The sequence below is a fragment of the Macrococcoides caseolyticum genome (assembly GCF_002902665.1).
Taxonomy (GTDB): domain Bacteria; phylum Bacillota; class Bacilli; order Staphylococcales; family Staphylococcaceae; genus Macrococcoides; species Macrococcoides caseolyticum.
This window is the reverse complement of the sequence record NZ_PPRM01000095.1, coordinates 1-57,076: the sequence shown is the minus strand read 5'-3', so window position 1 is coordinate 57,076 and position 57,076 is coordinate 1. Positions and strand designations below refer to the sequence as shown.

The following is a 57,076-nucleotide window of genomic DNA, read 5'->3' as shown; positions in this document are numbered from 1 at the left end:
TAAAACACCACCGTTCAATGATATACCTATATTTTATCAAAAAAAGACTGTAAACTTCATCTCCGAAGGAGACTTTGTCTACAGTCTGAAACGCCGTCCATTTAAATTGGACGGCGTTATTCAAGGAAACTATTTATTTAACTGTTCACCCATTAATCCTGCAAGTTCTACAACGCGCGTTGAATAACCCCATTCATTGTCATACCAAGATAATACTTTAACCTTTGAACCTTCCATAACGATCGTCGACAGTCCATCTACGATAGAACTATGTGGATTCGTATTGAAATCTACTGATACTAACGGCTCATATGTTACATCTAAGATGTCTTTAAGTTCATTATCAGCCGCATCTTTAAATGCTTGATTTACTTCTTCGACTGTGACTTCTTTTTCTAAATCTACAACTAAGTCGACTAATGAAACATTCGTTGTCGGTACACGTAACGCCATTCCATGAAGCTTACCTTGTAATTCCGGTAATACTAGAGATAATGCTTTTGCAGCACCTGTAGAAGTCGGAATAATACTTTGTGCACATGCACGGGCACGACGTAAATCTTTATGTGGGTTATCTAAATTCTTCTGGTCATTTGTATAAGCATGAACTGTAGTCATCAAACCATTTTTAATACCAAACTTATCATTCAGCACTTTCGCAACTGGTGCCAGACAGTTTGTTGTACATGATGCATTTGAAATCACATCATATTTCTCAACATCTAACTGTGCACAGTTCACTCCACGTACGATGGTCTGAACATTACCTTTACCTGGAGCAGTAAGCAGCACTTTCTTAGCGCCAGCTTTAATATGTGCAGCTGCTTTCTCAGCATCGTTAAACTTACCAGTCGCTTCAATCACAATATCAATATTCATATCTTTCCACGGTAATAATTCAGGATTACGTTCAGATACGAGTTCAATCTTCTTGCCATCTACAAGTAAACCATTCTCAGTTGGTTCAATATCAAGTTCAAACTTACCATGAGTAGTATCATATTTCGTTAAATGAGCTAATGTTTCAGGTGGGTAGCTCGCATTGATTGCTACAACCTCTAAATTATCATCTAATAATGCTGCACGAAATACCATTCTGCCAATTCTTCCCAGCCCATTAATCGCTACTCTTGTCTTCATTAAATAATCTCCCCTTCAAAGTGTTATACTAATACTTAGCAATAGTATAACACAATGAAAGCGCTTGTGTAGTGTATTTTCTGCGAAATAAAAAATTTAAATTTTTCGAAAATTTGAATCTACTTATAGTCTTTGATCAAAGCTTCTAAATGTTTATAAAGACTGTCTAAGTCATGACAATTATCAATGACGATATCGGCTTTATCTCGCTTTTCATCCATCGACATCTGACTATTGATACGCGCATCTGCTTCTGACTCTGAAAGTTCATTTCGTTTCATCAGGCGCATTTTTTGTATATCGTATGACACATATACGACCCACACTTCATCAACAGTATGTTCGAGCTCATTTTCATATAACAGTGGTATATCCATAACTACCACCTTACCTTCAGAAAGTGCAGCAGCTTTTTCTTCATCCATCAGACGTCGCACAATCGGGTGAACAATTTCATTTAAACTATCACGCTGCGCTTTATCATTAAAGATAATCGTACCTAGTGCTTTACGATTTAATGTCCCATCTTCATTCAGCACACCTGGAAATGTTTCAGCAACTTTTCTTAATCCTTCTGTTCCTTTTTCTACAGCCTGTCTTGCCGCAATATCTGCATCAATGACAGCAAATCCATTCTCCTTCAGATAATTTGCTACTGTTGACTTACCACTGGCAATACCACCTGTTAAACCTATAACTGTCATAGTTCCTCCTATTTCTGACAATGTGTACAATAATGTGTATTACGTGTAGCTATCACTTTCGTCTTAATTTCATTACCGCATGTTCCACAAATTTTTTTACCATAAACTTTAAACCTATTTTGCATCGTTCCACTTTCACCTTGTGCGTTTCGGTAATCTGATATGGTCGAGCCCCCATATAAAATGCCTTCATTCAGCACATCGACAATATGTTCATAAAGTAATGTACGTCTTTTTTCGCTTAATTTTTTGACTGTTATATTCGGGTTAATTCCTGCATTATGCAGCGCTTCACATGCATAGATATTTCCACATCCACTGACAACCGAATGCAGCATGATAACTTGCTTAATCGGTTTATCCTGATATTTCGGCAAGTGCAGTGCACTGATATAATGAGCTCGGCCTTCTTCACTAAATGGTTCTGGTGCAATGGTTGCATCGAAGTGTGCAAACTGTGATTCATCTAACATTCTCAGTTCACCAAACCTTCTAATATCTGAATATACCAGCTTCATCGAACTGCTCAATGTAAAAGTGACATGCCAATGTTTTTTGTAGTTAGGTACTGTAATGTCATCGATAGACGGTACCACAAAGTATGCGCCGGTCATTCCAAGATGACCGACCATATAACGGTTCCCATCCTTTCCTTTTAACTTGAAGATAATATATTTGCTGCGACGCATCACACTTTCGATATGAGTGTCAATACATCGTTCCTTAAATGCATCTAGGGAAAGCCCTTTAACAATGGTCTCTTTGCCTTGTGTCTTTCCATTTGATACAGCATCTGAAAAGTGGATATCAATAATTCGTTCTCCTGTAATCTGTGGTTCAATACCACGCTTTACATGTTCAACTTCTGGTAATTCCGGCATAATTCCTCCTACTTTGCTTCGTACCAGCTTTCACCTGAATCATATTCAACTTCAAGCGGTACTTTTAATTCCAATGCATTTTCCATTACATGTTTTACAAATAAGCTGAAAGCCTCAAGCTCATCTTTTGGCACTTCAAAAATAAGCTCATCATGCACTTGTAGTAACAATTTAGCTTTAAAGTCAGTTTCTTTCACTTGTTCGTTATAATGTACCATTGCGAGCTTAATGATATCTGCTGCACTTCCTTGAATCGGTGTATTCATCGCAGTACGTTCAGCAAATCCTCTTAAATTAAAGTTTCTGCTCGTAATATCCGGGATATAGCGACGTCGATTCAGCAATGTCGTAACGTAACCCTGCTGCTTAGCTTCCTGAATAATATCATGCATATACGCTTTTACATCCGGGAAACTTTCAAGGTAGTTATCAATGAAAGCTTGCGCATCTTTTCGAGTAATACCTAAACTTTGACTCAAGCCATAGTCACTGATCCCATAAACAATCCCGAAGTTCACTGCTTTCGCCTGACGCCTCATATCGCTTGTTACTTCTTCTCTTTCAACATTAAAGACTTTCATCGCAGTCTTCGTATGAATATCAATGCCTTGATTGAAAGCTTCAAGCATACCTTTATCCCCAGTAATATGTGCGAGTACTCGAAGTTCAATCTGAGAATAGTCTGCAGCAAATATTACAGAGTTCGGTTCACTCGGTACGAATGCTTTTCTTATTTTTCTACCTTCATCTAGTCTTACAGGAATATTCTGCAAGTTAGGGTCAATAGATGACAGACGTCCGGTTTGGGCAATAACCTGGTTGAAACGTGTGTGGATCTTATCATCTTCTCCAATCAATTTCTGCAATCCTTCTACATAAGTTGACTGCAGTTTAGACAGCGTTCTATAGAGTAATATATCTTCAATGATCGGATGTTTTCCTGTTAATGACTCAAGAACATCAACCGCTGTAGAATATCCTGTCTTCGTCTTTTTCTTCTTCGGTGAATCTAGCTTTAAATCTTCAAATAATACGACACCAAGCTGCTTCGGAGAATTGATATTAAATGTGCTGCCAGCATGTTCATGAATACGTGTGATCAATGCATCTAAGCGACTTTGAATTTCCTGCTGCATCTCCTGAAGCGTCTGCTTATTTACTTTAATCCCCTGCATCTCCATATCTGCGAGAACAAGTGCGAGTGGTAGTTCGAGCGCTGTTAACAGTTCAAGCTGCTTAAGTTCATTTAATTTTCTAATCTGAAGCGCCGACACCTCATGGATTGCATTTACTTCAGACGCAATATGTTTAAATAAATCTGTACGTTCAGGTATGTGCATCTTAGCACCTTTTCCGAAGATCATTTCATCTGATTCCACGTAATTAATACCTTGCATTTGCGCACTTTGAGCAACATCTATTATTTTCAAAGCCGGATCGAGTAAATAAGATGCGAGCATCACACAGTGCTCAATCCCTTTTATCTCTATGTCCAGTCTACTGAATAAAACTTTTGTCTCCTTTGCATCATAGACATATTTTTTCGTATCTTCATTTTTAAGTGCATTGATGAATGATTCATTTTGAGTGATTTCATCAGGAGGGATAACAAATGTATGTGCTCCTACCAATATCCCTACCCCGATAATTTCATTCTTCAAATAATTATCTTGAAAACATCGAATACGAATAGCCATTGATTCAATAGTCGAGAAATCAAACGTATGAAACTGATTGCTTATTTCAATTGTTTTCTTTTCAGTAACTTGAGTTTCAGCATCAATATTATCTAACTTTTGCTTAAAGTCTAGCTCTTGAAATAGTGCAATCTTCTTACTTTCATCTTTTTCAGGGAGCAATGTATCATTTAAATTTACTGCAATCGGTGCATCAGTATTAATCTTTGCCAGCTGCTTACTCATTAATGCGTCATCTTTATGATTTGTTAAGTTCTCATTTAATTTCTTACCTTTAATATGTTCCAGATTATCTAGCACCGCTTCAACCGTACCATATTCATGTAGTAATTTAAGCGCAGTCTTTTCTCCTACACCAGGAACACCGGGAATATTATCCGATTTATCTCCCATCAATCCTTTTAAATCGATTATTTTCTCTGGTTCAAATCCATATTGCTCCTGAATAAACTGAGGTGTATATTTATCAATATCTGTAACCCCTTTTTTTGTATAATAAATAGTCACATAATCACTTGCAAGTTGTGTCAGATCTCGGTCCCCAGTAACGATGATTGTCTCTAGCTTATTTTCTGTTGCTTGTTTTGCAAGCGTTCCGATAATATCGTCTGCTTCATACATATCCTGCTCATAATGCTTGATTTGATAAGCCTCTGCGAGTTTACGAATATAAGGAAACTGTTCGCTTAGTTCTGAAGGCGTCTTTTGACGTCCTCCTTTATAATCTTTGTACATCTCATGGCGAAACGTTGTCTTACCTGCATCAAATGCAATTAAAAAATGTGTAGGTTGTTCTTCCTTAATCAACTTATCTAAAATAAGCGTGAAACCATATATCGCATTCGTATGTAAATTGGATTGATTCTTTAATAGGGGTAAGGCATAGAATGCACGAAAAGCAATACTATTACCATCAATTAATATTAGTTTATCAGCCATAATATCCTCCTGAACTGTAGTAATCATAGTTTAACATAAATCACGCACAAAAACGCCCGACACATATGTATCAGGCGTTCAAGCTTCAAAATGAAAGATTCTTTCTCTATTATATGTGATAATAGTTAAATTAAAGTAAACTAAAAATAAATCTTATGTTAATAAAGAAACTGCTTTAATTTTATTCTGAAAGTTGAACCTTTTCCAAGTTCGCTTTCAACATCGATTTCACCATTAAACACTTCAATAATATGTTTAACAATTGCAAGACCTAGTCCTGTTCCACCAGAGTCTCTGCTTCTTGCTTTATCTACGCGGTAGAATCTCTCAAATATTCTTGTTGTTTCCTCAGGTGCGATACCAATCCCCTGATCAATAATTTCAACGATACATTCATCCGCCTTTAGATATGCCTTTACCGTAACCTCTGCATCCTCTGGTGAATAATTGATTGCATTTGAAAGTAGATTGATCATAACCTGCTTAAGCTTGCTTGGTTCTGCCAAGACAAAAAGATTTTTTTCAAGCTCGAGATTAAATTTAATATTCTTCTTCTCAGCAAGCGGATATACAACTTCAACACTATTAAATACTTTCTGAGGCAAATTTACTTTCACCATATTAAAGTGATCTGCCTGCTCAATTTTAGATAGTTCTAGCAGCTCGCTTACAAGAACCTGGATTCGATTAGATTCTTTCAGGATAATATCTAAAAACATCTCCAGCGTATCCTTATCTTCTTTTGCACCGTCCAGTAATGTTTCTGTAAATCCTTTTATACTAGTAATCGGTGTTTTTAGTTCGTGCGAAACATTTGCAACGAAATCCTTCCTCATCTGTTCCAGTGTCTTTAACTGTGTAATATCGTGCAGCACTATGACAATCCCTTCAATCCTTTTACGTTTCTTGGATAATACAGGCACCACTGCCACATCAAAATATTTTTTATGGACGTTAACATTATGTTCAATTGTTTCATTGATGGGTTTCTCAGTTGCAATCGCTTCTTTAATCATACGTTTTAAGTCTTTATGCGCTATTACGGTGTCGTAATGAGCTTTCTTAATTTTATTACCACGATTAAAGAAATTTAGAAATGTTTCATTTGCTATAACAACTTCACCATAATTATTGACAAGTAAAGTAGCGGAAGGAATATTCTGTAATGTCGTCTCAAGACGATTACGCTGAAGCTTCTGTTCATTCATAAAGTCTTGCAATGTTCGTGCTAATATATTCATACTGATAAATAAATCCTTAGTCTCAGTGACATTACTTTCTGGAACACGTACTTTATAGTTTCCGTTTGCTAGTAATTTAGAAGCGTAAGTGACTTCTTTTATTGGTTGAATATAGCTTTTATTGATGTACCTCACGATAAAATAGAGAATAGGAAGCATTATTAATAACATTAATCCAATATATTTCCATATGCTTCTACTTAAAATAGTCAAAATTCGATTTTCCTGTATTAAATAGATGACAGTGTCTTTTTTTGTCATTTTAAGGATGCTCTGTTTGTCTTCAGAATCGTATCGAAATTCATTCGCTTCACTTTCACCTGCTGTATATCTCGATAGCGCAGTTTCAAAGTATTCGGGAGAGAAACCTTGTGTAACATACAGCGGTTTATTACCTTCCATGACTAATATTTGATAACTTCTCTGGTCATCAAAAGTGGCTGCGATCATGTTGAAATCTTGATGTTCAGCCAAAGACTGTATTATTTTTGCATCTTGTGCCATCGTACGTTTCATCGATACTTTCATATCATTTGAGATAGAGGTCGTAATAAACATGCCGACTAAAAGAAAGCTTACAACAATCATTGTTGTAAGCATGATGAGTAACTTTCTTTGAAAACTAATCATTTCGTTTCGGGTAATCCAGCTTATAACCTAGACCACGTACAGTTTTAATGTATTGTGGCTGCTTTGGATTTTCTTCTATTTTCTCTCTCAAATGACTGATGTGAACATCAACGATACGTGAATCACCAGCAAATTCATAGTTCCACACTGAATTCAGCATATGTTCACGTGTAATCACACGTCCTTGTCGTTCTATCAAATAGATTAATAATTCGAATTCCTTTGGCGTCAGATCAATCAGCTCGCCATTACGATACGCTTCAAAATGTTCTGGCAATATTTTAAGTTTGCCGATGATTATTTCTTTATTTTCTTTTTCAGACTCGTGCTGTCTTAATGCCTGAGATCGTCTCAAAATTGCCTTTAACCTTGCGGTAACTTCCCTAGGTGAAAATGGTTTCGTCATATAATCATCCGCTCCAAGCTCCAAGCCAAGTACCTTATCAAACTCATCATCCTTTGCTGTAAGCATCAGAATAGGCACTTGATTCTTTTCACTACGGACTGCTTTACAGACTTCTACACCATCCATCTTAGGTAACATAAGATCAAGAACAACAATATCCGGATCTTCAGAAAATATTTTACTTAAACCTTCTTCCCCATCGAAAGCGGTTATCACTTCAAAGCCTGATTGTTCAAGATTATATTGTAATAACGTCACAATCGACTGTTCATCATCTACTACTAATACCTTCTGACTCATCCTATCCCTCCAAGACCATATATACAATTTTATTATATATTACAGTAAATATATATGGCTACATCTAATCAACAAACTTCATGAACTCGTATAAAAGTTTACAATAAATTAATAAATCACTTCAAGAGACGCATGACGTCTCTGACTACCTCAGCAGATTGATGAAATGCAGACTGTTCTTCAGCAGTTAATTCAAACGTTATGATGCGTTCAACACCATTCTCCCCAATCAATACAGGCACTCCGATATATACATCACTTTCATTGTACTCACCGTTTAAATATGCAATTGCAGGCAGAATACGTTTCTTGTTAAGAATTATTGCCTCAGCCATCTCAACCATAGCAGCTGCAGGAGCATAATATGCTGATCCATCACCAAGAAGCTGGACAATTTCAGCTCCTCCTTTGCGTGTTCTATCGACGATAGAATTAATTGTATATCTATCCATAATCTCAGTAAGCGGAATTCCACCTGCATTGGCATGCTGTATTAGAGGAACCATCGTATCTCCGTGGCCTCCGAGTACGACACCATGCACGTCTTCTACTGAAATGTTAAGTTCTGAAGCAACAAATGTTCTGAATCTTGCAGTATCAAGGACACCAGACTGACCTATGACACGTTCATGCGGAAAGCCAGTCACTTGTTGTACTGTATAGGTCATTGCATCTACTGGATTTGTGAGCACGATAACAATTGCATTAGGGGCATATACCTTTATCTGTTCTCCAACCTCTGTCATCACCTGCTGATTAGTCTGTACAAGGTCCTCACGTGTCATACCCGGCTTACGTGCAATCCCTGCAGTAATCATAATGATATCCGAGTCTTTAATATCTTCATATTGACTTGTTGCAGAGATTGAAACACTGCTGTTAAAAATGGCAGCTGACTGAAGCATATCCAGCGCCTTCCCTTTTCCTTTATCCAGATTACGTGCAAGATCAACGAGCATAACATCTGCAAGTCCTTTTTGTGCTACGATGAATGCTGCTGTAGCGCCCGTAAATCCACTTCCAATTATGCTGATTTTCTTCCTCATATGATTTCCTCCTAAAAAAAGCAGTTAAATGAATAAATTCAAATAACTGCTTCTGTTTATTACATATTTTTAATAAGTTCATCTGCAAAGGCACTACATTTAACTTCTGTTGCACCTTCCATTAATCGCGTAAAGTCATAAGTAACGACTTTAGAAGCAATCGTTTTCTCCATAGATTTCGTAATGAGTTCTCCTGCTTCTTTCCACCCTAAATGCTCAAGCATCAATACTCCGCTTAAAATCACAGAAGATGGATTAACTTTATCTAATCCAGCGTACTTAGGTGCTGTTCCGTGCGTTGCTTCAAATATTGCATGCCCTGATTCATAGTTAATATTCGCACCAGGTGCAATGCCAATACCACCTACTTGAGCAGCAAGCGCATCAGAAATATAATCACCGTTTAAGTTCATCGTTGCGACAACATCAAATTCCGCTGGACGCGTTAAGATTTGTTGTAAGAAGATATCAGCAATAGAATCTTTAATTAAGATCTTTCCTGCATCTAAAGCAACTTCCTGTGCTTTATCAGCCGCTTCTGTACCGTCTGTTTCTTTAATCTTGTCATATTCAGCCCAAGTGAATACTTTATCTCCGAATTCACGTTCTGCTAAATCATAACCCCACTGTTTAAACGCACCTTCAGTAAATTTCATGATATTCCCTTTATGAACTAATGTCACAGACTTACGTCCTTCTGTAATTGCATAATTGATTGCAGCACGTACTAAACGTTCTGTACCTTCTTTAGAAACTGGTTTAATACCAATACCTGATGTTTCTGGGAAACGGATATTTTTCGCACCCATTTCATTTTGTAAGAAATCAATGACTTTCTTAACTTCTTCAGAACCTTCTTTGAACTCAATACCTGCATAGATATCTTCAGTGTTTTCACGGAAGATAACCATATCTGTATCTTCAGGACGCTTAACTGGTGAAGGCACACCTTCAAAGTAACGTACCGGACGTAGACAAGTGAAAAGATCAAGCTCTTGACGTAAAGCAACATTTAAAGAACGAATACCTCCACCGATTGGTGTTGTTAAAGGCCCTTTAATTGCAATTAGGTACTCGTCAATCACATCTAACGTTTCTTGCGGTAACCATTCACCTGTCTCATCGAATGCTTTTTGACCAGCAAGTACTTCTTTCCATTCAATCTTCTTTTCTCCGTTGTATGCTTTATCAACTGCTGCATCTAACACGCGGCTGGCTGCATTCCATATATCTGGACCTGTTCCATCCCCAATAATAAATGGAACTACAGGATGATTTGGTACGTTTAATACTCCGTTAGAATTTGTAATTTTATCTGCCATTATTTATTCCTCCATATTTGTATTTTATCGTTCTTCTACAGGCACATATTTACGGCCGACTTCACCGATATAGTTTGCACGCGGACGAATGATGCGGTTATCTTTATATTGCTCAAGAATATGAGCAATCCAGCCCGATGTACGACTTACCGCAAAGATCGGTGTAAACAGATCATGCTCGATTCCCATCGAGTGATAAACTGTCGCAGAATAGAAATCGACGTTTGGTAATAGGCCTTTTTTCTCCTTTAACAAATCAGCGATTTTAACTGATATTTCAAAAAGTTCCTTCTGTCCAGTTTCATCTGTAATCTTACGAGACATCTCTTTTAAATATTTAGCACGTGGATCTCCGTTCTTATACACACGGTGGCCAAAGCCCATAATCTTTTCCTTATTTTCAATTTTTTTGTTGATATAGTCTTCAACATTATCAATTGAACCGATTTCACTTAACATTTTCATAACTTGTTCATTTGCACCACCGTGAAGTGGCCCCTTTAGTGCACCAGCTGCAGCAACGACACCTGAATACATATCAGATAAAGTAGAGACAGCGACACGCGCCGTAAACGTAGAGGCGTTCAGTTCGTGATCGGCATGAAGAATCAGAGCTTTGTTGAAGCCCTCCTCCTGAACTTCCGTCGGTTCCTCACCAAATAACATATAAGGAAGTTCGCTGCATAGCTTAGCTCTTTCTTCGGTTTAACCACTTCTTTACCTTGGCGAACTCGTGCAAATGCTGCAACAAGTGATGCAACTTTCGCCTGAATACGAATTGCTTTATTCATATGTGCATCTTCATTAAACTCATCCGCACGTGGATCAAAATGAGCAAGGTATGACAATGAAGTACGAAGCCCTGTCATTGGATGCACCTCGTCCGCAGTATAATCTTCGAAATGACTATACATTCTAGGATGTAGATTCATATATTCAATAAGCTGAGACTTTAAATTCTCTAGTTCTTCTTTATTAGGTAATCTGAAGTTCCAAAGTAAGAAAATCACTTCTTCAAATGATGCATTTTCAGTCAAGTCATCAATTTCATAACCTGCATATGTCAGTTGATCCCCAACAATCGAACTCACTTTTGTGTTCGAAGCTACGATACCTTCAAGCCCTTTAACTAATTCTGCCATTTCTATTTCCCCTTTACAACAAAATTTTGCTATGCCCAATGTAACGGCTTTCACACTTCATATTATAGCTAATTGTCTTTATTTTGTGAATGATTATGAATTATAGTAGTTTATTATTGAGCGTGATAAGTTTTAGTTATAACTATATTTTAAAATATAGTTTGAGTTTTTCGATAATTCATAACATAATAGAAAAATACTAAGGAAAGAAGGTAAAAATGTGAATACTCAGTTAAATAACAACAGTAACAATGATTTACAACGCGCGCTCTCAAACAGACATATTCAGCTTATTGCAATTGGTGGAGCTATAGGTACTGGACTATTTTTAGGAGCTGGGAAATCTATCAATTTTGCAGGACCTTCAATATTGCTGACATACCTCGTCATAGGGTTGTTCTTATTCTTATTTATGCGAGGGCTTGGTGAATTATTATTATCCAATACGAATTATCATTCCTTTACTGATATTGCAAGAGATTATCTTGGAGATTTCATGGGGTATGTTACAGGTTGGACATATTGGTTCTGCTGGATTGTGACTGGGATGGCAGAAGTGACTGCCGTTGCGAAGTACGTTCAGTTTTGGTGGCCGGACTTCCCGACATGGGCATCTTCTTTAATCTGTATCGTTGTGCTGATGGGGTTGAACTTACTTACAGCAAAGCTCTTTGGAGAACTTGAATTCTGGTTTGCTATCATTAAAGTAGTTACAATCATCGCGCTTATACTTGTTGGTGTTATCCTAATTGTAATTGGATTTGAAACGAAGTTTGGACATGCATCACTTACTAATCTATGGTCACATAACGGTATTTTTCCGAATGGTATGAATGGTTTTCTGCTAAGTTTCCAGATGGCAATATTTAGTTTCGTGGGAATTGAGCTTATCGGTGTTACAGCAGGAGAAGCACAAGATCCAGAGAAAACATTACCTCGTGCAATAGATAGTGTACCTATTCGTATCGTTTTATTTTATATCGGCTCATTAATCATCATCATGAGTGTTACACCGTGGGATAAAATCGATCCAAACGAAAGTCCATTCGTTAAGTTCTTTGGACTGATTGGTATTGGATTTGCAGCAAGTTTAATCAATTTTGTCGTTATAACTTCTGCATCATCATCTTGTAACAGTGGTATATTCTCAAACAGCCATATGCTATTCGGATTAAGTAAAAACTTCTCAAAAGGAGATAACAGTTTCTTTCAAAGAACGAATAGAGCTGGCGTACCAGCGAATGCAGTTGTGTTCTCAAGTGTACTGCTGTTAATCTCCGTATTATTGAACTATATTATTCCGAATGCAAATGCGGTATTTACACTCGTAACTACAGTTGCTACTGTATTCTTTATCGTTGTATGGTCAATTATTATGTTCGCTTATTTGAAGTATTTAAAAACACGACCAGAACTTCATGAACATAGTACCTATAAAATGCCTGGCGGCAAAATAGCAGCCTACATTGTACTTGCATTCTTTGCCTTTGTATTCATGCTCTTATTTATAGCAGAAGATACACGTTTAGGATTATTCGTTTCACCATTATGGTTTATTCTATTAGCAGTTATGTATTATGTACAGGGTGGATTTAAGAAAGACAACTTCGAAAAACATAATTATAGATAAAGAAATTATCAAGGGCATTTAGCTTCAAGTATATTCAAAAAAATTTATAGAAATCAAAAATAAGGATGAGCAAATGCTCATCCTTATTTTAGTTTACTTTTGCGTGTCCGATATATACTTTATTATGCTGTGCATCTACTGTTACAAGTGTTCCATTTTCTAATGTATTCATCACATCCTGGACACCTACAATTGTCGGTTTACCGAGATTAAGCCCAACTACTGCCGCATGTGATGTTAATCCACCTTCTTCAGTTACAATCGCAACTGCCTGTTCAAGATAAGGTACCATATCTGCATCTGTCTGTGGTGACACCACAACTTTATCCGTCATATCAACACCTTGTAGTTCTTCTGCACTATTTGCTTTAATGACCTTTCCATGTGCCGCAGTTCTACCTATACCAGTCCCTGCTGCGATCACATCACCAATGAGATGAATCTTCATTAAGTTCGTAGTTCCTGCTTCACCAGTTGGGATACCTGCTGTAATAATGATTAGATCTCCATTTTCAACAGTTCCTACTTCAATTGCTGCCTGTACAGACTTATCTAATAATTCATCAGTTGTAGATTTACCCGTCTTCACTACAGGTATTACTCCCCATACTAATGAAAGATGTCTCGCTGTTTCTTCATAAGGTGTTACTGCGATAATATGTGCATGTGGACGATATTTAGAAATTGTCTGTGCTGTTGTACCACTTTCAGTTGCAGCAACAATCGTCTGTACGTCTAAATTTAAAGCAGTATGTGCTACAGAGACACCAATCGCATTTACCATAGATGGCTGATTTAATTTTGTGCGGTCTGAAAGCATACGTTTATAATCTTGTGCTTCTTCTGCAGCAAATGCAATATTGTGCATCGTCTTAACCGATTCTTCCGGATATAATCCTGCAGCCGTTTCACCTGATAACATTACTGCGTCACTTCCATCATAGATGGCGTTGGCCACATCACTTGCTTCTGCACGTGTACAGCGTGGGTTACGTTGCATAGAATCGAGCATTTGTGTGGCAGTGATTACAGGTTTTCCGAGAATGTTACACTTCTGAATCAATTCCTTTTGTACTAGTGGTACTTGCTCAGCTGGTATTTCTACCCCCATATCTCCACGTGCAATCATCAGTCCATCAGAAACTTCCAGAATCTGATCGATATTCTCTATCCCTTCTTCATTTTCAATTTTAGGGATAATATGAATAAAGTCACATTGATTTTTCTCTAATATTTCACGAATTTCTAATACATCACTCGCACGACGTACAAATGATGCCGCAATGAAGTCTACTTTCTGTTCGATACCGAATAGAATATCTGCAGCATCTTTATCTGTAATTCCAGGCAAGTTTACTTTAACACCAGGTAAGTTTACACCTTTTTTGTTCTTTAGTTCACCTGCATTGATAACGTCACATACAATCTTACCTTCGTCATGCAGAATATCCTTTACTCTAAGCTCGATTAATCCATCATCTAATAAAATTGTAGATCCTATGTGAATATCATTGATTAATTCAGGATACGTTACCGAGAACTCTGCAGAAGTGCCCAATACTTGTTCCATACTGACTGTAATAGTTGAACCTTTAACAAGTTCAATCTTATCATTTTCCATATTATGTGTTCTAATTTCAGGACCTTTCGTATCAAGCAAGATTGCTACCGTCTTATTTAAACGTTGCGCGACAGAGCGAATTGTCTTGATACGAGCCTTATGTTCCTCGTGTGAACCATGCGAGAAATTAAGGCGAGCAACGTTCATACCTGCATTCATCAATTTCTCTAACATTTCAGGAGATTCTGAAGCCGGTCCGATTGTACATACTATTTTAGTTTTTCTCATTTTATGAGCCTCCATTATATTTGTTACGACGCTTATTGAATTATATCGATAATTCATTAGATAATTCATACATCTTCTCATCTAAATGATGGACAGATGTGAAGATGTCTTCAAACTTAGTCTTAGATAAACTATTATTCTGAATACCAACTGCCAGACCAGTTTCATCATTCATCAGTAGTTCTACAGCGTAACCACCAAGACGACTTGCAAGCACTCTATCCATTCCAGAAGGCGAGCCTCCACGCTGCATATGACCAAGTACCGATATACGAGTATCAACATTAATATATTTCTTTAGTTCCTGACCACATTCTTCACCGGTCATAACGCCTTCAGCAACAACGATGATAGAATGTTTTTTGCCACGTTCGATCCCTTGTTGAATTTTATCTGCAATGACCTTGACATCTTTACGATGCTCCGGACATAATACTGTCTCAGCACCTCCTGCAAGACCAGACCACAGTGCTAGGTCTCCCGCATCTCTACCCATTACTTCTACGATGAATGTACGTTCATGACTCGACGCCGTATCTCTAATCTTATCAATTGCTTCTACAATCGTATTTAAAGCCGTATCAAATCCTATTGTAAAGTCTGTGCCATTAATATCATTATCAATCGTTCCTGGTATACCGATTGTCTTAATGCCTTCTTCATTCAGTCTTTGAGCGCCACGATAACTTCCATCGCCACCAATAACCACCAGACCTTCAATGCCAAGATTATTTAAATTGGCAATCGCCTGCTTGCGTACTTCTGGATCTTTAAATTCTGGACAACGTGCCGATTGCAGAAATGTCCCCCCACGCTGTATCTTATCCCCTACAGTGCCACGTTCCATCTTCTTGATATTATTATTGATTAATCCTTGATACCCTTGATATACGCCATAAACTTCTATGTCGTAATACATTGCTTTACGCACAACAGCACGAACAGCAGCATTCATTCCAGGTGCATCGCCACCACTCGTTAACACAGCTATCTTTTTCATATCAATTCCTCACTTTGTGTATTCTTTATCTTTAAATTAACACATTACTTTCACATTATCCATCAATATCACATCTTCGTAACAATGAAAACGTTTTAAAAAAACATTCAAAAAAACGTCGCCAATTTATTATTTAGACAACGTTTTCAACTACCTTTTCATATTATATTTATATCTTTTTATTTGATTTCACCGATTGCTCTAAACTTATCATAGCGTTGTTGCACAATATCCTCTGCAGAGCGTTGTGAAAGTTCATGAATAAATGGGGTTAATGCTTTACTGATCAACTGACTTTGTTGCGCAATATTTCGATGTGCACCCCCAGGTATTTCATGAATCACTTCATCTACGACACCAAGTTCAAGCAAGTCAGGTGCAGTAATCTTCATCGTTTCTGCCGACAACTGGGCAAGTGTACTATCTTTCCACAGTAACGCTGCCGCACCTTCTGGAGAAATGACGGAATACGTTGCGTTTTCTAACATTAACAATGTATTACATACACCTAAACCAAGCGCTCCACCACTTCCACCTTCCCCGATGACAATCGAGATAACCGGTACTTTAAGTGCAGCCATCTCTACTAGATTACGTGCAATCGACTCACTCTGCCCACGTTCTTCAGCTGCTTTACCAGGATATGCTCCTTTCGTATCGATAAAACATATAATCGGACGGTTGAACTTTTCAGCTTGCTTCATCAACCGCATCGCTTTACGATAACCTTCTGGGTGAGCCATGCCGAAGTTTCTGTATATATTATCTTTCGTCTCTTTTCCTCTCTGGTGACCAATGACAGTAACTGGGCGGCCTTGGAAAGAAGCAATACCTCCGACGATTGCAGGATCGTCTCTAAAGTTCCTGTCTCCATGGAATTCCATAAATTCATCAAATAGATGTGCGATATAATCTAACGTTGTCGGTCTTTCACCTAAACGTGCAATCTGGACTCTTTGCCAAGGGGACAGATCGGCATAGATTGATTTAAACAGGCTTTCTTTCTTTGCCTTCAGTAATTCTACCTCATGTGTCAAATCAACATCGGATGCTTTCATATATTGCTCTATATCTTGAATTTTCTTTTCGATATCTCTAATGGGTTGTTCAAAATCCAGCACCATTAATTTTCACCCCTTTGATGTAATTTCAAGATTGTAGTAAGAACCTCTTTCATCTCTTTACGATGCACAACTTTATCAAGCTGTCCATGGTCCAGTAGAAATTCAGCAGTCTGGAAATCATCAGGTAGCTTCTCATTGATCGTCTGTTCGATGATACGTCGTCCTGCAAATCCAATCAAACTTTCTGGTTCAGCAAGATTAATATCTCCGACAGATGCAAAACTTGCAGATACACCGCCTGTCGTAGGATGTGTCATAAATGCAATATATAATAATCCTGTTTCACGATGTCGGTTCAAAGCCACGCTTACTTTAGCCATTTGCATCAGTGATAGTATTCCTTCCTGCATTCTCGCACCACCACTTGCTGTAAAGATAATAAAAGGCATCTGCTGTTTTGTCGCATATTCAATTGCACGTGTAATCTTCTCTCCAACTACCGTTCCCATAGAACCCATACGAAATCTTGAATCCATTACAGCGATTCCCGTCTTATAACCATTGATTGTACCCCACCCAGTTACGACCGCTTCATCAATCTCCGTCTTCGCTCTATCTTTCTCTATTTTCTCTTCATAATTGGGAAAGTTAAGCGGGTTGACCGGTTCAACATGTTTATCCAGTTCCTTAAAGGTACCTTTATCCATCAAAGCATCGATGCGGTCATAAGCGTTCATCGCCATGTGATGATCACAGTTAAAACAAACATTTAGATTTTCCTGTAACTCTTTTGTATACATAATTTTTTGACATTTTGGACATTTCGCCATTATACCTTCAGGTACTTCTGTATCTGTCATATTTTTAACGGTTACATATTTTTTCTTTTTATTTTTTTTAAAGATATCCTTAAACATATGCTCACGCCTTTTCATCATAAGTCGCTTCATAGCGCTTTAATAATTTCCAAACTCTAAACATGATTGTGTTGCTTGTATTGATACATTCTTCAATCGTTTTATTCTCTTCAAATGTTATACTGCTTTCAATCATATGTATAAAATCCTTTATTTCACCTGTTTGTGCCCTTGATGTAATCAAATATCCGCCTATCAGCTCGAAGAACTGGTTATTATCCATATCGGATAAATAAGTTCCTTCGCCCCGTCTCGTCTCGATAACACCAAGAATCTCAAGTGCGCGTAATGCTTCTCTTATGCTTGAGCGACTGATATTCAGTAACTCGCTCAAATGTCTTTCAGATGGAAGTTTATCACCAGACTTCAATCCATCATTCTTTATCATGCGGTCGATTTCATCTAAAACATGATTAAAACCTTTATGCGGGGTATTCACAGTTGCACCTCCAAAAAAATCCTTAGTGGTCTGACCACTAAGGATTAATATATCATATGTTTAATCTTTAATAAAGTTTATATTATACGAATATCTTCAGGGTTGAAATATTCAACCAGTTCTTTAATTTTATCTTTGGACACTGTGCCAATTACATGCTGGGCACGATCAAAATAGATGAGCTGTATCTCCCCTTCATCTAGAATGATGCTCTCTGGTAACGGTTCGCGTATATATATAAATCGAGCTTCCTCGTATATTCTGTTCATAAATGATTCGACAGTTTCAATCGTTTCAGCGATATAGTTATCTTTCCCTCGGTTACTATCAAATTTCCCATTGATCACAATCATTTGGTGAGATTGAATCACTGTCTCAAACTTATGATAGGTATCCGGAAAACATACGATATCAATATTATCTGTACCATCAAAGCCTTTGATAAATGCCATCGGTTGACCTTTCTTTGTTCTAATCCTTCTCACTTCATCAATGAATATCAGCATATAATGCTGATTCAGTCGTTGCGCAATCTTGTATAATGGCAGATATTGAAGTGCTTTAAAGCGTGATTCCACCGGATGATTCGTTAAATAAAAGCCAAGATATGCTTTTTCATATTCTGCTTTTTTCATATCTGACATTTCTTCGTGAATGATATAATCTTTCTTCTTATTTAAACCAAGCGACTCTAGAAAGCTTTCTTCTCCTTCATTTGTCCTTTCAACATCGATTATCATATCAAGCGATGCAAGTAATGTTGCGCGCGTGTGTCCAAAAGAATCAAAACAGCCCGCATAGATTAGAGCTTCTAATAAAGGTTTACTAGCAATTCGTGAGGGGATACGCGCACAGAAGTCATAGATATCTTTAAATGAACCTTGTTTTCTTGCATCAATAATATCCTGAACACTTTTGTAGCCGAGTCCTTTAATGACACCTAGAGCGTTTAATATACCGTCCTTATATGTACGATAATACCAATGTGCCTTATTGATATCGGCAGCATATATCGGTATACCACGTTTCTTGACTTCATCGATAATCTCTTTAGTCTTGTGCTCACTGCCGATTTGATTACTCAGTATAGCTGTATAGAAGATATTTGGATAATGCACTTTCAGGTATAACATATAGTAAGCGATTTTGGCATATGCAACTGCATGCGCTTTCGGAAACCCATAGTTCGCAAACTTCAGTATTAATTCATATATCGCTTCTGCGGTTTGTTTATCATAACCTTTATTGACGCTTCCTAGAATAAAATGTTCTTTTTCCGTCAGTAGCACCGACATGTCCTTCTTGCTCATGGCTCGCCTTAATATATCTGCTTCTCCATAACTGAATCCCGCAAATTGATTTGCAATCTGCATAATTTGTTCTTGATAAATGATGACACCGAATGTATCTTTCAATATCGCTTTTAGATCGTCATGAATATAATCAACAGATTGAACACCGTGCCTTCTTTCGATATAGACTGGAATCTGTTCCATAGGGCCTGGTCGATAAAGTGCCAGTACGGCAACAATGTCGTTGAAATGACTGGGTTTCAGATTACGTAGTACATTTCGAATACCATCCGATTCGAGCTGGAATATACCAGTGGTGTCCCCTTGTTCTAGTAGTGTATAGACTTTAGGGTCATCAAGCGGCAATGTATTCAGGTCAAGCTGCTGATTAAACTGTATCCTAACCTGATCCATCACATTACGTATGATTGACAGATTCCTTAGTCCTAAAAAATCGATTTTCAGTAAACCGATAGATTCAACTTCTGTCATCGTCCACTGCGTAAGTGACACTGAATCTCCTTCTATAATCGGCACGTAATCTGTCAGTAGCTGATCATGAATAATTACGCCAGCAGCATGTGTCGATGTGTTGCGCGGGAGTCCTTCGAGCGCATAAGCAATATCAAACCATTGCTTTCGACGATCATACTCATTGATGAACCCCATAAAATCCTCATCCATCTTCATATCATCAAGTGTGATACCGACACGTTTTGGAATCAAAGTGCTGATTTTCTTTAATTCGGCATCTGAAAACTGTAATATACGCCCTGTATCACGCATTACCGCACGTGCATTTAAATGTCCGAATGTAACGATACCACTGACATTATATTTACCATATTTGTCGACCGCATACTGAATCACCTGATCACGCTTCGTGTCTTCAAAATCAATATCAATATCTGGCATCGTCACACGTTCTGGGTTTAAGAACCGTTCAAAGAGCAGATTATATTGAACAGGATCTACCTCGGTGATTCCAAGCACATAGCTGATTAGTGAGCCGCCTGATGAACCACGACCCGGGCCGACAAGAATATCGTGTTCCTTTGCATACTGAATTAAATCACCGACAATCAGAAAGTAATCGGCATACCCCATCTGCGTTATAACATCATATTCATAACGTAGACGTTGCTCATAGCGTTCATCAAAGTGTGGTATCTCTCTCTTCTTTTCTTGTAGCAGCTTCATTAGATACGCGTCACTCGAATAACCTTCGACTGGAAATTTCGGCATAGTTGCATGATGCTTTGTAATGTCTACATTACATTGGTCCGCAATTTCGTGTGTGCGGTCTAAATACTCCTGTGGAATCTTTAAATCAATGAGTTGCACATCATCCTTCATATATGCTGTGCCCGCTTTGATTCGTACCATTTCTAATGGCAGCTTCTTATTCTCCTCTATCGCATTGAGTACTTCCAGATGCTGTACACCACTGGATTCCAGATAAAGTACATCTTCTATATATACTTTTTTTGCATCAAGAGAACTGTTATGGCAAATATAATACGATTCGATACCCTGTGTAAAATGTGATTCAGATTCCGTAATCGACTTGAAGATTACAATTATTCCAGATTGATATTGTGACAGCCATTTTAAAGGTGTGAGCTCTACCCCTTTAAGCTGTATTCTCGACGAAAGTTTAATCAGGTTCACATACCCTGTATTATTGCGTGCAAGACATACGGCACGTAGTTGTTTCAGTCCATCCGTCACACATATCTCCATTCCAATTATCGGTTTAATATCAGCAGCAATACATGCCTTATAAAATGATTGCACACCAAATAATACATTAAAGTCTGTCAAGGCAACTGCATGTTCTTTTAATTCTGTGACACGTGTCACTAACGCATCAATTTCAACTGTAGAATGCAAAAGATCATATGCCGAATGCACATTTAAATGAACAACCATCTGTTTCACCTACCCGTTTACAAGTTTCTTTAGTTCAGTTAACAACTGCTCGTATTCCGCTATGCTATATACAGAAGCACCGCTTGCCAATGGATGGCCTCCACCATTATATTTAGCAGCGAGCGTGTTAATAACAACGTCTTTACTTCTAAGTCTTACGCGAATATCATCGCCTTCGTCTACAGCATAAGCCCATGCTTTGATTCCTTTCATATCGGAAAAAGCATTGACAAATAACGAAGCCTCTGAAGCAGTAATATTAAAGGATTCGAGCACCTCCTTAGAAATGAAAATATTGCCGACTCCATTATCAAAGTCAAAGTTTTGCAGCACAAAACCTTGAAACTTCATACTTGAAGCCTCTCGTTGCTGCATTTGATTAATCATCTTCGTATGATCTATATCAAACTTAAGTAATTCTGCAGCAATTTCCATCGTTCGCGATGTTGTGTTATTAAAGAGAAACCTTCCAGTATCCCCAACAATCCCGATATAAAGACACTTTGCTACTGCGCGATCGATATAATCACTTCCATATCCTAGCGAAGTCAATATTTCATAGATGATTTCACTTGTTGACGATGCAGTCGTATCCACAATGTTAAGTTCTCCATACTGATCTTCAGGTGGATGATGATCGATTTTAATTATCTTATCACAAAGCATGTATCTACTATCATCAATACGCGGTGCATTCGCAGTATCCAGAACGAGCGCTAACGCACTTTCAAACTGTTTATCAGTTAGAGTATCCATGTCACCGATAAACTTTAAACTTTCAACTTCAGTACCAACCGCATATACACGTTTATTGGGATATAAACGCTTAATCGCATGTTTTAATCCTATTTGTGAACCTAATGCATCTGGATCCGGTCGGACATGTCTAAAAATAATAACTGTCTCGTAAGCATTGATTTCATTAATCAATGTATTTATTTCTTGTTTATTCATATATTCTCCTTTATTTACTAAAATTCATTTCGTTGATATAATCGATAAGACTGGAGGTTAATTCAAATGGAAGTTATTTTTCCCTATATTATATCAGCACTTGTTGCTGTTATGCTATTTTCATTTATATTTACTATATTTAATATCGCTAAATACTTCAGAACGGTGAAAGATGTTCGTCGCGCCTGGTATCGCGCTCGAGCACGTCAATGTTTCGCTATCTTTATGTTTGCCTTCGCTTTGAATCAGATGCTGTTATTCCCACAGTGGTTTACTTTTGTAGTATGCGCGATACTGATTGTCTTTGCAGTAGCCAACTATCAATATGCGATTAGAGCAAAGCATCATTTTGAGTCTCACTTTGCAGATGAAGACGCTGCTTGGGCTGAGCTTGAAAAGAAACAGCGCCAACGATAGCTTATTAATAACAAAACCCGTACGCATTTACACGTATGGGTTTTGTTATTTAATAGAAATGTTCGATCACCTGTATCGCACAAAGTGATTTGGCAACGATTTGATGGCGGACAGATAACGCCACCTCTACTTTCGCTGCCTTTCTACCAAGATCGAGCAACGTAAATGTCACATTCACTCCACTGTCCATCTGTACGGTCTTAACAAATATAATATCGATATTATCTATTAGAATATCGCCTTTAATATGTTTTTTCATTTCATGATTTATCGTCTCTTCTATAATCGCTAAATAGACAGATTTACTCAGCATACCAAACTGATTGGACATTTGAGGTGAAATTTTCACTGAAATTTCACCTTCTTTAAATGTCATCTTCTTAAGTACCTGGTCATTAATCGTATCACCAATATGAGGCTGACGATCGACAACCTGCATCGCCTTCAGCACATCTTCTCGCGATACGATTCCAAGTAGATTATTATATCTAGAAACAACCGGCAGCAGTTCAATGCTTTCCCAGATCATAATATGCGCACAGCTTGCGACAGTAGAATTTAAATTCACTGATACAGGATTTTTCGTCATCACCTTTTTAATCTTCTCGTTAGGGTTCTTTCCTAACACATCTTTACTTGTTACGATTCCACTCAATTTATTATTATCATCCAGTACAGGAAATCTCGTGTGCTTCGATGATTCTGAAAGATGATTCCATTCACTGACAGTATCGTTTTCTCTTAAATAGATTGTATCCTCTATCTTTATCAATATATCTTGTGCTGTGAGCACTTCCTTTTTGATTAGCTGATCATAGATTGCGCGATTGATCATATTTGCGACAGCAAACGTATCAAAATTAGAAGAGATGATGGGCAATTCTAAGTTATCTGCCATCTGCTTTACTTCCTCAGTAGTATCAAAACCACCTGTAACAAGTACAGCAGAGCCTTTTGACAAAGCAAGCTTCTGTACTTCTGAACGGTTACCGACAATAAGCAAAGTATTCTCACCGATATACTTCTCCACTTCGTTTAGTTCCATGGCACCAATTGCAAACCTGGTCAATGATTTATGCAGTCCCTCACGCCCACCAATAACATGGCCGTCAATAATATTGACAATTTCTGCAAACGTCAGATTATCTATTGCATTGCGCTTCTTCTTTTCGATACGAATCGTTCCAACGCGCTCAATGGTTGAAACGATACCATTATTCTCTGCTTCTTTAATTGCACGATATGCAGTACCTTCAGATACACGGAGTATCTTTGCAATTTGTCTTACGGATATCTTTGACCCCACGGGTAAATTGCTGATATGTTCTATAATTTGTTCATGTTTTGTCAATGTTCCACCTATTCTCTTACTTATTTAATTAAATTGAAACAGATTGACCGCTCTGCAATATTTTAACCTTCGTATGCACCTTATCAGCAAACGCATTCACATCAACTTCAATATACGGGAATGTGTTGTAATGAATTGGAACAGCAATAGCCGGCCTGATGAATTCATTAACAGCATAAGCTGCATCGTCAATTCCCATCGTAAAATTATCACCGATCGGAACAAAGCAGACATCAGCAGGGTGGCGCTCTGCGATTAATTTCATATCAGAGAATAATCCCGTGTCGCCACAATGATAAATGACTTTTTCTCCTAGTGTAAAGACAAGACCACAAGGCATACCTAAATAAATGATTTTACCCGCTTCAGTAATAGAATTACTATGGAATGCCTGCACATATTTCACCTTACCAAAATCAAATGCTACATTCCCTCCGATATTCATCGGATGTGTATTTTCAACACCTTTACCTGCTAAATAATCACAAAGTTCTGGTGTTCCGATTACTTTTGCTCCTGTGCGTTTTGCAATTGCTTCAGTATCTCCTAGATGATCTCCATGCCCATGTGTAAGTACAATATAATCTACTTCAACTGTTTCACTATCTAAGTCTGACAGTTTATTCCCATTAATAAAAGGATCTACAATGACTTTCTTTCCATTATGTTCGAATGTAATACAAGATTGACCGTGAAAAAAGATTTCCATTATAACACCTCTCTCCTATTGTTAACTTCTATTATACATTAATTAAAGTGTATTTAAAAAGCTGACATATGAAAATTGAATTCTCAATTAATTTAATTTACACTAGAAGTACTATGAAAAAGGAGCAATGATATGAAAAATCTAGAAAAATTGACAGCTTATATGACTGAACAGAATATTACACATGCTTTTATTACAACGCCAGAAAATATCAATTACTTCAGTGGCTTCCTTTCTGACCCCCACGAACGACTTACAGCTTTGTACGTAACACAGCACAAAGCATCATTGATCGTGCCCGCAATGGAAGTGAACGATGCGATAAACGCATCAAATTTAAATACAGTTGGCTATTCAGATACAGAAGATGCATTTCAAGTAGCGAAACGTCAGCTTGAAATACCGGATGGAGCTGTAATGTTTATCGAAGAGGAACATGTAACAGTAAAGCGCGAGAAAGCAATTCAGCTGCACTTCAAACCAAGTGCATTACAATCAATCGATCAGATTATTAAAGATATGCGAAATATTAAATCAGAAGATGAGATTGCTTTATTAAAACAAGCGGCACGCTACGCAGACCAAGCGGTTGAAACTGGAGTAGCAGCATTAAAAATCGGGATTACTGAAGCGGAAGTTGTGCAGATTATCGAAAGTGAAATGAAACGTATTGAAGGTATTTCTGATATGAGTTTCAGTACGATGGTACTGTTTGGTGATCACGCAGCAAGCCCACATGGCACACCTGGTGGAAGAACGTTGAATGAGGACGAATATGTACTCTTTGATCTTGGTGTTATATACAAAGGTTATTGTTCCGATATTACACGTACAGTAGCATTCGGTACACCTCCTCAGTTACATCAAGATATTCACAGTATCGTTACAGAAGCAAATAAACGTGCGATAGCACTTGTAAAGCCCGGCGTACCTGTTAAAGACATAGACGCAGCTGCACGTGATTATATCATCTCTAAAGGTTATGGAGACTATTTCCCACACCGCCTAGGTCACGGTCTTGGCATCAGTGTACATGAATTTCCAGATATCTCTTCATCAAATGAAAACACATTACAAACTGGTATGGTATTTACAATCGAACCGGGTATTTACTATCCTGAAACAGTTGGTGTTCGCGTTGAAGATGATATTCTAGTAACAGAAGATGGATACGAAGTACTCACGAGCTATGTAAAATGACCACATACAATGTCGTCGAAACTTTTCATGATCTATACGCAGCAGTGAATCATGGGGCAACACATATTGTTATTAATCAGACCGGGATGACAGCAAGTTACGGATTCGCAAAAATAGCGATAGAATACTGTCATCCCTTAAACGTCAGAGTATACGCCCTCATCAATCCATCTTTTCAAAGTTGTCATTATACTTTATTTGATGTCGAAATAATGCGGGAAGATATTAGGCAGTTGAACCGAATGGAGATAGATGGCTTTATATTCGGTGCACTGGACTCTGATAATGATCTTGATATCCCCGTGATGCAGACATTGATTCAAGCTGCTGAATCAACACCTGTGATCATGCATTCTCAATTTGATAAGATTCCGCTCCGTGCACAACTGAAAGCGATGGATGCATTAATTGAGATAAATGTATCAGCAATCATCACGCATGGAGATGTTTCTTACTTGAAACCTATCCTTGATAATACGTATCAGCTTGGTCGTCTGTTACGACATTCCAAAGGTGAGATTGAGATTATTCCGGAAGTAGCAGACAGTGATGAATTCACCGAACTTAAAAAATGGATTCCATTCCAGCATGCATATGGCAGAGAAATCTATCATTAATTTATATGTGTCAGTAGTCTGATAATCATGCTTAAAATTACAAAAATCGAGGCCCACATTAATATGCGGGCCTCGATTTTATTCTTTCATTAATTATTCAACAATGATTTTGCATCAAAGTATTCTAAACCTTGATCCTGCGCTACAGCTTGGAAAGTAACATGTCCATCAAGCGTATTGAAACCTTTTAGGATTGCTTCATTATCTAAAGCTGCTTGCTTATACCCTTTATTTGCAATCTGGATTGCATAAGGAATTGTTGCATTGGATAATGCCATCGTTGATGTACGTGGTACAGCACCTGGCATGTTCGCAACTGAATAATGCACAACATCATGTTTTACGAATGTTGGGTCATCATGCGTTGTAATACGGTCTGATGTTTCGAATATACCACCTTGGTCAATTGCAATATCAATGACTACTGAACCTGGGCTCATTGACTTGATCATTTCTTCAGTTACAAGTTTTGGAGCTTTCGCACCTGGAATTAATACTGCACCGATAACGAGATCACTTTCACGTACACTGTCAGCAATGTTTAATGGTGTAGACATTAAAGTCTGAACTTGATTTCCGAATAAATCATCTAACTGCTGTAAACGTACTGGACTTAAGTCTAAGATTGTAACTTCAGCACCTAGACCGACCGCCATTTTCGCAGCATTTGTTCCAGCTTGTCCTCCACCGATAATTGTTACACGACCTTTTTGAACACCTGGTACACCCGCTAATAAGATTCCTTTACCACCATGAATCTTCTGTAAGAACTGTGCACCGATCTGGGTTGCCATACGACCTGCAACCTCACTCATCGGAGATAATAATGGCAGCCCACCTGTCGGTAACTGAACTGTTTCATACGCTATCCCCACCACTTTATTATCTAATAAAGCTTTCGTTAATGCTGGTTCTGGAGCTAAATGTAAATATGTAAATAAAATTAGACCTTCTTTGAAATATTTAAATTCAGGCTCTAAAGGTTCTTTAACTTTCATTACCATATCTACATTCCATGCTTCTTCAACTGAACCAATGCGTGCGCCTACTTCGATGTAATCCTCATCTGTGAAGTAAGAACCAAGTCCTGCACCTTTTTCGACGATAACCTTATGTCCGTTATCAACTAATGCATGAACCCCACCTGGCGTTAAAGCAATACGATTCTCATTGTTTTTAATTTCTTTTGGAATACCTATTAACATGTCATACACTCCCCTTAATTTATCCTTACAAGAATATAGTAACATTTACAAATGAAAACGCAATCATTTGATTTGGTAAGAATATTCAGAATATATAAAATGTTTACAATTCTATTATTACATTCTAAACATTAGTGATATAATAAAAGTGTAATAAAGATCGTAAATGGAGGGATTTTTATGTTAGTGTATAAAAATATCTTAATCGCAGTCGATGGATCAAGTGAAGCGGAATGGGCCTTCAATAAAGCTGTGGAAGTTGCTAAGCGTAACAATGCAACATTATCGATTATCAATGTTATCGATACAAGAAGCTATGCAAGTGTCGAAGCTTATGACCGCTCTATTTCAGAACGCGCAACACAGTTTGCAGAGTCATTGCTTGATGGTTACAAAAGAGTAGCACAAAGCCGTGGTGTATCAAACGTCGATACTTTAATCGAATACGGTTCACCTAAGACGATTATTCCTAAGAAAATCGCACAAAAATTAGGAGCAGACTTAATCATGTGTGGTTCAACTGGACTTAATGCGGTTGAACGTTTCATTATTGGATCAGTATCAGAGGCCATCGTACGTCATGCAGAATGTGACGTATTAGTTGTCAGAACTGAAACAATGCCACATAACTTCCAGCCAGAAGTTGCTACAAAAGAACTGCTAGAAGAACATAAACAGTAGATAAAGCTGTTAGTTCATATCATTATCTATAAGATAATCTATTATTGTAAAAAAAGGTCGGAACAATAGTTCCGACCTTTTTTCATATTATTTTAAGTTACCGAAAGTCATCGTGTCACGTGCAATCATAACTTCTTCATCTGTTGGAATTACCATAACTTTAACTGGTGAATGTGGATAGTTGATAAATGCTTCTTTTCCACGAAGACCCGCATTTAGTTTTGGATCCCAGTAAACGCCCATGAATTCTAATCCTTCTAATACACGTGCACGCACGATATCAGAGTTTTCACCAACACCTGCAGTGAATACGATTGCATCGAGACCTTTCATACGTGTTGCATATGACCCGATGTATTTATGGATACGACTAGCAAATACATCTAATGCTAAGATGGCACGTTCGTCACCTTCTTCAGCTTTTTGTTCGATATCACGTAAGTCACTAGAAATTCCTGAAATTCCTAGTAATCCAGATTCTTTATTTAATACATTGATAACTTCTTGAGCTGTCTTACCAGTCTTCTCCATTAAGAACGGAATAATTGCAGGATCAAGGTTACCTGAACGTGTTCCCATTGTAACTCCAGCAAGTGGTGTGAATCCCATAGATGTATCTACAGATTTACCACCTTCTACTGCAGCAATTGAAGCTCCATTACCGATATGGCAAGTAATGATACGTAATTGTTCAATAGGACGATCTAATAATTCTGCAGCACGTTCTGCTACGAATTTATGGCTTGTACCATGTGCACCATATTTACGAATACCATAATCTTGATAATATTTGTAAGGTAAGCTATAAAGAAATGCTTCTTCAGGCATTGTTGTATGGAATGAAGTATCAAAGATTGCTACGTGCGGAATATTTGGTAGCATCTTACGGAATGCACGGATACCCATTAAGTTTGCAGGGTTGTGTAATGGTGCTAATTCACATAATTCTTCAATTTGCTTTTCTACTTCATCCGTTACAAGCGCACTTGTTTCAAAGATGTCTCCACCTTGTACGACACGGTGACCTGTACCATCTAAATCATTAATGTCTTGGATGATACCATGTTTTTTCATTTCATCAAGCATCATATCAACCGCTTGCTCATGATTTTTAATATCTAAAGTTTGAGTGATCTTCTCACCATTGACTGAAATTGTAAAGATTGAATTCGGTAATCCAATTCTTTCTACTAATCCTTTAGTCAATACTTTCTCTTCAGGCATTTCAAATAACTGAAATTTTAAAGATGAACTACCTGCATTAATTGCCATAATTTTTTTCATGGTCTTCCTCCTAAGTAATTGAATACTTATATTTAATCATTAATACAGATTATTATCAAGAATAATACAGAATTATTTGTTACGATTTTCTGAATGCCACACTTCTAATTCATCTATAAATGATTTCATATTTCTTTCATCTTTGAAATCGGGAATATTTGCGAGTAAAACTTCAACTGTTTTGGATTTCGAACCATCTTTTCGTTCTAATACGAGCAAGCTTTTTCGACGTGCTTCAGTCTTGAACAAACTCGAAGGGAAATTCAAAAAGGCTTGCATTATTGTTTCTGTAGCAACAAATTTTTGTAACTGTTCCACATTGTCACCTTCAAAGAGTTGGGTTGGAACAATTAAAAATGCGAGACCTCCTGGCTTTAGGCTATTTATCGCCTGTTCAATTAATAAATGATGACTAAAACTATGTCCTTCTTTAAATCCAAGTTTCATTTCATGACTTCTTATATCATTCGGGTAGTAGCCTACTGGAAAGTCACCAGTAACAACATCGAAATCGCCTTCTGGTAATGGCATAATTGCATCTTGAGGAAAGACATCAAAGGGTATCTCTAAAAAGTTTGCTAAATGTACGCTGAGTCTTGATAATACAGGATCAACTTCTACAAGTACGTGGTCAAAAGTCTTGCCTGGATTTTGTTCGTGTATTGTAGCTGAGAGATGTCCTGTACCACTCGTAAGATCTAATATCTTAACCTGTTCATCTTGAACAAACAAATTCATTACATACGCAGTCATATATCCAATACTATCTGGTGTCATCTGATGATTCGGCTGTATCATCTCTTCTTTCAATAAGCTTAGATAACTGAACTGGAAAGCCTTTCTACGATCGATACTCGTACTTCTTTCAAGCAGATCTCTTTGATTGATATAAATATCTTCGAGACTTAATCCTAAATTCTCAATAAAACTATGTCCATTTTCTTTTTGGAGTGCTTTCGCCTTACTATCAATAACCTTAAATAATTCTTCTATCATATATGATCCTTTCAAATAAAAACTGCCCCAAGTCAAGGGCAGTAGTTAATACGTGTAATTAAATTGATTTTAACGCTTCAATTGCTTTATCATAATCTGGGTGATCCGTACCTTCTGGGACAACTTCAGTATAGACTACTTCATTTGCATCGTTGAGAACAAATACCGAACGCGCAAGTAAACGTAAGTCTTCCATTACGACACCATAGTTCGTACCAAATGATAGGTCTTTATGGTCACTTAAAGTAATGACGTTCTCTAATCCTTCTGCGGCACACCATTTTGCCTGAGCAAATGGTAAATCTACAGAGATAGTTAAAACAACAGCATTATCAATGCCTGCTGCTTCTTCATTAAATTTACGTGTTTGTGTACTACATACACCTGTATCAATAGATGGAACAACGCTGATTAATTTCTTCTTACCTTCGTAATCGGCTAATGTTCTTACCGTTAGATCATTTGCTAATACGGAAAAATCCGGAGCTGCCGTCCCAACTGTGACAGGCTCGCCTGATAATTTCATTGGATTGTTTTTAAATGTAACTTGTGCCATTATGATACCTCCTAAATTGTTTTACACTATTAATTTAACATGTTTATAAGAGAAAACGAATTAATTTGACTGATTAAATTCTGATTTCTTGCTTCACAAGCTTTTCTCTTAATAACGCACTCTCTTCCTTAACAACGAGTGTATCGCTTAACAGATCGTGTATACCACGCTTATTTGGATTGAATAGTATAACGAGATAAAGTAAATAAGCGAAGAAGTTAGAAATATATCGTCCAAAGAATTCTCGGGTAATAACCGTTCCTATAGAAAGTTTGCGGCCATCTTCATGAACTACTTTTAATTTTAAGATTATCTTACCAAGCGTTGCATTAAAGAAATACGTAAGTAAAATAAAATAGCCAAAGTAGATTAATGCACTAAGTACATTATAGACCGAAAAGAGCGGTGTCATAATATATATATCACTTAAACCGTATGATGCATCAAATGGATTTAATACAATATTTTTAATCGAACCAATAACGATTAAATCAATGATAAACGCTACAAAACGAATACCAAATCCAGCTTCTGTCGCATGAATTAACTGCTGTGTAAGTTTATCATTCACATTATGCGAATTCACTGGAACAGCTAAGTCACTTTCAATATGTTGCTCATATTTTTCTTCATACATTACATCCACCTACTCCCCATACAAGTACATTGGTTGAATGCCTTGACGTTTACTCAATAATTCTTTAATTGCAGCTACATCATTCTTGCCCATTAAGTGACCTACAAAAGAATCTGCTGCAAAGAATTTAGAATTGAAGAAGTCATCTGGCTCTGAAAATTCAATGACTTCAGCGTTTTTCGCTTTAATTTCTTTCTTCAGTGCATTCATCGCATCTGCCTCAGTGCCTATCTCATCTACAAGATCCAACTTTTGTGCTTGTTGACCCGAATAGATTCTACCATCAGCAATTTTCTTCACTTGAGCTTTATCCATATGCCTTCCATTACTAATGACATTTACAAAACCTTCATAACTTTCATCGACAAACTTTTGCAAGATTGCACGTTCTGTTTCATCCATCTCTTTTGTAGGGCTCATAATGTCTTTATGTGGTCCACTCTTAATCGTGTTGAATTTAACCCCGTACTTATCTGCAAGCTCTTTATAATTCATAGATTGCATAATTACACCTAATGACCCCGTCAATGTTTCTTTAGAAGCATAAATTTTATCAGCTGGTGCTGAAATATAATAACCTCCGGAAGCTGCCGTATTTTTCATTGTTACATAAACTTTTTTACCTGCTTCTTTGACCGCTTCAATCTTATCATGAATTTCTGCACTCTCATAAACACCACCACCCGGTGAATTCACAACTAACATCAACGCTTTAATATCACCGTTGTCTTTCACCTCATCTAATGAATCCAGTATCAGCTGGTGGTTATAACTTTCACCTGAGAAAGGCGAAGGCGTCCCAGTATCCATAATTGTTCCGTCTATTTCAATACGTGCAATTTGATTTGTCGCGTCGCTGCCATCTACAGTAGATGAAGCAAGCCCTTCTTCGTCCAGTCCCTTCATGCTTGAAGCGAAATCTGTAGATAACACATTTGTGAAGAAGCTTAATGTAGACCCAACAATAAATAATCCTAAAGCCAATAATATTGCTATCACTCTTTTACTCATCGTATCTTCCTTTCAAATATAATATTTAGACCTTATAATACATAGTATCAGAAATATCTATCAGTGAACAACAAGGAGTGGTAAAAAAATGGTAAAAAGAAATAAAATTTACTTTTTTGCAAACGGTGAACCCGCTGGATTGAACTCTAAAGCACAAATTGAAACGTTAATTCAACATTATGACTTTGAAGTAACTGATAATCATCAAACTGCAAATATCATCGCTTCTATCGGTGGTGATGGGGAATTTCTCCAAGCAGTCCGTAAAACAAAGTTTCGTCAAGATGTGATATATGTTGGCATTGCGACAGATAATAAGAAACACTTCTATACTGATTTCCATATTGATGTTCCCGAACTATTAGATAAAGCTTTAAATAACGAGGATGATTTAATCGAAGTACGCAAATATCCTTTGTTAGATGTAAATATTAATAACGAGATGCATTACCTATGTCTAAATGATTTCTATATTAAATCTTCAATTATTAAATCGATGTCTTTAGACGTCTTAATCGATGATCAGAAATTCGAGACCTTCCGAGGGGATGGGATGCTGATTTCTACACCGACCGGGTCAACTGGATATAGCAAATCACTGGATGGTGCCATTATCGATCCGCTTACACGTTGCTTCCAGATGACTGAAATCGCATCTTTCAACAACAACAACTACAGAACTATTGGTAATGCGATTATTTTAGATGAAGGACGTAAACTTTCTTTAATACTAGATAAATTAGAAGATTATTATCCTATAATGGGACTAGATAACGAGGCATTATCCATACAGAATACAGATACAATCGATATTACATTAAGTAAAAAGATCATTAAAACAGTTAAAGTTAAAGAAAACTCATTCTGGAATAAAGTTGAGCGAACATTTCTATAAGATATAAAGAACTGCACAGCGTATAACTACGATGTGCAGTTCTTTATATTTGAATATGTATAATCACCAAACTATTTCACAAGATAATTCTGAACGTAGTCTACAATGTTTTTACCGATCAATAGCACCGTCACTACGATAAAAAGTACACGTACATATGATACACCGTGCTTAAGCGCAAACTGACTACCAGCATAGCTCCCTGCTACCATCGAGGCTCCCATGCTCAGCCCATACATATAATTCACTTGTCCGAGTGCCATAAATAAGAGCAGAGCCCCTAAGTTGCTCGCAAAGTTTAGAAACTTTGCGTTACCTGCTGCTCTCAAGAAATCAAAACCGATGATGAGTAAGGTGAACAGCAGAAAACTGCCTGTTCCTCCCCCAAAAAATCCATCGTAGAGGCCGATAAATGTAATCGCAAAAATGAATAATGCTGACTTTTTCTTATCTAATTTCTTATAGGTCGAAATGCTTCCCCAGTCCTTCTTAAATAACGTATACACTAGCACTAGACTCAGACAGACGATCGCAATAGGCTTCAAATATTCAGGCGGCATCTTCGTAGCAATAAATGCACCGAGAATCGAACCGAAAAATGATAACGGAAATAATTTACCTACAATATTTAAATCCACTTTCTTCGAACGTAAAAAAGACAATGTCGATGTAAATGACCCAAATGAAGAAGCAAGCTTATTCGTTCCGAGCGCGATGGATGGCGGCATACCAGTTGCAAGCAGAGCGGGAATACTGATGAGTCCGCCACCTCCAACAACTGAATCTATAAATGCCGCTAAAAATCCGAAAAATATTAGTATAAGTAAAATATTTAAATCCATATTACCCTCCCTATCAGTTGGTGTTATATGATTTGAAGTGTCCTATAATTAGTTATTCAAATATCTCTCCGTTATCCATTCTAAACTGCTTACGAAGCACATCCGGAAAATTTGTAAAGGCTCCATCAATACCCGCATTAATCAGGCGCTCCATATCAGCTTCTTTATTAAGCGTATATGGCAAGACCAAATACCCAAAGTTATGCATTCTGCTGATTAATGTTTCATCTAAGTCCGCAATGCTTGGTCCAACGGCATACACAAATGTATGAATCTGCTTTAAATCCTCATCTGACATTTCACGCAGCACACCTTTTTTAGCAAGCAGCAATAGTGGCATATCAGGAACAAGTTGATTCACTTTTATCAAACTTTCCAAACTAAATGACTGTATAACCGTCTGACGATTTTTTAGACGCGTGTCACTGATCAAACCGTATTCATCAAGCATATCGATTAAAAGTGATTCCATCCCTGGATAGATATCCGGAGATTTTGTTTCTATATAATAATTCGCATCTTTATAGCGTTCAAATATATCTTTAAGTGTCGGTACAAGCTGTTCAGCATAATAGTCTTCCTTTAATTCCGGAAACTTTTCATTGAACCATTTCCCGATTGTCAGCTGTTTAATTTCTTGAAGGGTCATCTCTTTAATGATACCTGGCGTCAGCGCAGTGCGTTCAATCGATTCATCATGCATGACAATAATTTCATTATCCAATGTCATATGAATATCGAGCTCAATATAGTCTGCATGCATTTCATAATGACTTTTATCGTATGCTGCAAAAGTATGTTCAGGTGCATAACCACTTGCACCTCGATGTGCGATAACGACATTTTTATCAAGCATAAGAACGCCTCCTATAACAGCTCGTCGAATTCTTGTTTCGTATCTGTATGCTTAGAAATTGTTAATGTCTCAATATTTGCGACTGCCTCTTCAATCATCGCATCAAAATCAGTGCCCGCTTCGAAGCTCTCAACCTTATCAAGTCGAGGATTAGTCTTCGGATTTTTAGGTGTGAAGATTGTACAGCAGTCTTCAAACGGTTGGATTGATGTGTCGAATGTTCCAATTTCCTTTGCTTTAATAATAATCTCATCTTTGTCCAATGTCAGTAACGGACGTAATATTGGTAAATTTGTAACTGCATTTATCGCATAAATGCTTCCAAGTGTCTGACTCGCAACTTGTCCTAAATTTTCTCCGTTGACAAGTGCTTTAGCATCAATTTGACGAGCAAATTTATCTGCAATCTTAAGCATCATTCGACGTGTCGACGTCATTGTTAAGTTTTCAGGCACTTTCTTATGAATCATCTTCTGGATGTCTGTAAACGGAACAAGATGCAGTTTAATCTCTCCAGTAGTTTCTGCCATAATCCTTGTGAGATCAATGACCTTCTGTTTCGCTTCTTCACTTGTAAACGGTGGTGAATGGAAATGAATCGCTTCAATCGTAACCCCGCGCTTCATCACTTCAATTCCAGCGACAGGTGAATCAATACCACCTGATAACATCAAGAGCGTCTTTCCTCCCGTTCCAACCGGTAGGCCTCCAGCACCTTTAATCACACGAGAATATAAATACGCTGCATCACTTCTGATTTCAACGAGCAATTTATAGTCTGGGTTTTTAACGTCTACTGTTAAATGTTCGATATTAGATAAAATTTCTCCCCCGAGTTCTTGCTGTAATGCAAAAGTATCATAAGGGAATCCTTTATCTGAGCGTTTCGCATCCACCTTAAATGTAACACCCGGTGCGTCAATATCACGAGCAAGCTTCACTGCACTCGATTTTATCTGATCAATATTTTTCTCTACTTTCACTACCGGACTCACTGAATGTACACCGAAAACTTTACTAATTCGTTTCATAATCTCTTCCACGTCAGCATCTTCAGTGATTTCCACATACATCCTATCTCTATTTGCATTTACCTTATAGCCTGTCAAAGGAATTAAAGCATATTTAATATTGGACTTAAGCTGATTTATAAATGTATTACGATTACCCGATTTTAATGTTAATTCACCATATCTGACTAATATATGATCATACTGCATCTTTGATTAACTCCTTCATTTCACGATAGATTTGTTGTAGTACTGTGATAAATCGATTGATATCACTTTGTGTTGTATATTTATCAAATGATACTCTGACACTACCTGCTATGACAGTTTCAGGTACATGGAGCGCATTCAGTGCTTCATTGAACTTTGCTCGCTTTGACGAACAGGCACTCGTCGTCGAAATGCAGATATCTTCTTTCGAAAAGGCATTCACGATGACCTCCCCTTTTACGCCAGGAAAGCCGATATTTACTATATGTGGTGCCCCCTCTTCAAGTGAATTCACATATAGTCCCGGAAGTTGCTGCACTGCATGTTCTAGCTGTTCTTTAAAGCGCTGCGTGCGTGCGTATAGTTCTGTCCTCTCACTTTCTGCAATACGTACCGCACGACTTAAAGCAACGTCATTCGCAACATTCACTGTTCCGCTTCTAAATCCATACTCCTGACCCCCACCAAATACTGTATGTGTGATGGTCTTCAGTTGATTGAAGACAAGTAAGCCCTGGCCTTTCAGACCATTGAACTTATGCCCACTAAGTACAAAGCTATCCATCGCATCAACTGGAAGTTCGAGCTTCCCAAAAGATTGTACACAATCAACATGAAAATGTACTTTCGGATAATTCTTTAATACTTCTTTGATAGATGTGATCGGTAATATTGCACCCATGACATTATTCACATGCATTAAACAGACTAAAGTCACATCCCTGTTTAATAGAGATTTAAAGTGTTCTAAATCTAATCGACCGTCTTTAAACTGTACATACTTAACTGTGAATCCCTCATCTTCTAGAGCACGTACTGTTTCTAGTACTGAAGGATGCTCTAGATGTGAAGTAATAATCGTCTGTCCGAACGGCTTCTTACTCCTTGCCATACCCGTAATAAGTAGGTTGTTCGATTCAGTGGCGCCACTCGTAAAAATAATAGATTGATTCTTAAGCTTCAATATATCTCTAATCTGACTTCTCGCCTGTTCTAATAATTTATTTGTTTCAAGTCCTTTATGATGTGGACTTGATGGATTAAAATAATACTTTTCATTTACCGTATGAAATGTCTTCAACACTTCTGGATCTGGCTTTGTTGTTGCACAATTATCTAAATAGATCATTCTTTCACCTCAATAAGCAAAACCCGGCAAACTTCACATTGAAGTTGGCTCGGGTTTATCATTCGTTCCATTATACTCTATCTGCGCTTTGTATGAAGAATATTCTGCTCAAGACGCTCAGTCACTCCTGGTTCTACACGTTCAATCGCCGCCTCAGCAACTTCTACTGCGCGTTTATATCTATTGTTACTAAACAAGCGTTCTGCTTCGATTAAATCTTTATCAACGTCTGAAGAATCTTTGCGATAACGGTTTCCATATTGTATTAGTTTTTCTGCATAAAGCGCATGCTCCAGCACTTCCATCGCTTCTGACTCAAATGTATTCATGGTTGTCAGTACTTTATTCACTTTATCTCTTACTTGCGTTACATTCATTGGACGCTTATTAAAAAGTTGATGCACTTCACGCATCTCAACATCAATTTCATTTTTCATAATAATAAAGCGTTCAGGTACACTTGATAGATTTGAAGCAAGCAGTTTTCTATACACTTCTTCTTTCTTGCTTTGAATATGCAATACATTATGCTGCGCTTCCTGCTCATCTTCACGTAAATTCATCAAGTAGTTCTGTATCTTCTCTTGTTTTTCATTGATTACTTTAACATGGGATTCAATATACTTTAGATTATCCTCTACCTCTGTATAACGAATGCTTGATTTCGCAGTTTCCATCAATATTTCATCGTACACTGTTATCAAACTTTGAATCTCATTATCGTAGCCACGCACATTTTGCACCGCTTCTTCATCAATATAATAGGTATCTTTAACATATTCTATCTCTGTACGAAGCATATAGTTCGTATCTTTAGCATGAAACAGATGATCTATTATCTCTTCTTTTGTTAATTCTACATTGTTCTTCGCTTTCACTTCAAGTTCAACGAGCTCGACCATGTCATCAATAGCATCGTTAATCTCATTAATGATTTCTTCTGCTTTGTCAAGTTCCAGTCTTGCAATCAGGGGTTCAACGAGATTCAGCTTCCCTTTCAACGTCTGAAGCGTACTGTCTACTTTAACATGCTCAATGTTATAACCTTCAATCTTAAGGTCTCTGCACCCGAACTTAATATCCTGAAATTGTGCAGGTAGTTCTTTTTGCACATCACGGATCAGTTCTGGAATTTCTTCCATATCTTCTTTCAGTAGGGACATTTCTTCATGCAACCTATTAATATGCATATGTGCATCGTCGTAATTCCCCTCATCAATAAGCGTCTGATACACATTAATCTGAGGTTCGTACTTCTCAATCTGTGCTTCAAGCGGCTCAGCTGATTCCCCATACTGATGACGGTTAGCAAGAACGTCGCGCTTTGATTCTCTATAAATGATCTTACACGCATCATACTTGCGCTTATCATCGTCAGTCTTATTCATAAACGCTTTAATCTCTTCTACAGACTGTCCGTACTTTTTCTCTATGTGATCAAGCAAACGTTCCGCTTCTTGAACCTTAGTTTCACTTTCTTTAAATTTAAATTTATCAAGTGCTTCATCCGCATCATTTATAATAAGTTCACAAGCCTTAATATCTTCATTTAATACAGTCTGCCACTCTTTCTTCCACTTCTCAAAGTGCAGCGCAGCCTGACCTTTTAAGTTTAATGATTTTATTTTTACCAGTTCATCTTGAAACGGTAGATTTTTCACTTCATTCTTTCTTGCTTCAATGCTTTCGATATGCGTGCGCCTTTGATTTCTCATATAAAACAGGACACCGACAGCAATCAATATCACTACAATGATTCCAACTATGATATATATCATTACGTAAATTCATTCCCTCCAAAGTACTACTCATCATTATAACGTAAAATGTACTTTTCAAAAACAATTTCTTGTTAATTCTTTATCAAATCAGTTAAACTATTTTTATTCATAAAAATTGATAACTACGGAGGGAATAATATGTTCGATCAAACACCGATTAAAGATTATACGATGCTCGCACAAATGCTGGACGGACTACTCACTGATGAACAGGATAATATCAGCAATCTTGCCAATGCAAGCGCACTTCTCAATACATTTCTACAGGAAGTAAACTGGGTTGGGTTCTATTTGATGAAAGACGGCCAATTACAGTTAGGACCTTTTCAGGGATTACCAGCATGTGTTCAAATTCCGGTTGGGAAAGGTGTATGCGGGAGTGCAGTCAGCGCGCGCAAGACGATGGTTGTCTCTGATGTTCATCAGTTCCCAGGTCATATCGCATGCGATGCAAATTCTCAATCTGAAATCGTAGTACCTATTATAAAGGATGGCGAAATATTCGGTGTTCTCGATATCGATGCCCCAATCAAATCTCGATTTACAGAAGAAGATCAAGCAGGTATTGAACAATTCGTAAAGATTCTTGAAAAACATCTATATTAATATTGACTTCTTACACTAAAGTCACTATAATCAAATCTATGTGAATAAACGAAGATAGCAGATAAATATTAATACGCGCTATAGTATCCCCTATGTTGGCGTGTTGTGTAACTGAAGCTATAAGGCGAAGGCACGGAATGATACTATATCGTATTAGGCATTTATCATATTTTTGTTTTTTACATAAAAAACAAAAAAGAGGAGGAGTCACATTATGGCTCGTTTTACAGGTTCAACTTGGAAAAAATCTCGTCGTTTAGGAATTTCTTTAAGCGGCACTGGTAAAGAATTAGAAAGACGCCCTTACGCACCAGGACAACACGGTCCTAACCAACGTAAAAAATTATCTGAGTATGGTTTACAATTACAAGAGAAACAAAAATTACGTTACATGTACGGAATCAATGAACGTCAATTCCGCACTATCTTTGACCGTGCTGGTAAAATGAAAGGTATCCACGGTGCTAACTTCATGGCACTTTTAGCATCACGTTTAGATGCAGTAGTATACCAATTAGGTTTAGCACGTACACGTCGTCAAGCACGTCAATTAGTTAACCACGGTCACATCATGGTAGATGGCGCTCGCGTAGACATCCCATCATACCAATTAAAACCTGGTCAAGTAATTTCAGTTCGTGAAAAATCACAAAAATTAAACATCATCGCTGAATCAGTTGAGTTATCGAACCACGTTCCTGAATACTTAACATTCGACGCTGATAAATTAGAAGGTACATTCGTACGCGTTCCAGAACGTAGCGAATTATCTGCTGAAATTAACGAACAATTAATCGTTGAGTACTACTCACGTTAATAAGTGCTTTGAAAGACTATCGTCTTTCTACTATTCCGAACACTTCAGAAACAATGATTCTGAAGTGTTCGTTTTTTTGTTTTATGTGGATATAGAAGGAGAGTGTAAAATGAAACATACATTTAACTGTAAAGCTAAATTTGCAGGTGGCTATCACGGTGTCGGTACGATAGAAAACAGAAACCTTAAGTCTAAAATATCAATACCGAAAGAAATGGATGGACCTGATATCGGTACCAATCCAGATGAGATGCTTTTATCTTCTGCAGTTACATGCTTTACCATAACATTAAGTTCTATGTTTGAACGTAATAATATTCCAGTAGAAATAGATTATGTGGATGCTAGCGCGACGATTAATAACGAAAAACAAGTATTAACGTATGAAAGTATTACTTACAAAGTCTATTTGATCAGCACAGCACAAATAGACGAGAAAAAAATTGTAAGATATGTTAATAAATCTGAAGAAAGTTGTATGATTACACGTGCTCTAAAAGGTAATGTTGAAGTTTCAATTGAAAATATTTATTTAAATAATAATATATTAATATAGTAATTTGCTCATAAAACTATTTCGGTACCCGGAATAGTTTTTTATAGCATCTAATCAAAGATAAACTATATTAAACAAACAATACATTTTGTGATAGCGTTTACATCTTTTTTAAAAAACGTTATTAAATGTATATTTAATATACTTTCAGAGAATATTCTTAAAGTTCACTGAGTGCACAATTACGTCATTATTAAAACATAATGACTACTTAAATTTTCTGACAATTAGTAAATAATTAAATTGACAGACTTATCAATAACAAATAAAATACATTAGTACGAAAGAAAAGAGGGATGATATGAGTTCAGTTACAGAAATTAAAAAACCAAAAAAGAAAAAGTTTATAAGTTTACCGATGCAAATTTTAATTGCATTAATATTAGGCGTTGTAGTCGGCGCTCTACTTAATGGTCAGAAAGAATACGTTAACTACTTTCAGCCATTAGGTGATATCTTCTTACATCTTATTAAAATGATTGTTGTACCGATCGTATTCTGTTCACTTGTAATTTCCATTGCCGGTACAGGTGACATGAAAACTGTCGGCCGTTACGGCTGGAAAACGTTACTGTACTTTGAAATTATTACGACATTAGCAATTGGTCTAGGGATTATATTTGCAAATATCTTTAAACCAGGTGCCGGTATCAATAAAGATCTATTACCTAAAGGTGATGTAACAAAGTATACGACAAATGCAGAAGCTGCTGCAGAGTCCACATATGGTAATCATATGATTGATACAATCGTTAATATTATTCCGACGAACATTATTGATTCTATGGCACAGGGTCAATTATTACCGGTTATCTTCTTCTCGGTATTCTTCGGTCTTGGTTTAGCTGCAATTGGTAAAAAAGGTGATCCAGTACGTGCTTTCTTTGATGGCTTCTTAGATGTTATCTTCTGGATGACGAATCAAATCATGAAATATGCACCAATTGGTGTATTTGCATTTATGGCAGTAACAATCATCAATTTAGGGTTAGGTGCATTAATTCCACTTGGAAAGCTAGCACTTGTTGTTGCAGGGTCAATGGTATTTTTCATTATCGTCGTGCTCGGTGCTGTTGCAGCAATGTGTAAGATCAATATCTTCCACCTATTGCGCATATTAAAGGACGAGTTACTGCTTGCATTCTCAACGTCAAGTTCAGAGACTGTATTGCCTGTCATCATGGACAAGATGGAGAAATTTGGTGCACCGAAAGAAATCGTGTCTTTTGTTATACCGACAGGTTATACATTCAACCTTGATGGTTCAGCATTGTATCAATCTATTGCAGCACTTACAATCGCTCAAATGTATGGTGTTCATTTATCAGTGACCGAACAACTTGTATTATTATTAACATTGATGCTGACATCTAAAGGTATGGCTGCTGTACCAGGTACATCAATCGTCGTTCTGATTACGACTTTAACAGCAATGAATATTCACCCTGAAGGACTAGCATTGATTATTGGTATTGACCGTATCTTAGATATGATGCGTACAGTTGTCAACGTAGTCGGCAACTCTTTATCAACACTAGTCATTGCAAGATGGGAAAACCGTCTTGATTATGAAAAAAGTCGTAAGTATTACGAAACATATGTAAATAAATAAAAATTTAATGTTATAAAAATAGTTCAAGGCACTCTTGAACTATTTTTTATATGCTGATTGTTTCAAGTAATCGGACACGACTTTGATATCTTTATGAAACTGTCTATCTTCTGTTATCGATGGGACAAACTCTCGATATTCTTCGTATTTCTTCTTCGTTTTCGGTGATAGCTTGTCTACACCCTTTAATTCTACTGCCTGCAGTGCAATCACACATTCTATGGCAAGTACATTCCTGACATTCTCTACAATCTGATACCCATGGCGCGAAGCAATCGTACCCATTGACACATGATCCTCCTGATTGGCAGATGAAGGAATAGAATCTACACTTGCAGGATGCGCCAATGTCTTATTTTCAGAAACTAGACTTGCAGCAGCATATTGCATAATCATCGCACCACTCTGGAGACCTGGATGTGGACTTAAAAATGCAGGAAGATCGCCATTTAACTGTGGGTTAACAAGCCTTTCTATACGACGTTCTGAGACATTTGAGAGCTCACTTACACCTATCTTCAAGAAATCTAGTGCAAATGCAACGGGCTGACCATGGAAGTTTCCTCCTGAAATAACAAGCGTTTCATCACCTTTATCAAAGATGAGCGGATTATCATTCGCAGCATTCATTTCACATTCCAGCTTTTCTTTAGCATAGTTCAGTACTTGAAAACTCGCACCATGGATTTGAGGAATACATCTTAATGAATAAGCATCTTGAACTCTTAATTCGCCTTGACGCGTTGTTAATGATGAGCCTTCCAGCCAGTCTAGCATTCTATTTGCAACGCTTAACTGCTCTTTTGAATTTCTAACAATATGTACGTGCGCATCATATGCATCGACGATGCCATTCAGTGCCTGGTGCGTGAGCGCAGCAATCCATTCAGCATCATACGCTAATTGTTCCGCTTCAATATAATTAATCACACCTTGACTTGTCATTGCTTGTGTACCGTTGATCAGTGCAAGCCCTTCTTTCGCCTGTAACGTATGCGGTGCACGATTCAGTGACTGTAACACTTTACTACTTTCTTGTCTCACCCCTTTATAGATTACTTCCCCTTCTCCAACTAATGCTAACGCTAAATGTGATAAAGGCGCTAAGTCTCCTGAAGCTCCTAAAGAACCCTGCGCTGGTATAACCGGGAAAATACGTTGATTGATGAAAAAGACAAGCTGTTCAACAAGTGCAGTGCTTACTCCAGAATGTCCTTTTAACATCGTATTTAATCTTAAGATCATCATTACAAGCGCTACGTCATCATTAAACGGTTCCCCTATGCCACATGCATGTGATCGTATTAAATTGAGCTGCAGATCCTCGTATTTATCCTGATCAATAAGTACATCACTAAATAATCCGAACCCCGTCGTAATACCATAGATTGTCTCTTGATCGGCAATAATATCATCAACAATTTTTCTGCTTTGTTTAACGCGTGATAATGCTTCTTCACAAATTTCGACATTCTGATCTTGAGCAATTAAAATCTTAATCGATTCAATTGTTAAATCTTGCCCATTTAAAACTAAGTTCATTACATCATCCCCTTTTGTTATAATTTTCTAATAATTCTAACAAATGAATTATATCGAATACGTATTAGGAGTACAATAGATTTTGTGAAAGTTATGATTAAGTATCAAGCTACCAGTTTAATGTATTATCTCTTTAAATAAATAAAGTAGGCACGTCAATTATATATTCGAATACTCTTAAACATCTTTATTTATATGCGAAAATATTATATAATAAGTTAATACAAACAATGAGGGTGATTTTATGCAAATATTGCCACAACTTTTTAAAGGTAAATTAACTGCATATCAGATTTCTACGGCAACAGACATCGATATTGCAACGATCGAATCCCTTTTTGAAGATGAAGCAGCTGTTTCATCACTGGATGAAGCCACATATCTTACATTAAAACAATTAGAAGATGAACTTTTCAATAACGACCATAGAACAGGAGAAACAACTGCATAGGTTGTTTCTTTTTTGTTTGATTATTTTGTTTAAAGGGTATGTTCTTAATACAGATATAAAATAGGAAGAAGGTGTGAATTATGGGAGTTATATTGCTTAAAGCTTCTTATCCTGACACATCTCAAGAACATACAGAATATAAAATAATCCAGAATGAGTGTGAGAAGGTTCGTTATATCAATCAAGCCAGAAATGAATTCTATAAGCGCATGCATCGATCAGATGATGAACAGGTGATCAAGCTAGAATTTATCTATCCAGATGATATTGAAACTTATTATTATAAAGCTTAGCTTGTAACACAAAAGCGGAATGATCTGTAGATCATTCCGCTTTTGTGTTATTTCATTGTTACTATAATTGATTTTGTGCTTTTTTCAAGTTGCTGAGTAATCTTTTCTATTGCTTCAGTTTTATTATACTGGGATAAATATGTAGTACTATCAATGGGTGCTCCAAACTTAATCCAGCATTTTTGTCTCTTAAATATTACATCACGAAATTTAAGTGGTCCTGTGTAAGCCGCAGGAACAATCGTACTTTTTGATAGTACAGCAATCGTCGCAGCTCCCTTTTTCATCGGTGCTGCATTATTGCGTTGTCCACTCGGGAAGATACCAACAATCTTACCTTCTTTTATCAGCTTAACAGGTATCTTTAACGTAGATGGTCCTGGGTTTTCTCTATTCACAGGAAATGCATTAACAGATCTAAAAAATCGATTTAATAGTGGTGCCTTAAACAGTTCCTGCTTCGCCATATAATGAATTTCTAACGGATATAGACTCATTGCGAGCATTATAATCTCCACCATACTTTCATGGTTACATGTCACGATAAATGCTTCATCTTCAGGAAGATGATGTTTGTCTGAAACCTTTAACTTGTTTAATATTTTAACAAAGAAGAAGATGATTCGAGAAATGAATTGATACATATGGCACTCCTTTTATATAGAATATTTATATTTTATCATAACCTAATATATTTTGAAGAGTGCATTTGCTTGAACTCTGATTTTAATGGGATTATACTTTTTGTATCACAATAAATGGAGGTAGCTATGGAACAAAATAATGAATATTATAACGAAGACTCTCATTTACAAACACAACACCCAAAGAAACAAAATGCCGGCTTCTTAAAGATGGTGCTTGCTGGTGTCGTTGGATCTGTACTCACGCTTGGTGTGACCGAACTACCAGAATATTTCTCACATGGTGAAACAGAAACAATTTCTCCTGTTACAGTTGATAATACGACAACTTCCAAATCGACTTCAAATCTCTCTCAAATGCTGGAACAAGTTTCTCCTGCAATTGTCGGTGTTATCAATATGCAGCAGGCACCTAGCAGTATCTATGATATCTTATCAGGTAACCGTTCTACTAATATTACACCTGCAGGAACAGGTTCAGGCGTGATCTACCAAGTTGATGGTAATAATATATATATTGTTACAAACAACCACGTCGTTGAAGGCGCTAAAGAATTGAAGGTTAAATTATCTAACGGGAAAACGATAGATGCTGAACTAATGGGTACAGACGCTTTGACCGATATCGCTGTACTCAAAGTACAAGGTCAGCTAAATATTAAACCCGTGGCCTTTGCCGACTCTTCTAAGATTCGAATTGGAGAACCTGTCTATGCGATCGGTAATCCGTTAGGTCTTGAACTTGCTGGTACTGTAACAGAAGGAATCGTGAGTTCAAAGGAACGCACAATGAAAGTAGAAACTTCAGCCGGTAATGCAAGCGTGAAAGTTATTCAGACGGATGCTGCAATTAATCCCGGGAATTCTGGTGGTGCTTTAATCAATACAAGCGGACAATTGATTGGTATCAACAGTATGAAGATATCTGCTAATCAAGTGGAAGGAATCGGCTTTGCCATTCCATCGAATGACACTAAGACGATTATCGAACAGCTTGTTAAGAACGGGAAAGTTGAACGTCCATATATGGGTCTTGGACTCGTAGGAATTAGCGATGTTCCTGCTGATTATTTGAAAGAACTTAAAATAACACAAACTAAAGGTGTAGTGGTAGCACAAACTGACAGTGTTTCTCGTACGAAGTTCAATAAAGGCGATGTCATCACTGCTATCAATGGACATAAGGTCGAAAGTGACAGCGACGTCAGAAATTATATTTATACACATCATAAAGCAGGCGATAATGTGAAATTTACTGTTTACAGAGAAGACAAAAAAACAGAAGTTACAATGACTTTAAGAAGTACCAATAACAAATAAAAAAATCCGGAAATGTACTGTCCCCTAAAGTTCGATTTATTAGGATTCATGTCATTTCCGAATTTTTTTATTTAGAAGCTACGACCAGCGCCACCGCCGTCAAAACCGCCACCGCCAAATCCTCCACCTGAGAAACCGCCACCAGAGAAACCTCCAGATGAAAAGCCTCCACCAGTCGGAAAGAAGATGACGGGACCTTTGGATCGACCACCTCGACCGCCGCCGCCACGTCCTCCACCACCGAAGAACATCGAAAGAATTAAATACAAGAAGAATAGTGCGATGATGATTTCAAACACACTGATATTGCCAACGCTATCATCTTGTGTAGCAATGGGTGTATCTCGTGTATATTTTTCACCATCAAAGCCATAACTCTTACTGATTTCATCAAATATCGCATTATAAAGTTTAATCATCGCCTGGGCATAATAGTGTCGAGACGTTTCACTTTTGGCATCTGGGTCTGCCTGCATCGCTTTTTGAATGTCAGGCATCGCATATGTATCAATCATACGTCCAACTTTAGCATCGTTCAGCACACCTTGAAGACCGGGGCCTACCATCACTTCTATACCACGATTGTTATTTTCATTATTATTGTCGAGATTCAGCAGAATAACGATACCATTATCTTTATCCTTATCTCCTACACCATATTCACGACCTGCGCGTAGTGCATAATCTTCTTTAACTTCCTGTCCGATACTTGGCATTGTCATCAGCAAGATTTCAGCAGTTGTACCACTGTGAAGCGTCTCACCTTTTTGGTTTAATGCATCTTTTTCCTGCTGCTTAAAAATACCGATATGATCCTGCACGAACCTCGGCTGCTCAAGTTTCGGTAATGGTTCAGCTGCACTAACCGGAAGTGCTGTAAGAAAGATTATAAGACTCGCGAAAAATATCGTGAATCTCTTCATTACTCAGAATCCTTATCAGAATTAAAATCTACATTTGGTGCATCTTTTGCAGCACTATCAGCTTTAAAGAACTCTTTCTTTTCAAATCCAAATAATCCAGCAACGATACTACCAGGGAAACGTTTAACGACTTTGTTGTATTCTGTGACAACATCATTATAGTCATTACGAGCGACTGCGATACGATTTTCAGTACCTGCAAGTTCATCACGAAGCCCAGTGAACTGCGTATCTGCTTTAAGTTCTGGATAGTTCTCCTGAATTGCGATTAATCGACTTAAAGCTGAGCTTACTTGTTCATTCGCTTCTGCTTTTTCTTCCATTGTATTTGCACCTGCTAATTTCGCACGTGCATCAGACACATCTTTGAATACTTTTTCTTCATGTTTAGCGTACCCTTTAACTGTTTCAACTAGATTAGGAATTAAATCAAGACGACGTTGTAACTGTGTATCAATCTTCGCCTGTGATTTTTCAACTTCTGTATCTAGATCAACAAGTTTATTATAGGGACCAATCAACATGCTACCGATTACTAATAATAATACGATAAGACCTATCACCGGCACTAATAACTTTTTCATTACATTTCTCCTTTACCTTAAATTACTTAATTTTACCCTAAATACATGGACTGTAAACATAGTCAGTGTATTAGTGAATAATCATAAAGTATTTCTTTTTGCCACGTCTAATAATCGTAAACTCACCCTCAATCTTGTCAGTCGCTACGATTTCATACGCAACATCCTGAACCTTCTCTCCGTTAATCGATATCGCACCGTTTGTAATATCTTCTCTTGCCTGACGTTTACTTGGAGAGATGCCCGCTTCTATTAGTAATTCAACGAGATTTGTTGTTGTAACTTTTGCCTGTGGCACATCTTTAAAGCTTGTGCGTAACTGATCCGCTGTTAAAGCCTTTAAATCCCCTTTGAATAAAGCGTTTGTAATATTAACTGCTTCTTCTAATGCAGATTCATCATGGACATATTTCGTTACCTCTTCGGCTAATCGTTTTTGTGCAAGACGCAAGTGCGGTTCGTTTTCAACGGATGCTTCTAAAGCATCTATCTCTTCTTTACTTAAGAAGGTAAAGTATTTTAAAAACTTGATAACATCGCTATCTGGTGTATTGATCCAGAACTGGTAGAACTCATAAGGTGTCGTCTTCGTGCGATCTAACCAGACTGCTCCTCCTTCAGATTTACCAAATTTCTTGCCGTCAGATTTTACAACTAAAGGAACTGTCATACCATAAGCTTCAACTTCGCCATACATACGGCGCATGAGTTCCATCCCACTTGTGATATTACCCCACTGGTCACTGCCACCGATCTGGAGCTTAACGTTCAATGTTTTATTTAAATGTCCAAAGTCAATGGCCTGCAGAATTGTATAAGTAAATTCTGTGAAAGAAATCCCAGTTTCAAGACGAGATGCGATACTATCTTTATTTAATAAATAGTTTACACCGACATGCTTTCCGTAATCTCTTAAGAACGTCAACAGATCAATTTCACCAAGCCAGTCTTTATTGTCTACACGAATTGCACCATTTTCAGTACCGAAATCAAATAACTGCTCCATCTGTTTGCTGATACCGTCGACATTATGCTGAACTTGCGCTAATGTCTGCAGTGTACGCTCATCTGTTCTCCCAGATGGATCGCCAATCATTCCTGTAGCGCCACCAATGAGAACGACAGGGCGATGTCCATGTGCCTGGAATCGTTTTAAAGTCATGAAAGGAAGGAGATGGCCGATATGCAGGCTATCTGCAGTCGGGTCCGTTCCACAGTATACGCTTACCGATTCTTTATTCAGCAAAGCTTCCATTTCTTCAGGATTCGTCTCCTGATAGATTAAACCTCTCCATCTTAAATCTTCTAATAATGCACTTGTCATATTAATTTCCTCCTCTTAATTAAAATAAAAAAGCACCCCTACAAATGTAAGGGTGCTTGAATGCACGGTACCACCAAACTTATGATTACTCATCACTTTATTAATGAAAACGCTCATTATGACGTAGACTCCACATATCAGGTGTATTCATCAAAGAACATGCTTAGTTTTCACCACCCACTAAGTCTCTAAATTCAAGTTCAATCATTACTTGTCCCGAAAAGTCTTTATATTTAGTTTCAAATCAATTATGATACTAGTGTATAAAATTGGATGAGTGAAGTCAAGAACCTGAAATTATGATATACTAAAAAAATATTCAGGAGGAAAAAATATGGCAAACAAAACTTCATACAAAGATAAATTTAAGCGTCAGCTTATAGGCTATAAGGAAGGATTTAAAAACATTAAATTTACCCCCTACGTTATCTTTAATGGCCTTTATGAAACTGTTTCAAAAACACTACTCTTTCTAATCACAGCAGGCATTTTATTCGCTACGCTCATGCTTGGGATCGGTAGTGGCTATTTCCTGGCACTAGTAAAAGATGAACCGGTAAAGTCTAACAGTGAACTGAAGAAATCACTTTATGAGATGACACAAAGTACAACTGTATATTTCGGTTCAGGAGAAACGCTTGGTAATTTAAACGCTGATACACAGCGACAAGTTATTAAGCTTAAGGATATGAGTCCTCATGTGAAAGATGCATTGATCGCTACTGAAGATGAAAGTTTCTATCGCCATAGAGGTATCGTACCGAAAGCTTTTATACGAGCAACTGCTCAAGAATTTCTTAACACTGGTGCGACGAGTGGAGGCAGTACTTTAACACAGCAGCTTATCAAGAATCAGCTGTTAACAAATGAAACTTCCTTCCAAAGAAAAGCAAAAGAAATGATGCTTTCGTTCAAAGTAGAAAAAGCACTGACGAAAGATGAAATTATCGAAGCTTATTTAAATGTCGTCAGTTTTGGTCGAAACACGAATGGCCAGAACATTGCTGGAATCGAAGCGGCTGCTCAAGGGATTTTCGGAGTTAAAGCAAATGAGCTTAACATCGCTCAAGCTGCATATATCGCAGGCCTTCCACAAAACCCTTATACATATACACCATTTTTGCAGGACGGCTCAGTCAAGTCCAAAGATGATCTCGCATATGGACTGACAAGACAGCAATATGTTCTGTCACGTATGTATCAGGAAAATAAAATCAGTAAAGCAGAGTATGATAAAGCAAAATCATTTAACATCGTTAAGTCATTTACGAAAGATGTAGAGACGCCAAACGAAAAGTATCCTTTCCTGACCCAAGAAGTAGAAGATGAAGCTGTAGATATTCTGAAATATCACTTTGCTTCAAAAGATAATGTTTCAAAGACAGAACTTGATGAAACACCCGTTCTTCAAGAAAAGTATACAAATATCGCAGAACGTGCTGTACGTAACGATGGGTATATCGTCGAAACTACAATTAACAAACCAATTTTCGATGCCATGAATGCAGTTAAAGATAATCCGAACTATTATTCCTACGACCGACAAGTAGAGGTTGGCGGAAAGACAAAGTCATTGAGCCAAGAAGTCGGTGTCCTTTTAAAAGAAAATAAAACGGGTAAAATTATCGCGTTTGTTGGCGGCCGAGATCACGATAAGTCACAAAACAACCATGCAATGAAAACGAAGCGTTCTCCAGGATCTACAATCAAACCATTATTAACCTATGCTCCTGCAATGGAGTATGGGATTACGGCGCCAGAAACGATGCTGCTCGATAAAAAGTTTAATTACAATGGTTATGAACCGGAAAACTATGCGCGTATGGAATATGGGAATGTGACAACACGTTATGCGTTAGAGAACTCTTTAAACTTAAGTACTTTAAGACTATATTCTAGTATTCAGGATAAGAAGCCTTGGGAATTATTAAACAAGATGGACTTTAACATTCCAGAATCTGAACAGGAAAACTTATCATTAGCACTCGGTGCGACAGATATCACGCTTAAAAATGATGTCGATGGTTTCTCAACTTTAGCCAATGGAGGAAACTATCAAGAAAGCTATATGATCGAACGTATTAAAGCTAAAGATGGCAAAGTCATCTATCAGCATGAAGCAAAACCAGAGCGAATTTATAGTGCATCTACCGCTTATATGACGACTGATATGTTACGTGGTGTTCTCGATACTGGTAGTGCTTATTCATTGAAAGGTACCTTCCTATATAATCAGGACTGGGCCGGTAAAACAGGTACGACTCAAGATGCAAAAGACAGTTTGTTTGTTGCTTATAACCCTAAAGTAACAATGGGTATCTGGATGGGCTATGATGTTCCAACTACATTTGATGAAGAAAATCACTACCAGCTCAAGTTATGGCGTGACATCGTCAACCAGATTTCATCAATCGATCAATCCCAGATGGGTGTCGGTGAACGATTTAACCAGCCAAAGAGCGTAACAAAACAAAACATCTGTCAATTTACGAATAATACATCCGGCTGTGTGTCTGGTGAATCTACAAAAGAAAGTCTGGTATCTGACAAAACTGATTTAACTCAGAAAACACTAGATACTCCTGACGTATTGAATAGACTTGGTATTAAACTAGACCCTGCAACAAAGAGTAAGATCTTTACGAAATCGAAACAAAATACGCAAAAGAAAAAAAGAAACTAAAAAGAACCGGTCAGTATAGAAACGCATTGCTTTCTATACTGATCGGTTCTTCTTATTATTTATCATCACTTGAGTAATATTCTATTAGAATAAACCTACTGCATTACCCTCTTTATCTACATCCATACGCAGTGCTGCCGGTTCTTTCGGGAGTCCAGGCATTGTCATAATATCCCCTGTTAATGCCACGATAAATCCTGCACCTGTTTTAGGAATTAACTCACGGATTGTAATTTCAAACCCAGATGGACGACCAAGCTTCTTAGGATCATCAGAGAATGAGTATTGGGTCTTCGCCATACATACTGGATACTCATTCCAGCCATTATCAGTGATTGTTTTTAATTGTTTCTTCGCTTTATCAGTGAACACTACATCGTCTGCACCGTAGATTTTTTGAACGATTGTACGAATCTTCTCTTCAACTGGTAACGATAGGTCATATAATGGTTTAAAGCTTTGTGGTTGTTCCAGCACTTCTAATACTAAGTTCGCCAAATCTTTACCACCTTCACCACCATGTTCCCATACTTCAGTTAATGCTAATTTCACACCATGTTCTTTTGCCCAGTTAATAACAAATTCACGTTCAGCATCTGTATCCGTAACGAAATTATTTAAAGCGATAACTGGTTCAACACCAAATTGATTTAAGTTTTCGATATGTTTCTCTAGGTTCTGAATACCGGATTTTAATGCTTCTACATTTTCAGCACTAAGTTCAGTCTTCGCTACGCCTCCATGCATCTTAAGTGCGCGAATTGTCGCTACGACTACGATTGCATCTGGTTGTATACCTGCTTTACGCGCTTTAATATCCATGAACTTCTCAGCACCTAAATCTGAACCAAATCCTGATTCAGTAACAACGATATCTGCTAATTTACGCGCAGTCTTCGTTGCGATGATGGAGTTACATCCGTGAGCAATATTAGCGAACGGTCCACCATGAATAAGCGCAGGTGTACCTTCGATTGTCTGTACTAAGTTTGGTTTTAATGCATCTTTAAGGATTAATGCTAAGGCACCTTCTACTCCTAATTCTTTAACAGTAACTGGTTTGCGGTCATAAGTATAACCGATTGTCATTTTTCCTAGGTTTTCTTTTAGATCTTCAATATTGTTTGAAAGACAGAATACAGCCATGATTTCACTTGCTACCGTGATATCGAAACCATCTTCACGGGGTACTCCTTTGAAAGGACCACCAAGACCAACAACCACCTGACGCAATGCACGGTCATTCATATCGATGACACGCTTCCACTCGACTCGACGTGGATCGATATTTAATTTATTTCCTTGATAAATATGGTTATCGATAAATGCCGCTAATGCATTATTCGCTGTTGTGATGGCATGTAAATCTCCATTAAAATGCAGATTAATCTCTTCCATCGGCAAGACTTGTGCATGTCCCCCACCAGTCGCTCCGCCTTTCATACCAAATACTGGACCTAAACTCGGTTCACGCAAAGCTACCATAACGTTCTTACCTAACGCTTTAAATGCATCTGAAATACCTACAGTGACTGTTGATTTACCTTCACCAGCCGGTGTTGGGCTCATCGCAGTCACAAGTACTACTTTACCTTGCTTATCTGTAGTCACTTTAGAAGTGTCAATCTTTGCTTTATAATGGCCGTATGGCTCAACCGCATCATCAGGAATACCTGCAGCTTCAGCGATTTCAGCAATCGGTTTGATCGTTGCCTGATTAGCAATTTCTAAATCTGATAAATATTTCGTCATTTTAACATTCTCCTAATCATTTAAAGTGTCTTTACACCCTAATAATAAGATAACGCTTTCATATTGTCGAATGTTTTCTATTACAAATGCTTAAAAAATATAATAAAATACTGCACTCGTTCTATGTCTATCTTGCCACACTAAAAAAAGGTCAGAACATCACCATTCTGACCTTTCAATATTAATCTTCCATCGTACTTAAATCACCCGTCGGTAAATCTAGTTCCCACGCTTTAAGTACACGTCTCATAATCTTACCTGAACGTGTCTTCGGCAACTTATCTTTAAACTCGATTTCTCTAGGTGCGGCATGTGCTGCAAGCCCATCTTTAACAAACATGCGAATTTCTTCTTTCAGTTCATCTGTTGCTTCATAACCTTCACGCAGTGCAATAAATGCTTTAATAATTTCCCCACGAACCGGATCCGGCTTTCCGATAACACCCGCCTCTTGTATCGCTGGGTGCTCCACAAGCTTAGATTCTACTTCAAATGGACCGACACGTTCTCCTGCTGTCATAATAACATCATCCACACGTCCCTGGAACCAGAAGTAACCTTCTTCATCCATATATGCAGAATCACCCGAAATATACCAGTCTCCTGGTAAGAAATATGATTTATACTTCGCTTCATTATTCCATATTTCTTTCATCATAGATGGCCACCCTGATTTCATCGCTAAGTTCCCCATACGGTTTGGCGGGAGCTCGTTACCTTCATTATCAACAATTGCTGCAATAACACCAGGTAACGGTTTCCCCATCGATCCGGACTTAATATCCATGGCAGGATAGTTTACAATCATATGGCCTCCTGTTTCTGTCATCCACCACGTATCATGGATACGCAGTTTAAACACGTTGTGTCCCCATTTAATCACTTCCGGATTCAGTGGTTCACCGACAGATAATATATGACGTAAACTCGAAAGATCATATTTGTTAATCACTTCATCCCCTGCACCCATTAACATACGGAATGCTGTCGGTGCTGAATACCACACTGTCACTTTAAATTGCTGTATCGTCTTGTACCATCCTTCTGACGAGAATCTTCCTCCTGCAATTACATTCGTCACACCGTTTAACCATGGTGCAAATATACCGTAGCTCGTCCCTGTAACCCAGCCTGGATCTGCTGTACACCAGTAGATGTCATCTTCTTTAAGATCTAATACATAATATCCTGAAATATAGTGCTGAATCATTGCATTTTGAACATGAAGCACTCCTTTTGGCTGTCCAGTTGAACCAGACGTATAATGAAGAATTAAACCATCATCAAGGTTCAGCCATTCAATTTCAAATTCCTCTGATGCAGACTCAAATCTTTTATTGAAATCGATATATCCTTCTTCTACATCTTCATCTACTACAACAATATGTTTTAAATGTGGTAATTCATCTTTAGGTATACGTCCGAGCAAACTTTTCGTTGTAATGATGACACTTGCTTCACTATTCTCTAAGCGATCACGTACGGCCTTCTCCATGAATGCTTCGAATAAAGGACCTACGATAGCACCAATTTTAAGGACACCTAAAAAAGCAAAGTAAAGTTCAGGAGAGCGTGGCATAAAGATAAATACACGGTCTCCTTTTTTGACATCCGCTTCCTGAACGAGTACATTCGCAGCCTTATTTGAATTGCGCTGCATCTCTTCAAAGGTATATGATTCCCCGCGATTTGCATCTTTGTAGTATAATGCGACTTTGTCCCCTTTGCCATTATCTACATGTTTATCAATGCATTCATAAGCCATATTAACTTTTCCTGTATTATGCCATGAGAAGTTCTTCTCAACTTCCTTCCAGTCAAAGTTGTTATACACTTCCTCGTAGTTAGATAGATTATGATTACCTTGCACTGCCTCAAAAATTTCTGTCTTCATTTTAAAATCCCCCTGTGTAATCGTTTTCATTATTGCCTTTATATTATATAATAAAGTTGACTGATTTTTCAAAACGTCGATTGTAAAATTAAGCTAGACAACTAAAAAAGCCTTCTGTGCTAAACTCAATATGTATTTCCGACCAAAGAAAACATAAGGAGTT

Annotated in this window: 50 protein-coding genes and 1 pseudogene; 15 read left to right on the top strand and 36 right to left on the bottom strand. The window is 37.5% G+C overall.

Translation table 11 applies throughout. The annotated features are described in order from the left end of the window. A partial coding sequence (locus CD152_RS12085; protein ID WP_205757048.1) for a hypothetical protein occupies positions 1-187 on the top strand: 187 nt, incomplete at its 5' end. Here the strand turns inward: CD152_RS12085 and CD152_RS10580 are convergent. From CD152_RS10580 to CD152_RS10540, 9 genes and pseudogenes are all read right to left on the bottom strand, one after another. Then, a complete protein-coding gene (locus tag CD152_RS10580; protein ID WP_101140218.1) occupies positions 130-1,140 on the bottom strand; it encodes a glyceraldehyde-3-phosphate dehydrogenase in 1,011 nt (336 codons plus the stop codon). The two genes, CD152_RS12085 and CD152_RS10580, sit on opposite strands and share 58 nt — an antisense overlap. Before the next feature lie 119 nt (positions 1,141-1,259). Then, positions 1,260-1,844: a dephospho-CoA kinase gene (gene coaE, locus CD152_RS10575; RefSeq protein WP_041636068.1), complete on the bottom strand. Its 585-nt coding sequence runs from the start codon at positions 1,842-1,844 to the stop codon at positions 1,260-1,262. Positions 1,845-1,852: 8 nt separating this feature from the next. Beyond that, positions 1,853-2,725, bottom strand: coding sequence for a bifunctional DNA-formamidopyrimidine glycosylase/DNA-(apurinic or apyrimidinic site) lyase (mutM, locus tag CD152_RS10570; protein WP_012657261.1), 873 nt, complete (start codon positions 2,723-2,725; stop codon positions 1,853-1,855). 8 nt (positions 2,726-2,733) lie between these two features. Then, the gene (gene polA / locus CD152_RS10565; RefSeq protein WP_103214769.1) at positions 2,734-5,361 is read right to left on the bottom strand and encodes a DNA polymerase I; all 2,628 of its coding nucleotides are present in this window, start codon (positions 5,359-5,361) and stop codon (positions 2,734-2,736) included. Positions 5,362-5,519: 158 nt separating this feature from the next. Then, complete coding sequence (gene pnpS / locus CD152_RS10560) at positions 5,520-7,232, bottom strand: two-component system histidine kinase PnpS (RefSeq protein ID WP_101140214.1); 1,713 nt, start codon at positions 7,230-7,232, stop codon at positions 5,520-5,522. Then, positions 7,225-7,938 (bottom strand): response regulator transcription factor, encoded by a 714-nt coding sequence (locus tag CD152_RS10555; RefSeq protein WP_012657264.1) that lies wholly within the window; start codon positions 7,936-7,938, stop codon positions 7,225-7,227. The genes pnpS and CD152_RS10555 overlap by 8 nt, the downstream gene beginning before the upstream one ends. Positions 7,939-8,054: 116 nt before the next feature. Then, the gene (gene mdh / locus CD152_RS10550; RefSeq protein WP_103214768.1) at positions 8,055-8,984 is read right to left on the bottom strand and encodes a malate dehydrogenase; all 930 of its coding nucleotides are present in this window, start codon (positions 8,982-8,984) and stop codon (positions 8,055-8,057) included. A gap of 59 nt (positions 8,985-9,043) precedes the next feature. After that, on the bottom strand, positions 9,044-10,306 hold the full coding sequence (gene icd, locus CD152_RS10545; RefSeq protein WP_103214767.1) for an NADP-dependent isocitrate dehydrogenase: 1,263 nt from the start codon (positions 10,304-10,306) through the stop codon (positions 9,044-9,046). 24 nt (positions 10,307-10,330) lie between these two features. Continuing rightward, positions 10,331-11,448: pseudogene (locus CD152_RS10540) on the bottom strand (citrate synthase). Positions 11,449-11,668: 220 nt separating this feature from the next. On the opposite strand from CD152_RS10540, the gene CD152_RS10535 reads away from it, so the two are divergent. Continuing rightward, positions 11,669-13,078, top strand: a complete 1,410-nt coding sequence (locus CD152_RS10535; protein ID WP_103214766.1) for an amino acid permease — start codon at positions 11,669-11,671, stop codon at positions 13,076-13,078. 88 nt (positions 13,079-13,166) lie between these two features. Here CD152_RS10535 and pyk read toward each other — a convergent pair whose 3' ends face one another. The 7 genes from pyk to CD152_RS10500 form a co-directional block, all read right to left on the bottom strand. Further along, entirely contained in the window at positions 13,167-14,927 is a 1,761-nt protein-coding gene (gene pyk, locus CD152_RS10530) for a pyruvate kinase (RefSeq protein ID WP_103214765.1), read from the bottom strand. A gap of 40 nt (positions 14,928-14,967) precedes the next feature. Next, a complete protein-coding gene (pfkA, locus tag CD152_RS10525; RefSeq protein ID WP_012657270.1) occupies positions 14,968-15,927 on the bottom strand; it encodes a 6-phosphofructokinase in 960 nt (319 codons plus the stop codon). A 179-nt stretch (positions 15,928-16,106) separates the two neighbouring features. After that, complete coding sequence (locus CD152_RS10520) at positions 16,107-17,048, bottom strand: acetyl-CoA carboxylase carboxyl transferase subunit alpha (protein WP_041636448.1); 942 nt, start codon at positions 17,046-17,048, stop codon at positions 16,107-16,109. Positions 17,049-17,050: 2 nt separating this feature from the next. Next, positions 17,051-17,908 carry an acetyl-CoA carboxylase, carboxyltransferase subunit beta gene (accD, locus tag CD152_RS10515; protein WP_041636450.1) on the bottom strand — a complete coding sequence of 286 codons (858 nt, stop codon included), beginning with the start codon at positions 17,906-17,908 and terminating at the stop codon, positions 17,051-17,053. A gap of 4 nt (positions 17,909-17,912) precedes the next feature. Next, positions 17,913-18,347 carry a FadR/GntR family transcriptional regulator gene (locus tag CD152_RS10510; protein WP_232237449.1) on the bottom strand — a complete coding sequence of 145 codons (435 nt, stop codon included), beginning with the start codon at positions 18,345-18,347 and terminating at the stop codon, positions 17,913-17,915. A gap of 77 nt (positions 18,348-18,424) precedes the next feature. Further along, positions 18,425-21,571: a DNA polymerase III subunit alpha gene (locus CD152_RS10505; RefSeq protein ID WP_103214764.1), complete on the bottom strand. Its 3,147-nt coding sequence runs from the start codon at positions 21,569-21,571 to the stop codon at positions 18,425-18,427. Positions 21,572-21,580: 9 nt separating this feature from the next. Continuing rightward, positions 21,581-22,525, bottom strand: coding sequence for a DHH family phosphoesterase (locus CD152_RS10500; protein WP_103214763.1), 945 nt, complete (start codon positions 22,523-22,525; stop codon positions 21,581-21,583). 66 nt (positions 22,526-22,591) lie between these two features. On the opposite strand from CD152_RS10500, the gene CD152_RS10495 reads away from it, so the two are divergent. After that, positions 22,592-22,942 carry a YtpI family protein gene (locus CD152_RS10495; RefSeq protein ID WP_012657276.1) on the top strand — a complete coding sequence of 117 codons (351 nt, stop codon included), beginning with the start codon at positions 22,592-22,594 and terminating at the stop codon, positions 22,940-22,942. A gap of 49 nt (positions 22,943-22,991) precedes the next feature. Here the strand turns inward: CD152_RS10495 and CD152_RS10490 are convergent, their stop codons facing one another. Next, positions 22,992-24,293, bottom strand: a complete 1,302-nt coding sequence (locus tag CD152_RS10490; protein ID WP_103214762.1) for a DRTGG domain-containing protein — start codon at positions 24,291-24,293, stop codon at positions 22,992-22,994. A 28-nt stretch (positions 24,294-24,321) separates the two neighbouring features. Then, the gene (locus CD152_RS10485) at positions 24,322-25,002 is read right to left on the bottom strand and encodes a metal-dependent hydrolase (protein ID WP_101031247.1); all 681 of its coding nucleotides are present in this window, start codon (positions 25,000-25,002) and stop codon (positions 24,322-24,324) included. A 132-nt stretch (positions 25,003-25,134) separates the two neighbouring features. On the opposite strand from CD152_RS10485, the gene CD152_RS10480 reads away from it, so the two are divergent. Together CD152_RS10480 and CD152_RS10475 are read left to right on the top strand one after the other, a co-directional pair. Beyond that, positions 25,135-26,202 (top strand): M24 family metallopeptidase, encoded by a 1,068-nt coding sequence (locus tag CD152_RS10480; protein WP_101140207.1) that lies wholly within the window; start codon positions 25,135-25,137, stop codon positions 26,200-26,202. Next, positions 26,199-26,819 (top strand): copper homeostasis protein CutC, encoded by a 621-nt coding sequence (locus tag CD152_RS10475; RefSeq protein WP_101031243.1) that lies wholly within the window; start codon positions 26,199-26,201, stop codon positions 26,817-26,819. Before CD152_RS10480 ends, CD152_RS10475 begins: the two co-directional genes overlap by 4 nt. 89 nt (positions 26,820-26,908) lie before the next feature. Here the strand turns inward: CD152_RS10475 and ald are convergent, their stop codons facing one another. Next, positions 26,909-28,024 carry an alanine dehydrogenase gene (gene ald, locus CD152_RS10470; RefSeq protein WP_103214761.1) on the bottom strand — a complete coding sequence of 372 codons (1,116 nt, stop codon included), beginning with the start codon at positions 28,022-28,024 and terminating at the stop codon, positions 26,909-26,911. 180 nt (positions 28,025-28,204) lie between these two features. On the opposite strand from ald, the gene CD152_RS10465 reads away from it, so the two are divergent. Then, positions 28,205-28,705 carry a universal stress protein gene (locus CD152_RS10465; protein ID WP_012657282.1) on the top strand — a complete coding sequence of 167 codons (501 nt, stop codon included), beginning with the start codon at positions 28,205-28,207 and terminating at the stop codon, positions 28,703-28,705. 87 nt (positions 28,706-28,792) lie between these two features. On the opposite strand, the gene CD152_RS10460 is transcribed toward CD152_RS10465, so the two are convergent. The 5 genes from CD152_RS10460 to sppA all read right to left on the bottom strand — a co-directional run bounded on the left by CD152_RS10460 (position 28,793) and on the right by sppA (position 33,189). Then, positions 28,793-29,989: an acetate kinase gene (locus CD152_RS10460; RefSeq protein ID WP_012657283.1), complete on the bottom strand. Its 1,197-nt coding sequence runs from the start codon at positions 29,987-29,989 to the stop codon at positions 28,793-28,795. Positions 29,990-30,061: 72 nt separating this feature from the next. Next, the gene (locus CD152_RS10455; protein WP_041636454.1) at positions 30,062-30,985 is read right to left on the bottom strand and encodes a class I SAM-dependent methyltransferase; all 924 of its coding nucleotides are present in this window, start codon (positions 30,983-30,985) and stop codon (positions 30,062-30,064) included. Positions 30,986-31,043: 58 nt separating this feature from the next. Continuing rightward, complete coding sequence (gene tpx, locus CD152_RS10450; RefSeq protein WP_012657285.1) at positions 31,044-31,541, bottom strand: thiol peroxidase; 498 nt, start codon at positions 31,539-31,541, stop codon at positions 31,044-31,046. A gap of 73 nt (positions 31,542-31,614) precedes the next feature. Further along, the gene (locus CD152_RS10445; protein WP_101143255.1) at positions 31,615-32,178 is read right to left on the bottom strand and encodes an RDD family protein; all 564 of its coding nucleotides are present in this window, start codon (positions 32,176-32,178) and stop codon (positions 31,615-31,617) included. A 9-nt stretch (positions 32,179-32,187) separates the two neighbouring features. Then, a complete protein-coding gene (gene sppA, locus CD152_RS10440) occupies positions 32,188-33,189 on the bottom strand; it encodes a signal peptide peptidase SppA (RefSeq protein WP_101143254.1) in 1,002 nt (333 codons plus the stop codon). An 88-nt stretch (positions 33,190-33,277) separates the two neighbouring features. Here sppA and CD152_RS10435 point away from each other — a divergent pair, with 88 nt between their 5' ends. Then, positions 33,278-34,084, top strand: coding sequence for an NAD kinase (locus CD152_RS10435; RefSeq protein ID WP_103214760.1), 807 nt, complete (start codon positions 33,278-33,280; stop codon positions 34,082-34,084). Positions 34,085-34,155: 71 nt separating this feature from the next. Here the strand turns inward: CD152_RS10435 and CD152_RS10430 are convergent, their stop codons facing one another. From CD152_RS10430 to ezrA, 5 genes are all read right to left on the bottom strand, one after another. Then, positions 34,156-34,926, bottom strand: coding sequence for a sulfite exporter TauE/SafE family protein (locus tag CD152_RS10430; protein ID WP_103214759.1), 771 nt, complete (start codon positions 34,924-34,926; stop codon positions 34,156-34,158). Positions 34,927-34,978: 52 nt separating this feature from the next. Then, a complete protein-coding gene (locus CD152_RS10425; protein ID WP_101035042.1) occupies positions 34,979-35,782 on the bottom strand; it encodes a glycerophosphodiester phosphodiesterase in 804 nt (267 codons plus the stop codon). An 11-nt stretch (positions 35,783-35,793) separates the two neighbouring features. Continuing rightward, on the bottom strand, positions 35,794-37,002 hold the full coding sequence (gene thiI / locus CD152_RS10420) for a tRNA uracil 4-sulfurtransferase ThiI (protein WP_103214758.1): 1,209 nt from the start codon (positions 37,000-37,002) through the stop codon (positions 35,794-35,796). Further along, a complete protein-coding gene (locus tag CD152_RS10415) occupies positions 36,992-38,131 on the bottom strand; it encodes a cysteine desulfurase family protein (protein ID WP_101140200.1) in 1,140 nt (379 codons plus the stop codon). The genes thiI and CD152_RS10415 overlap by 11 nt, the downstream gene beginning before the upstream one ends. Positions 38,132-38,208: 77 nt before the next feature. Then, positions 38,209-39,909 (bottom strand): septation ring formation regulator EzrA, encoded by a 1,701-nt coding sequence (ezrA, locus tag CD152_RS10410; protein ID WP_103214757.1) that lies wholly within the window; start codon positions 39,907-39,909, stop codon positions 38,209-38,211. 141 nt (positions 39,910-40,050) lie between these two features. On the opposite strand from ezrA, the gene CD152_RS10405 reads away from it, so the two are divergent. From CD152_RS10405 to CD152_RS10390, 4 genes are all read left to right on the top strand, one after another. Next, a complete protein-coding gene (locus CD152_RS10405) occupies positions 40,051-40,518 on the top strand; it encodes a GAF domain-containing protein (protein WP_099482805.1) in 468 nt (155 codons plus the stop codon). 214 nt (positions 40,519-40,732) lie between these two features. Further along, complete coding sequence (gene rpsD / locus CD152_RS10400; protein ID WP_012657295.1) at positions 40,733-41,335, top strand: 30S ribosomal protein S4; 603 nt, start codon at positions 40,733-40,735, stop codon at positions 41,333-41,335. Positions 41,336-41,444: 109 nt separating this feature from the next. Then, the gene (locus CD152_RS10395) at positions 41,445-41,891 is read left to right on the top strand and encodes an OsmC family protein (protein WP_101140169.1); all 447 of its coding nucleotides are present in this window, start codon (positions 41,445-41,447) and stop codon (positions 41,889-41,891) included. 301 nt (positions 41,892-42,192) lie between these two features. Further along, positions 42,193-43,503 carry a cation:dicarboxylate symporter family transporter gene (locus CD152_RS10390; protein WP_101140168.1) on the top strand — a complete coding sequence of 437 codons (1,311 nt, stop codon included), beginning with the start codon at positions 42,193-42,195 and terminating at the stop codon, positions 43,501-43,503. Between the two features lie 39 nt (positions 43,504-43,542). Here CD152_RS10390 and hutH read toward each other — a convergent pair whose 3' ends face one another. Beyond that, positions 43,543-45,045, bottom strand: coding sequence for a histidine ammonia-lyase (gene hutH / locus CD152_RS10385; RefSeq protein WP_101140167.1), 1,503 nt, complete (start codon positions 45,043-45,045; stop codon positions 43,543-43,545). A 244-nt stretch (positions 45,046-45,289) separates the two neighbouring features. On the opposite strand from hutH, the gene CD152_RS10380 reads away from it, so the two are divergent. Both CD152_RS10380 and CD152_RS10375 read left to right on the top strand, forming a co-directional pair. After that, positions 45,290-45,496: a hypothetical protein gene (locus CD152_RS10380; RefSeq protein WP_041636081.1), complete on the top strand. Its 207-nt coding sequence runs from the start codon at positions 45,290-45,292 to the stop codon at positions 45,494-45,496. 80 nt (positions 45,497-45,576) lie between these two features. Further along, positions 45,577-45,789: a hypothetical protein gene (locus tag CD152_RS10375; RefSeq protein ID WP_041636082.1), complete on the top strand. Its 213-nt coding sequence runs from the start codon at positions 45,577-45,579 to the stop codon at positions 45,787-45,789. 47 nt (positions 45,790-45,836) lie between these two features. Here the strand turns inward: CD152_RS10375 and CD152_RS10370 are convergent, their stop codons facing one another. Beyond that, positions 45,837-46,433, bottom strand: coding sequence for a lysophospholipid acyltransferase family protein (locus CD152_RS10370; protein WP_103214756.1), 597 nt, complete (start codon positions 46,431-46,433; stop codon positions 45,837-45,839). A 126-nt stretch (positions 46,434-46,559) separates the two neighbouring features. Here CD152_RS10370 and CD152_RS10365 point away from each other — a divergent pair, with 126 nt between their 5' ends. After that, on the top strand, positions 46,560-47,753 hold the full coding sequence (locus CD152_RS10365; protein WP_101140165.1) for a S1C family serine protease: 1,194 nt from the start codon (positions 46,560-46,562) through the stop codon (positions 47,751-47,753). Between the two features lie 71 nt (positions 47,754-47,824). Here the strand turns inward: CD152_RS10365 and CD152_RS12195 are convergent, their stop codons facing one another. From CD152_RS12195 to tyrS, 3 genes are all read right to left on the bottom strand, one after another. Beyond that, the gene (locus CD152_RS12195) at positions 47,825-48,676 is read right to left on the bottom strand and encodes a TPM domain-containing protein (RefSeq protein ID WP_101140164.1); all 852 of its coding nucleotides are present in this window, start codon (positions 48,674-48,676) and stop codon (positions 47,825-47,827) included. Then, positions 48,676-49,260 (bottom strand): LemA family protein, encoded by a 585-nt coding sequence (locus CD152_RS10355; RefSeq protein WP_012657310.1) that lies wholly within the window; start codon positions 49,258-49,260, stop codon positions 48,676-48,678. Before CD152_RS10355 ends, CD152_RS12195 begins: the two co-directional genes overlap by 1 nt. Before the next feature lie 70 nt (positions 49,261-49,330). Then, entirely contained in the window at positions 49,331-50,584 is a 1,254-nt protein-coding gene (tyrS, locus tag CD152_RS10350; RefSeq protein WP_086038964.1) for a tyrosine--tRNA ligase, read from the bottom strand. 334 nt (positions 50,585-50,918) lie between these two features. Between tyrS and CD152_RS10345 the strand changes: the two genes are divergently transcribed. Continuing rightward, a complete protein-coding gene (locus CD152_RS10345; protein WP_101041959.1) occupies positions 50,919-53,267 on the top strand; it encodes a transglycosylase domain-containing protein in 2,349 nt (782 codons plus the stop codon). Positions 53,268-53,351: 84 nt separating this feature from the next. On the opposite strand, the gene CD152_RS10340 is transcribed toward CD152_RS10345, so the two are convergent. After that, positions 53,352-55,019 (bottom strand): formate--tetrahydrofolate ligase, encoded by a 1,668-nt coding sequence (locus CD152_RS10340; protein WP_086038966.1) that lies wholly within the window; start codon positions 55,017-55,019, stop codon positions 53,352-53,354. Positions 55,020-55,200: 181 nt separating this feature from the next. Beyond that, positions 55,201-56,913, bottom strand: a complete 1,713-nt coding sequence (acsA, locus tag CD152_RS10335) for an acetate--CoA ligase (protein ID WP_103214755.1) — start codon at positions 56,911-56,913, stop codon at positions 55,201-55,203. Between the last annotated feature and the right edge of the window lie 163 nt (positions 56,914-57,076).

What these genes read in the sequence shown, in the direction of transcription:
- CD152_RS10430 (WP_103214759.1), bottom strand. Translation starts at nt 34,926, where the DNA reads ATGGATTTAAATATTTTACTTATACTAATATTTTTCGGATTTTTAGCG.
- CD152_RS10355 (WP_012657310.1), bottom strand. Translation starts at nt 49,260, where the DNA reads ATGAAAAAGTTATTAGTGCCGGTGATAGGTCTTATCGTATTATTATTA.
- CD152_RS10405 (WP_099482805.1), top strand. Translation starts at nt 40,051, where the DNA reads ATGTTCGATCAAACACCGATTAAAGATTATACGATGCTCGCACAAATG.
- pyk (WP_103214765.1), bottom strand. Translation starts at nt 14,927, where the DNA reads ATGAGAAAAACTAAAATAGTATGTACAATCGGACCGGCTTCAGAATCT.
- CD152_RS10505 (WP_103214764.1), bottom strand. Translation starts at nt 21,571, where the DNA reads ATGGTTGTTCATTTAAATGTGCATTCGGCATATGATCTTTTGCATTCT.
- CD152_RS10495 (WP_012657276.1), top strand. Translation starts at nt 22,592, where the DNA reads ATGGAAGTTATTTTTCCCTATATTATATCAGCACTTGTTGCTGTTATG.
- icd (WP_103214767.1), bottom strand. Translation starts at nt 10,306, where the DNA reads ATGGCAGATAAAATTACAAATTCTAACGGAGTATTAAACGTACCAAAT.
- mutM (WP_012657261.1), bottom strand. Translation starts at nt 2,725, where the DNA reads ATGCCGGAATTACCAGAAGTTGAACATGTAAAGCGTGGTATTGAACCA.
- CD152_RS10415 (WP_101140200.1), bottom strand. Translation starts at nt 38,131, where the DNA reads ATGATCTATTTAGATAATTGTGCAACAACAAAGCCAGATCCAGAAGTG.
- ald (WP_103214761.1), bottom strand. Translation starts at nt 28,024, where the DNA reads ATGTTAATAGGTATTCCAAAAGAAATTAAAAACAATGAGAATCGTATT.
- CD152_RS10580 (WP_101140218.1), bottom strand. Translation starts at nt 1,140, where the DNA reads ATGAAGACAAGAGTAGCGATTAATGGGCTGGGAAGAATTGGCAGAATG.
- CD152_RS10555 (WP_012657264.1), bottom strand. Translation starts at nt 7,938, where the DNA reads ATGAGTCAGAAGGTATTAGTAGTAGATGATGAACAGTCGATTGTGACG.
- CD152_RS10395 (WP_101140169.1), top strand. Translation starts at nt 41,445, where the DNA reads ATGAAACATACATTTAACTGTAAAGCTAAATTTGCAGGTGGCTATCAC.
- CD152_RS10460 (WP_012657283.1), bottom strand. Translation starts at nt 29,989, where the DNA reads ATGAAAAAAATTATGGCAATTAATGCAGGTAGTTCATCTTTAAAATTT.
- pfkA (WP_012657270.1), bottom strand. Translation starts at nt 15,927, where the DNA reads ATGAAAAAGATAGCTGTGTTAACGAGTGGTGGCGATGCACCTGGAATG.
- CD152_RS10500 (WP_103214763.1), bottom strand. Translation starts at nt 22,525, where the DNA reads ATGAATAAACAAGAAATAAATACATTGATTAATGAAATCAATGCTTAC.
- hutH (WP_101140167.1), bottom strand. Translation starts at nt 45,045, where the DNA reads ATGAACTTAGTTTTAAATGGGCAAGATTTAACAATTGAATCGATTAAG.
- CD152_RS10455 (WP_041636454.1), bottom strand. Translation starts at nt 30,985, where the DNA reads ATGATAGAAGAATTATTTAAGGTTATTGATAGTAAGGCGAAAGCACTC.
- pnpS (WP_101140214.1), bottom strand. Translation starts at nt 7,232, where the DNA reads ATGATTAGTTTTCAAAGAAAGTTACTCATCATGCTTACAACAATGATT.
- tpx (WP_012657285.1), bottom strand. Translation starts at nt 31,541, where the DNA reads ATGGCACAAGTTACATTTAAAAACAATCCAATGAAATTATCAGGCGAG.
- mdh (WP_103214768.1), bottom strand. Translation starts at nt 8,984, where the DNA reads ATGAGGAAGAAAATCAGCATAATTGGAAGTGGATTTACGGGCGCTACA.
- ezrA (WP_103214757.1), bottom strand. Translation starts at nt 39,909, where the DNA reads ATGATATATATCATAGTTGGAATCATTGTAGTGATATTGATTGCTGTC.
- CD152_RS10465 (WP_012657282.1), top strand. Translation starts at nt 28,205, where the DNA reads ATGTTAGTGTATAAAAATATCTTAATCGCAGTCGATGGATCAAGTGAA.
- CD152_RS12195 (WP_101140164.1), bottom strand. Translation starts at nt 48,676, where the DNA reads ATGAAGAGATTCACGATATTTTTCGCGAGTCTTATAATCTTTCTTACA.
- acsA (WP_103214755.1), bottom strand. Translation starts at nt 56,913, where the DNA reads ATGAAGACAGAAATTTTTGAGGCAGTGCAAGGTAATCATAATCTATCT.
- tyrS (WP_086038964.1), bottom strand. Translation starts at nt 50,584, where the DNA reads ATGACAAGTGCATTATTAGAAGATTTAAGATGGAGAGGTTTAATCTAT.
- CD152_RS10365 (WP_101140165.1), top strand. Translation starts at nt 46,560, where the DNA reads ATGGAACAAAATAATGAATATTATAACGAAGACTCTCATTTACAAACA.
- CD152_RS10380 (WP_041636081.1), top strand. Translation starts at nt 45,290, where the DNA reads ATGCAAATATTGCCACAACTTTTTAAAGGTAAATTAACTGCATATCAG.
- rpsD (WP_012657295.1), top strand. Translation starts at nt 40,733, where the DNA reads ATGGCTCGTTTTACAGGTTCAACTTGGAAAAAATCTCGTCGTTTAGGA.
- sppA (WP_101143254.1), bottom strand. Translation starts at nt 33,189, where the DNA reads ATGAGTAAAAGAGTGATAGCAATATTATTGGCTTTAGGATTATTTATT.
- thiI (WP_103214758.1), bottom strand. Translation starts at nt 37,002, where the DNA reads ATGCAGTATGATCATATATTAGTCAGATATGGTGAATTAACATTAAAA.
- accD (WP_041636450.1), bottom strand. Translation starts at nt 17,908, where the DNA reads ATGTTTAAGGATATCTTTAAAAAAAATAAAAAGAAAAAATATGTAACC.
- polA (WP_103214769.1), bottom strand. Translation starts at nt 5,361, where the DNA reads ATGGCTGATAAACTAATATTAATTGATGGTAATAGTATTGCTTTTCGT.
- coaE (WP_041636068.1), bottom strand. Translation starts at nt 1,844, where the DNA reads ATGACAGTTATAGGTTTAACAGGTGGTATTGCCAGTGGTAAGTCAACA.
- CD152_RS10425 (WP_101035042.1), bottom strand. Translation starts at nt 35,782, where the DNA reads ATGCTTGATAAAAATGTCGTTATCGCACATCGAGGTGCAAGTGGTTAT.
- CD152_RS10480 (WP_101140207.1), top strand. Translation starts at nt 25,135, where the DNA reads ATGAAAAATCTAGAAAAATTGACAGCTTATATGACTGAACAGAATATT.
- CD152_RS10345 (WP_101041959.1), top strand. Translation starts at nt 50,919, where the DNA reads ATGGCAAACAAAACTTCATACAAAGATAAATTTAAGCGTCAGCTTATA.
- CD152_RS10375 (WP_041636082.1), top strand. Translation starts at nt 45,577, where the DNA reads ATGGGAGTTATATTGCTTAAAGCTTCTTATCCTGACACATCTCAAGAA.
- CD152_RS10435 (WP_103214760.1), top strand. Translation starts at nt 33,278, where the DNA reads ATGGTAAAAAGAAATAAAATTTACTTTTTTGCAAACGGTGAACCCGCT.
- CD152_RS10370 (WP_103214756.1), bottom strand. Translation starts at nt 46,433, where the DNA reads ATGTATCAATTCATTTCTCGAATCATCTTCTTCTTTGTTAAAATATTA.
- CD152_RS10390 (WP_101140168.1), top strand. Translation starts at nt 42,193, where the DNA reads ATGAGTTCAGTTACAGAAATTAAAAAACCAAAAAAGAAAAAGTTTATA.
- CD152_RS10340 (WP_086038966.1), bottom strand. Translation starts at nt 55,019, where the DNA reads ATGACGAAATATTTATCAGATTTAGAAATTGCTAATCAGGCAACGATC.
- CD152_RS10445 (WP_101143255.1), bottom strand. Translation starts at nt 32,178, where the DNA reads ATGTATGAAGAAAAATATGAGCAACATATTGAAAGTGACTTAGCTGTT.
- CD152_RS10485 (WP_101031247.1), bottom strand. Translation starts at nt 25,002, where the DNA reads ATGGAAATCTTTTTTCACGGTCAATCTTGTATTACATTCGAACATAAT.
- CD152_RS10475 (WP_101031243.1), top strand. Translation starts at nt 26,199, where the DNA reads ATGACCACATACAATGTCGTCGAAACTTTTCATGATCTATACGCAGCA.